Origin of the sequence: Mycobacterium sp. Root135, assembly GCF_001426545.1 — a bacterium.
Lineage (GTDB): Bacteria > Actinomycetota > Actinomycetes > Mycobacteriales > Mycobacteriaceae > Mycobacterium.
Genome location: NZ_LMEZ01000006.1, coordinates 454,358 through 511,495, shown reverse-complemented (window position 1 = coordinate 511,495; position 57,138 = coordinate 454,358). Strand labels below are relative to the sequence as shown.

Below are 57,138 nucleotides of genomic sequence, written 5' to 3'. Positions count from 1 at the left end.
TATATCGTTGTCGTACAACATGTTTGGTGACCCCGGCGGGCATGTAGTGAGCGAAAGTCGGAGTGGCGCATTGGCTTCGCGGATTTCCGTGGTCATGGGTGCGGACTTTCCCGGTCTTCTTTCGGGGGTGCGGGCGCTGCGGCGGTCACGAAGGGGTCGACCCCCAGGCGGACACCGTGTGCATGTAGTCCGTCAAAGACGTTGTCGAGAAGTAGATGTCACGGACAACAGAGGTCCATGTCGACGTCCACCGCCGCGGTGCCGTCTGCCCGGTACCTATGTAATCGATTGTTGGACATATGGTTTGGACCAGCGCCGCGGTACTTGGTTCCTGGAGTCTCAGCGAACGAATTGAGCACTGAACTCCGGCTCGTCGCCAATCATGCTGCAAGAGAGCCACTCTGAGTGATGAATGTGGCGTGTGTGGTTGCGAATGCGTGCGCCAGGTCACAATCACGGCGTGATTTGGCTCACGATTTCCGTATCGTGTAACGCTTCGTGTTGGTCCGCCGATCGTCGCAGTGACCTGCAACGATGCCGGCGACATCGGCCGTTATCGGATCGTTATCGAACGGCGACACCCGCCGCGGCAGGTTTCGTTTTCGCAGGGATCGTTTGTACCTTTCATGTGTCTCCTGAAACGGAGCAAATGAAACACAAACCACGAACCAGCGTGTGAGTGGGGCGGCACAGGGCCCGGGAGCACTTCCGGTGTCGTGACCGCCGCCGGGTGAACTCCCGGCGTGGCCCTTCGAGCCGCCCGCTGTCGTGCCCGACCGAGACGGCCCGACCCAACATCTCGCCTGTCTAACAGGCATTCACGCCCGCGCCTGGCGCGGGTGTCCTTGGTGCGCGCGTGGCGAAAGGACAGAAGTTGAAGTTCATCCGCAAAACGTTTGGTATGGCCACCATCGCCGGGGCGCTCACCGTGGCTCCGATGGCGTCACTGCTGATGGGAGCCGGTACCGCGAATGCGGACGGCGGCGTGAACTGGGATGCCGTCGCGGCCTGCGAGTCGGGTGGCAACTGGTCGACCGCCACGGGCAACGGTTACTACGGAGGCCTGCAGTTCACGATGAGCACCTGGCGCTCCAACGGAGGCAACGGTTCGCCGCACCAGGCCAGCAAGGATGAGCAGATCCGGGTGGCCAACAACGTGCTGAGGAGCCAGGGCATCGGCGCCTGGCCGGTCTGCGGACGTCGCGGGTAACTCGACGAACGAGCCTGCGAGAGCGGCGCTGGGCGACACGCCCGGCGCTGCTTTCTCATTTGACCCTTCTACCTCAGCTTTCTCTGGCTTCCATCACGTATCGGTAAAGAACTTTCGTCGCTTCTGTAACGCATGTGATCGACCCCACGAATTACCCGTTGACCGCGTCAATTAGCCACGGGCTACCGCGGTCCTCGTGTCAACCGGTCGGGGAAGGACCGCACTCGTGAAAATCCAGGGAAACCGCACCTCAGTTGTCAGGGGCCTGAAGCTCGTTCTGCTGACCGGCGCATTCGCGATCGTCATCATGGCGATATCGACAGGAATGTCCGCAGGCAACGCCCATGCGGATTCGATGAACTGGGACGCCGTCGCACAGTGCGAGTCGGGCGGAAACTGGGCTGCCAGCACGGGGAACGGACACTACGGCGGGCTGCAGTTCAAGCCGGCCACCTGGAGCTCCAACGGCGGCGTCGGATCTCCCGCCACGGCGTCGCGCGCCGAACAGATCCGCGTCGCGGAGAACGTCCTCGTCAGCCAGGGCCCGGGCGCCTGGCCCAAGTGCGGCGCCAAGGGCGGCACCCCCGCCGTGTGGAACGTCTCGTCGATCAGCCCCGCGCCCGCTCAGCCGGCGACCGGCTGCCAGGCGATGCCCACCAAGGGTCTGCTCGGCTTCATCAACCCCCGCCAGATGTGCTCGGCCCTGCTCAACCCGATGGGCGCTCTGACCGGTCGGAGCTGAGGACGAAGGCCGCGCGCCCGGCCACCGAGGCCAGATGCCGCCGAAGGACTGCCTCGGGAACGACGGCCGACGCGCGCATCGCCGCGGCGCCGAGGAGCACGGGCCGCGCGTTGACGACTCGGCCGAACAATCGTGACTCGCGGGCCAACGCCGTCGTCCGCGGGCGCCGCAGCTCGGTGAACCGGGCGAACGCCCCCGGCAGATCGTCGACCGCGTCGACGCAGTGCGCCAGCGTGGCGGCGTCCTCCAAGCCCTGGCAGCCGCCCTGGCCGAGGTGGGGTCGCATCGGATGCGCGGCGTCGCCGACCAGGACGACGGGCCCGCGCCACCATTGGCGCGCCGGCTCGCGGTCGTAGAGGTCGTTGCGCAGGACGTCGGCCGGGTCGGTGGCCGCCAGCAGCGCGGGAACGGGGTCGACCCAGCTGCCGTACCTGGACCTGAGGTGGGCGAGTTCGCCCGCGGGGGCGACGCTTCCCTCGGGTTGACGTTCGGTGCCGAACCAATAGGTGTGCGTCGCGCCGAGCGGTACGTGCCCGAATTCGGTTCCCACGCCCACTGTTTCGCCGGCAAGATCGGGGTCCAACGCGAATTCGGCGATGCCGCGCCACGCGGTGTAGCCGGCGTATCGGCGGCGGAGGGTTCCGTTCAGATGGCGGGCCACCATGGAACCGATGCCGTCGGCGCCGACGACTGCGGCAACCTCACGGGTGCCACCGTCCGACGTCGTCACCCTGACACCCGTGGCGGTGAGGACGAGTTCGCTTGCCGCCAAACCTGATTCGACGGTGCCCTCGGTGAGCGCATCAGCAAGGATTCGGGTCAACACCGACCGCCGCACCACCACCAACGGCTCACCGAGTGCGGCGACGATCCGTTCGGGGGAGGGCCGCCGCAGCCACGTGCCGTCCGACCATCGCATCGCGCCGGCGGACACCCGCCCACCCGACTCGCGGACGGCGTCGCCGAGGCCGATGCGGTCCAGGGCGGCCAAGGCGTTGGGCCAGATGCTGATCGCCGTGCCCGACGAGGCGTCGACGCGTTCCTCGAGGACGGTGACGTCGTGGCCTCGACGCTGCAACGCGACGGCGGTCGCCAGTCCGGAGATGCCGGCGCCGATGACGAGGAAGCGTCGGCTCACGGCTCGACGCTAGCCCGGCGACGGGAGGTCGAACACCAGCAGGGTGCTCGTCGCCGTCGCGACGATCGCTCCGGACGCGTCGGTGACGACACCCTCGGTGAAGCCGACGCGGGACCCGGCCTTGACGACGGTGCCGGTCGCGGTCAGCGGTCCGCTGGAGGTCCGAACGCCCTTGAGGTAGTTGACCTTGATCTCGATGGACGTGTAGCCCTTGCCCTGCGGCAACGTGCTGTGCAAGGCGCAGCCGGCTACCGAGTCCAGCAGGGTGCAGACCAATCCGCCGTGCACCGCGCCGATGGGGTTGTAGGCCGAGTCGTCGGGTTCGCAGGTGAAGACGACGCGGCCGGGCTCGACTGATGCCATCGCGAACGTCATCAGGCCCGAGATCGGTGGCGGCGGCAGCGTCCCGTCGACGATTGCCCGCAGGTAGTCGACGCCCGCCATGGACAGGCCCTTGGCGGTGGTGGGTGCGGGGTCGTGCCAGGTGACGACCTTCGAGCGCTTCTCGCCCCATCCTTCGGCGTCGGTCACGTGGTCTCCTGGGGTCGGGTGAAGCGGCGGTAGCGGTTGCGGCGCAGCGGGTCGTCCGGGGCCACGGCGTGCTCGGCGCCCCAGGTCAGCAGCGCGTCCAGCACGGGTAGCAGGCCGCGGCCCGACGCGGTCAGCCCGTACTCGTCGCGCCGGGGATGTTCCTGATAGCTGGTCCGGTCGACGATGCCCGCCGCCTCCAACGTCTTGAGCCGGGCGGCGATCCGGTCGCGCGGCGCGCCGGTGCCCGCCACGATGTCACCGAATCGGCAAGCGCCGAGCGCAATTTCGCGGACGACGAGCAACGCCCACTTCTCACCGACGACGGTCATCGCGGCGGCGATCGGACAGGGTCGGCCCGCGAGATCGGCGAGCGGTGTGGTCGACACGGTGTTAGCGTGCCAGGAGTGAGTTTGAAAATCAAACCTGTTAAGGCCGACGTCACGTCGCTCGTTCCGATCGCGGCGGGCACGGCGCTGGTGCTGGTCACCTACGTCACGCCGATGGCGACGCTGACGGCGACGGTGGCCGGGCTCGCGGCCGGGGTCGCCGCGGGACCGTGGCTGCTCAACTCCATGTCGGTCGGCCTGGCCGCGGGCCTGCTCGCCGCGGGCGTCGTCGGTGACAACGTGGGCCGCCGTCGCGTCTACCTGGCCGGGCTCGTCGCGATGGCGATCGGGGCCGTCGCCTGCGGCGTGGCCTGGGAGGCGGTGGGATTCGTCGCGGGTCGCGTGCTCGAGGGAGTGGGCGGAGCGGCGGTGCTGGCCTGCGGTCTTGCGATCCTGGCCCACGACTTCACCGAGCCGCGCCGCCGTACCCACGCGACCGCGGTGTGGGGCACCAGCGTCGGCCTGGGAATCACGGTGGGCGCGGTGCTGTCCGCCGCCGTCGGGGCGGCGCACTGGCGCGGACCGTATCTGGCCGTCGCAGCGGTCGCGCTGATCATGCTGTGGCCCAGTCTGACCCGCATCGGCGAGTCACGCGCAGCCGGTCGACGCCGGCTCGACGGCGGCGGACTGGGCTTGTTCGCCTCGGCCATGATTCTGCTGGTGTGCGCACTGACCCTTGGGCGCAACGGGATCCACCTGACGTCGGTGGTGCTCGGCGCCGCCGGGCTGCTGGCGTTGATCGGCTTCGGAGTCGTGGAGACCCGAGTCCGCGACCCCCTCGTCGAGCCGAAGCTGCTTCGCCACAACCGCTTCCGGGCGGCCACCATCGGCTCCTTCGTCCTGGGCGCCGGCGTCATCGCCACCGTGTCGTTCGTTCCGACACTGGCCCAGACGGGACTGCGAGCCGGCATCTGGCCTGCCAGTCTCCTGGTCGTGGTGTGGTCCGGCACCAGCGTGGTGACGGCCTTCCTGTCCCGACTCATCCGGCATCCGATGACCGGCCCCATGCCGATCGCCGTCGCCCTCGTCGTCGTGGCGGCCGGCCAGGCGCTCGGCTTCGGAGTGACGGCCGAATCCAGCCCGTGGCGACTCGTTCCGTCGTTGTTCGTGGCGGGCGTCGCGACCGGTCTGCTCAACGCCCTGCTGGGGCGCGAGGCCGTCGCCAGCGTGCACGCCGACCGGGCCGCGATGGGCAGCGGGGCCAACAACACGGCCCGCTACTTCGGCGCGGCGGTCGGCATTACCTCCTTCGTCGTCATCGCCACCCACGTCGGCGACGACCTGGCCGCCGGCTGGAACGTGGCGGTCGCCGTGTCGGCGGCGATCTCGCTGGTGGGCGCCGGTGCGGTGGCCTTGGCAGGATGGGCGCCGCGCCACCCGCGCCCCTGACCCGGATGTGTGGTTTCCTCGAAGCAGACCGCCATGACGCCCGCCATCGAGTTCACCAGCGTGCCCCCGTGGGCCGTTGCGCCCCGCCGCGCCCCGGCCGACGTGTCGGGCCGGTACTGGACGGTGGTCGCCTTCGCGGGTGGCGAGTCGACCGCCACCGAGTGGGTCGCGCAGATCACCGGCCGTCATCCAGAGTCGGCTCCCGGCGTGCACCTGGTCTCCGACGATCTCGAGGCAACACGCGCGCTCGACGCCGACGTGGCCACCGCACGCGTCGGGTGGCGGCTGATGATGGCCGGTCCGGCCGACGCCTGCCTTCGGCTGCGGGCGCACGCGCTCGGCATCGGGATCGGTGACGACGAGATCACCGTCGCCAGCACCGACGTCGCCCACCGAGACGTCCACTGCGCGCACTGCCGCACCGTGACCCGGCAGGAGGTGCCCCTCGGGGGTGTCGTCGCCTGCAGTGGATGCGGCCGTCGGCTCGCCGTCCAGGCCCACGTGTCGCGCCGGATCGGCGCCCACCTCGGAGTGCTGACGTGACCGAACTGGAGCTCGTCGTCGTCGCAGTCGACGACCGGATACCGGACGTTCGCGCGGTGACCCTGGCGCGTTCCGACGGCGGTCCGCTGCCCCCGTACCCCGCGGGCAGCCACCTCGTCGTCCAATGCGGCCCCGTACTCAACGCGTACTCGCTCACCGGCGACGGTCTCGCCCCGACCAGCTATTCGATCTCGGTGCTGCTGTGTCCCAACGGCTCTGGTGGGTCGGCGTGGCTGCATCGCGAAATGCGCGTCGGTGACACGGTCCTCGCCCGCGGACCCCGCAGCGCGTTCGCACCCGTGCTGCGGGCAACGCGGCACCTCCTGGTGGCCGCGGGAATCGGGATCACCCCGATGGTGTCGCACCTGCGCAGCGCGCGACGCTGGGGTCGCGAGGCCGAACTGCTCTACGTCCACCGCCCGGGTTGCGGTGCCCACGTCGTCGACGTCGAGACGCTCGCCGACGACGCGGCGATCTTCACCGATCGCGAGTCCTTCGCCGCGGCGCTGACGCGTGCACTGTCGAACCAGCCGCTGGGAACCCACCTCTACCTGTGTGGCCCGACGTCCTTCATGGACGACGTCACCGCACGGGCGGTCGACCTCGGCTGGCCCGCGAGCCGGGTGCACGTCGAGCACTTCGGCACCGATGCGTTCGACCCCGGGGAGCCGTTCGACGTGCACCTGAGCGTCACCGGCGACACCTTCACCGTCGAGTCGGGTGTCTCGCTGTTGACCGCCCTGCTGGCGCGCGGAGTCGACGTCCCGAACCTGTGCAGGCGGGGAGTCTGTGGTGAATGCCGCATCACGGTCGCGGCAGGCGAGATACTGCACAGGGACCTCTATCTGAACGAGCGGGAACGGGCGACCGGGGAATCGATGATGTGCTGCGTGTCACGGGCGGCCGGGACGCCACTGGAGCTGTCGCTGTGACCGGCGTCGCCCCGAAGTCGTTGTCCACCTTCCCCTTTCCCTTCACCGGTGACAGCTATCGGTACAGCACCAACCTGGCGCCTGCGGGTACAGCGGTGGCGACCGAGACCGGCGGTTGGGGTGACCGGATCGTCGACGTCGACGGTGACTACGAGGTCGAGCTCGCAGAGCGGGCGACGATCCTGGCCGCCGACCCCGGTCGCCATGCGGTCCTGCCGCACATGCGGCCGGCCTGCTGGGACGCGATGCTCACCCTGATGCGGGAACTGGCCGCGAGCTACCCCGACGTCATGTCGCTGACCGGCGACGGGACCACCTGGTGCTGGCGCAACTCCCGACTCGGGGTGGTGCAGGACTTCGTCTTCGGCGACGAATCCACCCTTCCCGCCGAGCCGCTGGCCTACGTCGCCGCCCAGATGCAGGAGGACGTGGTCCTGCTCGACCAGCGAGACGGCGACCTCTTCGTCGACGCGGGCGTGGTGACCTTCGCGGCGGCCTGGTCGTTCGGCTTCGACGTCGGGATGGAGTTCCTCGAAGTCCACGGACCCGTCCCGCGGCTGCGGGAGAGCGGCGTCGTCACGAGGGCGCGCGACTTCATCCTGCGCCTGCAACCGGGGGAGGCCTACCGGCGCACCAACTGGTCGATCGCGATGGGGCGCCGCCTCGACCAGTCGTTGGAGCGCTACCCGGAGTGGGTCTCCGATCGGGACCTGGCCGCCACCGCCGACGACGACGAATTTGGCCGCCTCGCCCACCTCCGGGTCGAGGTGCAACACCTCATCAGGCTGCCGGAATCCGACGCGGTCTGCTTCCTGATCCGCACCTACCTCTTGGCGCTCGGCGACCTCGCCACCGTCGAGCCGTGGCGACTTCGCACCGCGGCGGTGCTCGAGGAGCTGCCGGAGGACCTGGCCGACTACAAGGGTTTTGCCCCGCACCGCGACCGCATCGTCGCGTGGCTTCGCCGACACGGAGGACCATGACGTCACCCTTTTCCGACCTCGACGAGTTCCTGGCCCTGCCGAGAGTCGCCGGGCTGGCGGTGTCCCCGGACGGCTCCCGGGCCGTCACAGGTGTCAGTGAGCTGAACGCGAAGCGCACCGAATACGTCACCGCCGTATGGGAACTCGACGTCGCCGGCCAGCAGCCGGCCCGACGCCTCACCCGCGGCGCCAAGGGGGAGTCGGCGCCGGTGTTCACGGCAACCGGTGACCTGCTCTTCATCGCCACGCGCGACGTCCCCGGCGCCGATGGCACCGACGAGCCGACTGCGTCGCTGTGGCGACTGCCCGCCGGTGGCGGGGAGGCCGTCGCCATCCTGGATCTGGCCGGCGGCGTCGAGGCGGTTCACGCGGCCCGCGCAGCCGACGTCACGCTGGTCACCGCGCCGCTGATGCCGTCGGCGGCCGACGTCGCCGACGACGAGCGGCTGCGGGCGCTGCGCAAGGACACCAAGGTGTCGGCGGTGCTGCACACCGGCTATCCCGTGCGGCACTGGGATCACGACATCGGCCCCGCCGAGCCACATCTCGTCGACGTTGCAGGTCGGCGTGACGTCACACCCCGCCCCGGTGGCGGCCTGCGCGAGGCGGACGTCGACCTCAGCGCCGACGGTCGGTTCGCCGTGGTGTCGTGGGCGGTGCCCGGTCCCGGCGCCTCGATCCGCCACCTGCTGGTGCGGGTCGACGTCGACACGGGCGAGCGGACGACGATCGCCGACGACCCTGGTGCCGATCTCGGCGCCCCCGCGATCTCGCCCGACGGCTCCGCGGTGGCGTTCGTCAGGGAGTCCCACTCGACACCCGACCTGGCCCCGCGAATCACGCTGTGTCACATGCGCTTCGGCGAAGAGTTCACCACGGTGGCCGCCGACTGGGACCGATGGCCTGCCTCCGTCGCGTGGACCACCGACGGCTCCGCGCTCGTCGTCACCGCCGACGACGCGGGCCGTCGGCCGGTGTCCCTCGTCGACCCCGCCGGCTCGTCCGTGACGCGCCTGACCCACGACGACTTCAGCTACACCGACGTGCGTCCAGCGCCCGGCCGCGTGATCTTCGCGCTGCGCAGCTCCTATTCCGCTGCGCCGCACCCCGTCAGGATCGACGGCGACGGCACCGTCACGGTGTTGCCGTGCGTCGAGATGCCCGCCCTGCCCGGAGAGTTGGTGGACGTGTCGGCCGTCGCCGAGGACGGCACCGAGGTGCGGTCGTGGTTGGTGCTTCCTGACGGTGACGCGCCAGCGCCCCTCGTGCTGTGGATCCACGGCGGTCCGCTTGGCAGTTGGAACACCTGGCACTGGCGCTGGAACCCCTGGCTGCTGGCCGCGCGCGGGTACGCCGTTCTGATGCCCGATCCGGCGCTGTCGACCGGTTATGGACAGGACTTCATCCAGCGCGGCTGGGGCGCATGGGGATTCGCGCCGTACACCGACCTGATGGCGGCCACCGACCAGGCGTTGCGGCACCCGAGGGTCGACGCGACCCGCACGGCGGCGATGGGCGGGTCCTTCGGCGGGTACATGGCCAACTGGATCGCGGGTCACACCGACCGGTTCGACGCGATCGTCACCCACGCCAGCCTGTGGGCGCTCGACCAGTTCGGTCCCACCACCGACGGCGGCTACTGGTGGGCCCGCGAGATGACGGCCGAGATGGCCGAACGGAACTCGCCGCATCGCAGCGTCGGCGAGATCTCCACCCCGACGCTCGTCATCCACGGCGACAAGGACTACCGCGTCCCCATCGGCGAGGGCCTTCGGCTCTGGTTCGAATTGCTGACCCGGTCCGGGCTTTCGGCCGCGGACGACGGCACCAGCCCGCACCGCTTCCTGTACTTCCCGACCGAGGGGCACTGGGTGCTCGCGCCGCAGCACACGAAGATCTGGTACCAGGTGATCCTGGCGTTTCTGGGTCGCCATCTGCGCGGTGAGGACGAGGAGCGTCCGGACACCCTCGGATGACGTCCCGGTAGCTTGGGGTCATGACCGAAGACCAGCGTGAATTCGACATCGTGCTCTACGGGGCGACCGGGTTCGTCGGCAAGTTGACGGCGCAGTACCTGGCGAAGGCCGGCGGTCCGGCGCGCATCGCGCTGGCGGGCCGATCGGTGGCCAAGCTCCGCGACGTCCGCGAATCCCTCGGCGACGCCGCCAGCGGGTGGGAGCTGATCGAAGCCGAGGCGGGCCAGCCGTCCACCCTCAACGACATGGCCGCCCGCACCCGGGTGGTCGTCGCCACCGTCGGGCCGTACACCAAGTACGGGCTCCCCGTCGTCGCCGCGTGCGCGGCGGCGGGGACGGACTACGCCGACCTGACGGGCGAGACGATGTTCATCAGGGAGAGCGCCGACCTGTTCGGGAAGGAAGCCGCCGACAACGGTGCCCGCATCGTGCACTCGTGCGGATTCGACTCGATCCCTTCGGATCTCACGGTGTACGCGCTCTACAAGCGGGCGCTCGCCGACAGTGCCGGCCAGCTGGGGGAGACCAACTTCGTGCTGCGCGGCTTCGCGGGCGGCGTGTCGGGCGGCACCGCGGCGTCGATGATCGAAGTGATGCACACCTCGTCGACCGATCCCGAGGCGCGCCGCGCGATGACCGATCCGTACACGCTCAGCACCGACCGTGCCGCCGAGCCCGAACTCGGCCACCAGTCCGACACCCCGTGGCGGCGCGGGCGCGACATCGCCCCCGAACTGGACGGCATCTGGACGGGCGCGTTCGTCATGGGCGCGACGAACTCGCGAATCGTCCGACGCAGCAACGCGTTGCTCGACTGGGCGTACGGCCGGTCGTTCCGGTACTCGGAGAACATGAGCGTGGGGTCGTCGGTGGTGGCGCCCGTCGCGGCTGCGCTTGGCACGGCCGCGAACGCCGCCGTGCTTGGCCTCGGCAGCCGGTACTTCGACAAGCTGCCCCGCAGCCTGGTCGAACGCGTCCTGCCGAAACCGGGCACCGGACCGAGCGAGCGGGCCCGCGAGAACGGGCACTACACGGTCGAGACCTACACCACGACCACCAGCGGGGCGCGCTACCGGGCGACCATGTCGCAGCAGGGCGACCCCGGCTACAAGGCGACGTCGGTGTTGTTGGGCGAGTGCGGGCTGGCGCTAGCGCTGGACCGCGACGACCTCTCCGACCTGCGCGGCGTGCTCACACCCGCGACCGCGCTCGGCGACGCACTGCTGGCCCGCCTCCCCGGCGCAGGGGTGACGATGAAGACCGAACGGCTGTAAGGGCCCGTCGTCGGGGGCTTTTATGTCAGCTCGCCGGGAGTTCCTACACTGTCGAGGTGACCGTCAGCCCGAAATCCGCAGATAGCCCAGGGGTGCAAGCCCTACCCAAGTCGTGGGATCCGGCCGCGGTAGAGACCGAGCTGTACCAGGGCTGGGTCGACGCGGGCTACTTCACCGCCGATCCGTCGAGCGAAAAGCCGCCCTACTCGATCGTCCTGCCGCCGCCGAACGTGACGGGCAGCCTGCACATGGGCCATGCCCTCGACCACACGCTGATGGACGCGCTGGCCCGGCGCAAGCGCATGCAGGGCTACGAGGTGCTGTGGCTGCCGGGCATGGACCACGCCGGCATCGCCACCCAGAGCGTGGTGGAGAAGCAGCTCGCCGTCGACGGCAAGACCAAGGAAGACTTCGGCCGCGAGCTGTTCGTCGACAAGGTGTGGGACTGGAAGCGCGAATCCGGCGGCACGATCGGCGGGCAGATGCGCCGCATCGGTGACGGCGTCGACTGGAGCCGCGACCGCTTCACCATGGACGAGGGCCTGTCCCGCGCCGTGCGCACCATCTTCAAGCGGCTCTACGACGCGAACCTGATCTATCAGGCCGAGCGGCTGGTCAACTGGTCACCGGTCCTGCAGACGGCGATCTCCGACCTCGAGGTCAAGTACTCCGACGTCGAGGGTGAGCTGGTCTCCTTCCGGTACGGGTCGATGGACGACGCGCAGCCACATGTGGTGGTGGCCACCACGCGGGTCGAGACGATGCTCGGTGACACCGCTATCGCCGTGCACCCCGACGACGACCGGTACCGTGCGTTGGTCGGCCAGAGTCTGCCCCACCCGTTCCTGGACACCCAGATGATCGTCGTCGCCGACGCACACGTCGACCCCGAATTCGGCACTGGCGCAGTCAAGGTCACGCCCGCGCACGATCCGAACGACTTCGAGATCGGCGTCCGGCACAACTTGCCGATGCCGTCGATCATGGACACGAAGGGCCGCATCGCAGGCACCGGAACCCGGTTCGACGGGATGGACCGCTTCGACGCGCGCGTCGCCGTGCGGGAGGCGCTCGCTGCCGAGGGCCGCATCGTCGAGGAGAAGCGGCCCTATCTGCACAGCGTCGGCCACTCCGAGCGCAGTGGCGAGCCCATCGAGCCGCGGCTGAGCCTGCAGTGGTGGGTGCGCGTCGAATCGCTGGCCAAGGCGGCGGGTGACGCAGTGCGCAACGGCGACACCGTGATTCACCCCGCCAGCCTCGAGCCGCGCTGGTTCGCGTGGGTGGACGACATGCACGACTGGTGCATCTCGCGTCAGCTGTGGTGGGGTCACCGGATCCCGGTCTGGCACGGCCCGAACGGCGAGAAGGTCTGCGTCGGACCGGACGAGACGCCACCCGAGGGGTGGGAGCAGGACCCCGACGTGCTGGACACGTGGTTCTCCTCGGCGCTGTGGCCGTTCTCCACGATGGGCTGGCCCGACCGCACCCCGGAACTCGACAAGTTCTATCCGACAAGCGTTCTCGTCACCGGTTACGACATCATCTTCTTCTGGGTGGCCAGGATGATGATGTTCGGCACCTTCGTCGGCGACGACGACGCGATCACCGCCGGCGGCACCCGCGCCCCGCAGGTGCCGTTCGAGAACGTCTTCCTGCACGGTCTGATCCGCGACGAGTTCGGCCGCAAGATGAGCAAGTCCAAGGGCAACGGCATCGACCCGTTGGACTGGGTCGACACCTACGGCGCCGACGCGCTGCGGTTCACCCTGGCCCGCGGCGCCAATCCCGGCGGCGACATGTCGATCGGCGAGGACTACGCCCGCGCCTCGCGCAACTTCGCCACCAAGCTGTTCAACGCCACCAAGTTCGCGTTGATGAACGGGGCGGCTCTAGCTCCGCTGCCCGGCGCCGACGAGCTGACCGACGCCGACCGCTGGATCCTCGGCAGGCTGGAAGAGGTTCGGGCCGAAGTGGATTCGGCCTTCGACCGCTACGAGTTCAGCCGGGCCTGCGAATCGCTCTACCACTTCGCGTGGGACGAGTTCTGTGACTGGTACCTCGAGCTGGCCAAGGTTCAGCTGGCCGAGCGGCCGGACGGTCCCACGAACGCCGTGCTGGCGACCGTGCTCGACAGTCTGCTCAAGCTGCTGCATCCCGTGATGCCGTTCGTCACCGAGACGCTGTGGAAGACGCTGACCGGGCAGGAATCGGTGGTGATCGCGGACTGGCCGCAGCCGTCGGGGTACGCCCTCGACGCCGTGGCCGGTCGGCGCGTCGCGGACATGCAGAAGCTCGTCACCGAGGTGCGCAGGTTCCGCAGCGACCAGGGCCTCAACGATCGGCAGCGGGTGCCTGCGCGTCTCGTCGGCATCGCGGAGGCCGACGTGTCGACGCAGGTCGCGGCCGTCACCTCGCTGGCGTGGCTGACCGAGCCCGAGGACGGGTTCACGCCGTCGGCCGCGGTCGAAGTCCGGTTGTCCAACGGGATGGTGCTCGTCGAGCTCGACACCTCCGGCACCGTCGACGTGGCCGCCGAGCGCAAACGGCTGGAGAAGGACCTCGCCGTCGCGCAGAAGGACCTTGCGCAGACCACCGCCAAGCTCGGCAACGAGGAGTTCCTGGCCAAGGCGCCCGACGCCGTCGTCGACAAGATCCGGACCCGGCAGCAGGTCGCCGGGGAAGAGGTCGAGCGGATCACCGCCCGGCTCGCCGGCCTGTCATGACCGAGCCGACGGGCGAGCCGACACCCGAACCCACTCCTGAGCCGACACCCGGTGAAATCGCGGCGCTGCTCCAGGTCGAGCACCTGCTCGACCAGCGCTGGCCCGAGACCAAGATCGAGCCGAGCACGGCGCGGATATCGGCACTGATGGAGCTGCTCGGCTCGCCTCAGCGGGCGTACCCGACGATCCACGTCGCCGGGACCAACGGCAAGACGTCGGTCACCAGGATCGTCGACTCGCTGCTGACGGCGCTGCATCGCCGGACCGGTCGCACGACCAGCCCGCATTTGCAGTCGGCCGTGGAGCGCATCTCCATCGACGGCAAGCCCATCACCCCGGCCCTCTACGTCGAGACCTACCGCGAGCTGGAACCCTTCGTCGAACTCGTCGACCAGCAATCCGAGGCGACCGGCGGCCCCCGCATGAGCAAGTTCGAGGTCGTCACGGCGATGGCGTTCGCGGCGTTCGCCGACGCGCCGGTCGACGTCGCCGTCATCGAGGTCGGCCTCGGCGGCCGGTGGGACGCCACCAACGTCGTCGACGCGCCCGTGGTGATCATCACGCCCATCGGCTTGGACCACACCGACTACCTCGGGGACACCATCGCCGAGATCGCCGGCGAGAAGGCCGGCATCATCGTCAAGCGGTTGCCCGATCCCGTCGCCCCCGACGTCGACCTGAGCACCGTGGCGATCATCGGTCAGCAGACCCCCGAGGCGATGGAAGTCGTTCTTGCAGAAGCGGTTCGGGCCGACGCCGCAGTCGCGCGGGAGGGTTCCGAGTTTGCGGTGCTCCGCCGTCAGGTCGCCATCGGCGGGCAACTGCTCGAACTTCAGGGACTTGGCGGGGTGTACCCCGAGGTGTTCCTGCCGCTGCACGGTGAGCACCAGGCGCACAACGCCCTGCTCGCCCTCGCCGCCGTCGAGGCGTTCTTCGGGGCCGGCGCGGACCGTCAGCTCGACGTCGACGCCGTCAGGGAGGGCTTCGCGAACGCGTCGAGCCCCGGTCGCTTGGAGCGCATGCGCAGCGCGCCAACGGTGTTCGTCGACGCTGCGCACAACCCGGCGGGTGCGGCGGCGCTCACGCAGGCGCTCGCCGACGAGTTCGACTTTCGTCACCTGGTCGGCGTCGTCTCGGTGATGGGCGACAAGGACGTCGACGGCATCCTCGCCGCCCTCGAACCCGCCTTCGACCAGATCGTGGTGACGCACAACGGATCACCGCGTGCCCTCGACGTCGAGGGCCTCGCCATGCGCGCCGAGGAACACTTCGGCCAGGACCGCGTCGTCACCGCACAGACATTGCCCGACGCCATCGAAACGGCGATCGCCCTTGCCGAGGACAGCGGAAACGAGGACTCGTTCTCCGGCAGCGGCATCGTCATCACCGGGTCGGTCGTGACCGCGGGTGCCGCCCGCACCCTCTTCGGACGGGACCCGTCGTGAGCGAGCCGGTGGACCAGAAACCAGTGGGACCCGACCCGTGGAAGAGCTTCCGCGGCGTCATGGCCGGCACGCTGATCCTCGAGGTCATCGTGGTTCTCCTTGCGCTGCCCGTGGTGTCGAACTCTCACGGCGGGCTGACGTGGGTCAGCGGCGGCTTCCTCCTCGGGGTCACCGGCATCCTGATCCTGCTGGCGGGCGTGCAGGGCAAGCCGTGGGCGCTCAAGGCCAACCTGGGCATGCAGGTGGTGTTGATCGGCGGGGTCGTCATCCACCCGGCCATCTGCTTCATCGGCGTGGTCTTCGCGGCGGTGTGGTTGCTGATCGCCTACCTGCGCGCCGAGGTCAAGCGTCGCCAGGACAGCGGCATGCTGCCCGGTCAGCAGTCTCCGCCCGCCGACGGGTAGGGTTCCTCGCCGTGACTGAGCGGACGCTGGTACTCGTTAAGCCCGACGGCGTGAAGCGCCTTCTCGTTGGGGAAATTCTCGGCCGAATCGAGCGCAAGGGCTTGACCATTGCGGCCCTCGAGCTGAAGAACGTCAGCGAGGATCTCGCCCGTGCGCACTACGCCGAGCACGAGGACAAGCCGTTCTTCGGTTCGCTGCTGGAGTTCATCACCTCGGGCCCGGTCGTCGCCGTAATCGCCGAGGGCCCGCGGGCCATTGCCGCCTTCCGTCAGCTTGCCGGCGGCACCGATCCGGTGGAGAAGGCCGCTCCCGGCACCATCCGCGGTGACCTGGCACTCGTCACCCAGGACAACCTCGTCCACGGCTCGGATTCGCCCGAGTCCGCCGCCCGCGAGATCGAGTTGTGGTTCCCCGGCCGTTAGCTGCTCGCCGGGGCTAGATCGGCACCTCGTCGGAGTCACCGCCGCGATGTGGGATACTGGCCAAGGGTGACTGGCTTCATAACGGAGCTGGAATCCCGGATGAAGACTTGGACGAGCGCGACCACCTAGGACAGGTTCCGTGTGCGGCGCGAAGTTCAGCCATCATTCAGCCAGGCACTGAGGGTTCTCACGAACTGCTCGGAGCGAGACCATGACAAGCCCGGGAAGAGTTCCACGGGTCCATAGCGGAAGCCCTCGCGTGGCCGCGTCAGTACGACGCGCCCGGGGGCTTGAGGAGAGTACGTGGCTGACCGTGATTTTGCCGCCCCATTCGAGCTACCCGGAGAGACCCAGCGAGACGAGGATGCGCCGGCTCAGTTGAGCCTTGACGCCGCCGGCGTCTTCGTCGAGCCGGGTGCCCATCGCGCCGCGCCCTCGGCGCAGGCTCTTGAAGTCGAGCCCGAGCCGCCTCCGGTGCCGGAACCACTGCCACCCAACACCGCACCGGCGGCCTACATGCCGCTGTTCGTCGCACCCCAGCCCGTCGCATTCGTCCCGCCCCGCGCAGTCGTGGTGCCCGACGACCTCGACGACGTGGACGAAGAAGACGACGACGAGGAAGACGACGACGACTCGTCGGGCGACTCCGACGACGACCAGGACGATCGTCCCGCAAACAAGCGTCGCCGACGTGGCCGCCGTGGTCGCGGCAGGGGACGCGGAGAACAAAGCGAAGACGGCGACGGTGATGGCGACGGTCAGGACGACGCCGTCGACCAGGGCGACTCCGAAGACGGGGCCGACGACGAGAGCTCCGACGACGACGGCGCCGACGACGAAGGTGGCGACGACGACAGCACCGGTGCCGACGGAGCCAACCGTCGCCGCAGGCGTCGCCGCCGCCGCAAGACCGGTGGTGGTGCCGGGGATTCCGACGGCGACGAGGCCACCTCGGCCGACGACCCGCCCAACACCGTCGTCCACGAGCGTCAGCCGCGGGCCGCGAAGGCGTCCAACAAGTCCTCCGGTGACGGAGAGATCCAGGGCATTGCGGGTTCGACGCGCCTGGAAGCCAAGCGTCAGCGCCGCCGTGACGGCCGCGACGCTGGCCGCCGTCGCCCCCCGATCCTGAGCGAAGCCGAGTTCCTGGCCCGTCGCGAGGCCGTCGAGCGGGTCATGATCGTCCGCGACAAGGTTCGCAGCGAGCCGCCGCACGAGGGCGGCCGCTACACCCAGATCGCGGTCATGGAGGACGGCGTCGTCGTCGAGCACTTCGTGACGTCGGCCGCTCAGGTGTCGCTGGTCGGCAACATCTACCTCGGCATCGTCCAGAACGTGCTGCCCTCCATGGAGGCGGCGTTCGTCGACATCGGCCGTGGTCGCAACGGCGTTCTCTACGCCGGCGAGGTCAACTGGGAGGCAGCCGGACTCGGTGGCGCCCAGCGCAAGATCGAGCAGGCGCTCAAGCCGGGCGACTACGTCGTCGTGCAGGTCAGCAAAGACCCGGTCGGGCACAAGGGCGCCCGGCTCACCACGCAGATTTCACTCGCCGGCCGCTACCTGGTGTACGTGCCCGGCGCCTCGTCGACCGGCATCAGCCGCAAGCTGCCCGACACCGAACGTCAGCGGTTGAAGGAGATCCTTCGCGAGGTCGTCCCGGCCGACGCGGGCGTGATCATCCGCACCGCGTCGGAGGGCGTCAAGGAAGAAGACATCCGCACCGACGTCAACCGCTTGCAGGAGCGGTGGGGTCAGGTCGAGGCCAAGGCCACCGAGCTCACCGGCAAGGCTGCGGGCGCCGCGATGGCGCTATACGAAGAGCCGGACGTGTTGGTCAAGGTCATCCGCGACCTGTTCAACGAGGACTTCAGTGGCCTCGTCGTCTCCGGTGACGACGCCTGGAACACCATCAGCGATTACGTGACTTCGGTTGCGCCGGAACTGCTTCCGCGCATGACGAAGTACGAGCCCGCAGCGTCCGGCGGTCCCGACGTGTTCGCGGTGCACCGCATCGACGAACAGCTGACCAAGGCGATGGACCGCAAGGTGTGGCTGCCGTCCGGCGGCACGCTGGTCATCGACCGCACCGAGGCTATGACCGTCGTCGACGTCAACACCGGCAAGTTCACCGGCTCGGGCGGCAACCTCGAACAGACCGTCACCCGCAACAACCTCGAAGCCGCCGAGGAGACCGTCCGGCAGCTCAGGTTGCGCGACATCGGCGGCATCATCGTCATCGACTTCATCGACATGGTGTTGGAGTCCAACCGCGACCTGGTGCTGCGTCGACTGACCGAAGCGCTGGCGCGCGATCGCACCCGTCATCAGGTCTCCGAGGTCACGTCGCTCGGCCTCGTGCAGCTCACCCGTAAGAAGCTGGGCACCGGGCTCATCGAGGCCTTCTCGACGACCTGCTCGCACTGCGCCGGGCGCGGCATCATGCTGCACGGCGACCCGGTGGACTCCGGGTCGGGCGCCGCTCGCAACAGCGAGCCGGGGACCGGCCGCCGCAGCAAGCGCGGCAAGAAGGGTGGCCGGCCCGCAGAAGAGGTTCAGGTCGCCAAGGTGCCCGTGCACGCCGCGGGGGAGCATCCGATGTTCCGCGCCATGGCAGCGGCCACCGGTGCTGATCACGGCGACGAGGAGGACGGCGACGTCTCCGAAGACGCCGAGAACATCGTTGTCGAGGGGTCCGAGGACATCGCGGCGACCGAGCCCGCCGAGGAAGTCTTGGCCGACGAGTCCGACGACGACTCCGATGACGAGGATTCCGACGACGACCTCGAGGATGAGGACGACGAGGACGAGGACGACGACGACATCGAAGTCATCGACGACGAAGACTCGGATGACGACGAAGACTCGGATGACGACGAAGACGACGACCTCGAGGATGAGGACGACGATTCGGACGACGACTCTGATGACGAGGACGACGACGATGACGAGGACGACGAGCCCGTCGTCGCTGTCACCGGCCGCCCCCGCCGTCGGCGTGCAGCCGCCCGCCCCGCAGGTCCACCGGTTTCATGAGGCCGTACGAGTCGCGGACTGGGTCGCGGTTTGACCCTCTACCCGCTGGTCACGTACCCTTGCACAGTTGTCTGCAGGCTCGGTAGCCGAGCCGGTGACACGCGGGGCTCACAACCCCCGCACCAAAGACCCGCGCACGCAGCCCTCGGGTGGCGCGCGCCCGCAAGCGAAGATGAGGATGACGCAAACGATGGCGACCTACGCAATCGTCAAGACCGGCGGCAAGCAGTACAAGGTCGCGGTCGGTGACATAGTCAAGGTGGAGAAGCTGGAGATCGAGGCCGGCGAATCCGTCTCGCTTCCGGTGGCGCTCGTCGTCGATGGTGCGAACGTCACCACCGCCGCGAAGGACCTGGAGAAGGTTGCCGTCACCGCTGAGGTGCTCGAGCACACCAAGGGTCCGAAGATCCGCATCCACAAGTTCAAGAACAAGACCGGCTACCACAAGCGGCAGGGCCACCGGCAGAAGCTGACGGTCGTCAAAGTCACCGGCATCGCCTAGGTAAGGGAGCGAACTAATGGCACACAAGAAGGGCGCTTCCAGCTCGCGCAACGGTCGCGACTCGAACTCACAGCGCCTCGGCGTCAAGCGTTTCGGTGGTCAGGTCGTCAAGGCGGGCGAGATCATCGTGCGTCAGCGCGGCACCCACTTCCACCCCGGCGTCAACGTCGGCCGTGGCGGCGACGACACCCTGTTCGCCACCGCCCCCGGCGCAGTCGAGTTCGGTGAGAAGCGCGGTCGCAAGACCGTGAACATCGTTCGCACCGTCCGCGCGGAGGCCTAACACCAAGTCGAGATCGACGTTTTGCGGCTCGGCTCTCGCACAAGCAGCAAAACGTAGATTTCGATTTGGAGAGGATCTGCCATGCCCCGTTTCGTCGACCGCGTGGTCATTCACGCGAAAGCAGGCAACGGCGGTAGAGGCTGCGCCTCGGTACACCGCGAGAAGTTCAAGCCCCTCGGCGGGCCCGACGGTGGCAACGGCGGCAACGGTGGCAGCATCGTGTTCGTGGTCGACCCGCAGGTGCACACGCTGCTGGACTTCCACTTCCACCCCCACGTGGACGCCCCGTCCGGCAAGCAGGGCATGGGCAACAACCGCGATGGCGCGGCAGGCGAGGATCTAGAGCTCCGCGTCCCCGACGGCACCGTCGTCGTGGACGGGGACGGTCGGATGCTGGCCGACCTCACCGGTGAGGGCACCCGGTTCGAGGCCGCGGTCGGCGGCCGCGGCGGGCTCGGCAACGCGGCACTGTCGTCGAAGGCACGCCGGGCCCCCGGCTTCGCGCTGCTCGGCGAGAAGGGCCAAGCCCGCGATCTCACCCTCGAACTGAAGACCGTGGCCGACGTCGGCCTGGTCGGCTTCCCGTCCGCGGGCAAGTCGTCGTTGGTGTCGGTCATCTCGGCGGCCAAGCCGAAGATCGCCGACTATCCGTTCACCACGCTGGTGCCGAACCTCGGCGTGGTGTCGGCGGGCGAGAACACCTTCACCGTTGCCGACGTCCCCGGCCTCATCCCCGGCGCGTCCGACGGCCGTGGCTTGGGTCTGGACTTCCTGCGTCACATCGAACGGTGCGCGGTGCTGGTGCACGTCGTCGATTGCGCCACGATGGAACCCGGCCGCGATCCGGTGTCCGACATCGACGCCCTCGAAGCCGAACTGAAGGCGTACACCCCGACGCTGCAGGGCGACTCCTCCCTCGGCGACCTCGTAGACCGTCCGCGCGCGGTGGTGCTGAACAAGATCGACGTTCCCGACGCGCGAGAGCTCGCCGACTTCCTCCGCGAGGAAGTGGCGCAGCGCTACGGCTGGCCCGTCTTCGAGATCTCGACGGTGACCCGAGACGGGTTGCGTCCCTTGACGTTCGCGCTGTGGGACATGGTGGCGGCATACCGCGCGGCGCAACCGGTGGTGGCGGCGCGTCGCCCCGTGATCCGTCCCATCCCGGTCAACGAGAGCGGTTTCACCGTCACCTCCGACGACGAGGGCGGCTTCGTGGTGCGCGGCACGCGCCCCGAGCGTTGGATCGCCCAGACCGACTTCACCAACGACGAAGCCGTCGGCTACCTGGGAGACCGGCTGGCACGACTCGGCGTCGAAGACGAGCTGCTCAAGCAGGGCGCCAGGTCCGGCTGCGCGGTCACCATCGGCGACGTCACCTTCGACTGGGAGCCGCAGACACCTGCCGGCGTCGAGGTCACCATGTCGGGCCGCGGCACGGACCTCAGGCTCGAGCAGGACGACCGGGTGCGCGCCGACGAGCGCAAGATCGCCCGCAAGCAGCGACGGGAAAGTCGCCAGTACGACGAGCAGTCGTGACCAGCGCGCACCGCGACGCCATCCGCACGGCCCGCAGCGTCGTCGTCAAGATCGGCACCACGGCACTGACCACGTCGACAGGCATGTTCGACGCCAGCCGACTGGCGTCGCTGGCCGACGCGATCCAGGCGCGGATGAAGGCCGGTTCCGACGTCGTCATCGTGTCGTCGGGTGCGATCGCCGCGGGCATCGAACCGCTGGGGCTGTCGCGGCGCCCGACCGACCTCGCCACCAAGCAGGCCGCGGCGAGCGTCGGGCAGGTGGCCCTGGTGAACGCCTGGAGCGCGGCGTTCGACCGCTACGGCCGCACCGTCGGTCAGGTGCTGGTGAGCGCCCACGACATCTCGATGCGCGTGCAGCACACCAACGCCCAGCGCACCCTGGATCGGTTGCGAGCATTGCACGCCGTGGCCATCGTCAACGAGAACGACACCGTGGCCACCAACGAGATTCGCTTCGGTGACAACGACCGGCTGTCCGCGCTGGTGGCCCATCTCGTCGGGGCCGACGCGCTCGTCCTGCTCTCCGACATCGACGGGCTGTACGACTCCGATCCCCGAAAGGGGAACGCGCGCTTCATCTCCGAGGTGACCGGAGCCGACGACCTCGACGGCGTGATCGCCGGCGGGGGCAGTCTGCTCGGCACCGGTGGCATGGCGTCCAAGCTGTCGTCGGCGCTGCTTGCAGCGGACGCCGGGGTGCCCGTCCTGTTGGCCGCGGCCGCCGACGCGGGTGCGGCGCTTTCGGACGCGTCGGTGGGAACGGTCTTCGCGCCACGCCCCGAACGCATGTCATCGCGGCGGTTCTGGGTCAGGTATGCCGCCGAGTCGACGGGCGCCCTGATGCTCGACGACGGGGCCGTACGCGCGGTGGTCGGTCAGCGGCGTTCGTTGTTGCCCGCGGGCATCACCGAGGTGTCCGGCCGGTTCCACGGCGGCGACGTCGTCGAGCTCCGCGCTCTGGACGGCACGGTGGTCGCACGCGGCGTAGTCGCTTACGACGCAGCCGAATTGAGCACCATGGTTGGCCGTTCGACGTCCGACCTGCCGGCAGAAATGCGCCGTCCCGCGGTACACGCCGACGACTTGGTTGCAGTCTGAATTCTCTCCGCCGAGTGTGGAGTTTCGTCCGGTTTCGGCGCTGAGGCGTGGCACAAGTCCACACTCGGCGGGGGAGCTAGGGCGCCTCGAGATACAGCGTGGCCCATACGACTTGGGTCAGGGTGGCCGCCAGCTCGGCGTCCTGTGACGGTGGCGCGGCCGGCAGGGTCTGCTGACAGGTGCGCTCGGCCATCCAGGTAAGTGCGCTCGCCGCCGCGTCCGCGGTCAGTTCCGGTCGGATGAAGCCGTCGTCCTGGCCGTTCCTGATGACGACCGCGAGCCTGGCGGCGATGCCGCCCATGATGTCGCGATAGGTGGCCCCGACCACGGCGTCGTACCCTGCCATCTCGCCGAGCGCGATGAGGAGGGGCTGGTGTCGCCGGTAACTGGCGACCAGTCCGGTCATGGCGGCGAGGACGTCGGCGGGGTCGCGGCGACGCGACACGCCCCACCAGCGCTCGGCGGCGGCCGCCAAGTCGTCGAAGACCTGGCCCGCCAACCGGCGCAGCAGGTCGCCCTTGTCTTCGAAGTAGACGTAGAAGCTGGCGCGCGAGATGCCTGCCTCGGTGGCCAGTCGGTCGACGCTGAGCTCGGTGAAGCTGGCCCCGTCGGCCATCAGACGCTCGGTCGCGTCGAGCAGCAACCGCTCGATCTGTTCCCGGCGCTCCTGCCGATTGGCCTGTGGCTTCCTGGTCACCGACGCCATGGGAGCAGCCTAGACGGGTCGTCGCCACCTTGACTAGACACACTGTCCAGACTTATTGTCAGCCGCATGACTGTGTCGCCGCTCACATCGAATCTGCCTCGCCCGTACGACCCAATCGACCTGTCCTCCCGCGCGTTCTGGTCGACGACCGCCGCCGCCCGCGAGACGTCGTTCGCCGAGCTGCGCGCGGCCAGGCCGGTCAGCTGGCACCCTCCGGTCGAGGACTCCCTGATGCCGGACCCCGAGGACCGCGGTTACTGGGCGGTGACCCGGCACGCCGACATCGTCACGATCAGCAAGGACAGCGAGACGTTCCTCTCCGGCAAGGGCGTGTTGTTCGAGAACGTGCCAGAGGAACTGCTGGAGGCCTCGCAGTCGTTCCTGGCCATGGATGCCCCGCGGCACGACATGATTCGCAAGGTCGTGCACGCCGCGTTCACCCCGCGGCAGGTCCGCCGGATCGAGGACTCGATCAAGGCCAACGCCAAGGACATCGTGGGCGAGCTGCGCGCCGCGGGCACCGGCGCCGACTTCGTCGACCTCTGCGCCAAGGAGTTGCCGATCCGGACGCTGTCGGACATGGTCGGCATCCCCGAATCCGAACGGCAGCAGGTGGCCGTGGCCGCCGACGCGCTGGTGTCGTGGGGCGACCCGCTGTACTTGAACGGCCGAAACCCGTTGGAGGTGTTGGTCGGAAGTCAGATGTACCTGCATCAGGTGGCCGGCGCATTGGCCGCCGACCGCCGGGCCAACCCGGGGGACGACTTGATCAGCGCGCTCGTCACCGCCGAGGTCGACGGTGACCGGCTCACCGACGCCGAGATCGCCGCGTTCTTCGTCCTGCTGGCGGTCGCGGGCAACGACACCACCCGCCAGACCGCCAGCCACGCCGTCAAGGCGCTGACCGACTTCGACGACCAGCGCGCCTGGTTGGCAGCCGACTTCGACGACCGCATTCCGGGTGCGGTCGAGGAGTTCATCCGGTGGGCCACCCCGGTGATGACGTTCCGACGCACGGCCGCCGTCGACTGCCAGGTCGGCGGCCAAGACGTCGCCGCGGGTGAGAAGGTCGTCATGTTCTACGCGTCGGGCAACTTCGACGAGACCGTCTTCGACGCACCCGAGCGCTTCGACCTGTCGCGTAAGCCCAACCCGCACCTCGGCTTTGGTGGCGGGGGCCGCCACTTCTGCCTCGGTGCACACGTGGCGAGGGCCCAGTTGCGGGCGCTCTTCGGTGAACTTCTCACGCAGCTGCCCGACATCTCGGCGGGGGAGCCGTCCTACGTGGCGGGCAACTTCGTCCACGGCGTGCGGTCCCTGCCGGTCACCTTCTAGGGAGCGGGGATCGGGGCCAGCTCGTCGACGAGGAGGACCAGCAGCTCCGAGCAGCCCGCGTCGAGCTTCACCGTCGCGAACTCGTCACCGCGGGTGGTGCCGCGGTTGATGATCGCGACCGGCTTGCCCGCCGCCGCGGCGTGCCTGACGAAGCGCAAGCCCGAGAACACCGTCAACGACGAGCCGGCGACGAGCAGGGCGTCGGCGTCGTCGACCAACGAATACGCCTGCGCCACCCTGTCCTTCGGAACGCTCTCGCCGAAGTAGACGATGTCGGGCTTGAGCATCCCGCCGCAGCGTAAACAGTCGACGTACCGGAACGAGGAGGTCTCCTCGATCATCGCGTCGGCGTCGGGGGCCACGGCGATGCCGCCGACCCGTTCCACGCGTTCGGCGAAGCCGGGGTTGAGCGCTTCGAGTTCGTCGGCCAACTGCTCGCGTGTCATCGTCGACCCGCACCCGAGGCATACGACGTCGGCGTACGTGCCGTGCAGGTTGACCACGACCTCACTGCCGGCCTCGGTGTGCAACAGATCCACGTTCTGGGTGATCACGCTGGTGACGACGCCGGCGCGCTCCAACGCGGCGAGCGCCCGGTGCCCGGCGTTGGGAAGGGTGGCGTGCATGTGCCGCCATCCGACGTGGTTGCGCGCCCAGTAGCGCTGCCGGAACGCGGGGTCCGAGGTGAACTGGCGGATCGTCATCGGGTTGCTCGGCGGGGAATCCGGGCCGCGGTAGTCGGGGATGCCCGAGTCGGTCGACAGGCCGGCGCCCGTCAGGACTGCAAGGCGCCGACCTGCAAGCAGGCTGACCAGTTCGGGGGCGGTGGGGTCGTTCATCTCTGTCCAGGGTAGGCCGAGAAAGGCGTACCTGGGATGATCGGGTCGTGGACTTCTACTCCGCCTACCGGCATGACTACGTGCGCGTCGCCGCCTGCACCCATCACACGACGTTGGCCGACCCGTCGGCCAACGTGGAATCGGTGCTGCGGCTGGCCCGCGAATGCCACGACGAGGGCGTCGGCCTGGCCGTCTTCCCCGAACTGACGCTGTCGGGGTACTCGATCGAGGACATCCTGCTGCAGGACACGCTGCTCGACGCCGTCGAGGCCGCAGTCGACGAGCTCGTGGTGGCGTCGGCGGACCTGCTGCCCGTGCTGGTGGTCGGCGCACCCCTGCGCCACCGCAACCGGATCTACAACACCGCGGTCGTGGTTCACCGGGGGGCGGTGCTCGGCGTCGTACCGAAGTCCTATCTGCCGACCTACCGCGAGTTCTACGAACGCCGACAGATCGCGCCCGGCGACGACCAGGGCGGCGTCATCCGCCTCGGCGGCACCGAGGTGCCGTTCGGGCCGGACCTCCTCTTCACGGCGACCGACCTGCCGAGTTTCGTGCTGCACGTCGAGATCTGCGAGGACATGTGGGTTCCGGTGCCGCCCAGTGCCGTGGCGGCGCTGGCGGGCGCCACCGTGCTCGCCAACCTGTCGGGCAGCCCCATCACCATCGGCCGCGCCGACGACCGAAAGTTGATGGCGCAGTCGGCATCCTCGCGGTGTCTGGCCGCCTACGTCTACGCGGCGGCCGGTGAGGGTGAGTCGACGACCGACCTGGCCTGGGACGGCCAGACGATGATCTACGAGAACGGCGTGCTGCTCGCCGAGACCGAGCGGTTCCCCAAGGGTGAACGCAGGTCGGTCGCCGACGTGGACACCGGACTGCTGCGGGCCGAACGCCTGCGCATGGGAACCTTCGACGACAACCGGCGCCACCACGCCGACCGGGTCGACGCGTTCCGGCACGTCGAGTTCGTCCTCGACCCACCATCAGGCGACATCGGACTGCGGCGCGCGGTCGAGCGGTTCCCGTTCGTGCCGTCGGATCCCGAACGCCTGCAACAGGACTGCTACGAGGCCTACAGCATCCAGGTGTCCGGTCTGGAGCAACGCATGCGGGCGCTGAACTACCCCAAGATCGTCATCGGTGTCTCCGGCGGCCTCGATTCGACTCACGCGCTGATCGTGGCGGCCCGCGCCATGGACAGGGAGCAAAGGCCGCGCAGCGACATCCTGGCGTTCACCATGCCCGGCTTCGCCACCGGCGAGCGCACCAAGGGCAACGCCATCGCGCTGTGCGCGGCCCTCGGAGTCACGTTCGCGGAGATCGACATTCGCGACACCGCGACGCGAATGTTGACCGAGATGGACCACCCGTTCTCCCGCGGCGAGAAGGTCTACGACGTCACGTTCGAGAACGTTCAGGCCGGGCTGCGCACCGACTATCTGTTCCGATTGGCCAACCAGCGCGGCGGGATCGTGCTTGGCACCGGTGACCTGTCCGAGCTCGCGCTCGGGTGGTCCACTTATGGCGTCGGGGATCAGATGTCGCACTACAACGTCAACGGCGGGGTGCCGAAGACGTTGATTCAGCACTTGATTCGGTGGGTCATCTCCTCGGAGCAGTTCGCCGACGACGTCAACGCGGTGCTGCAGTCCGTCGTCGAGACCGAGATCACCCCCGAGTTGGTGCCCGTCGGTGAGGACGAGGAGATTCAGAGCAGCGAAGCCAAGGTGGGACCCTATGTCCTGCAGGACTTTTCGTTGTTCCAGGTGCTGCGATACGGGTTCAGTCCGTCGAAGGTCGCCTTCCTGGCCTGGCATGCCTGGCACGACGCCGAAGCGGGCCGGTGGCCGACCGGTCACCCCATGGACAAGCGGCCCGAGTACTCGTTGACCGAGATTCGGCGCTGGCTGCAGGTGTTCGTCCAGCGCTACTACTCGTTCAGTCAGTTCAAGCGCTCGGCGCTGCCCAACGGGCCCAAGGTGTCCTCGGGTGGGGCGCTGTCGCCGCGCGGTGACTGGCGCGCGCCATCCGACATGTCGGCTCGGATCTGGCTCGAGGAGATCGAGCGCGAGGTGCCGGAGGCCTGACACCGGGGGTGTGAAAAGCTCTCCGCTGTGGAGGAACCCAGCAACGGTGCCGCGCGGGTCAGTGCGGACGCGGGTGTGCCGCTTCACCGGCAGCTCTACCTGGTGCTTCACGACCAGATCGGCCGCGGAGCACTGGCTTCGGGCGAGGCCCTGCCGACCGAGCAGTCCCTGTGCGACCTCTTCGGCGTCTCCCGAATCACCGTGCGACGCGCGCTGGCCGACCTCTCTGACGCGGGGTTGGTCGACCGGCGCCACGGCGTCGGTTCGTTCGTCACACAGCGCACGCCCCCGGACCATCCGCACCTCGACAACGAGCGCGAGGTCGAATCGGAGACCGAAGTCGACGTGATCGAGTGCGGCATCCGTGCCGTGCCGCCCGCGGTGGTGGCGCGCTTGTATTCCTACGACCACGCCCTGTACGTGCTGCGCGTTCGACGCGAACGCACGACGGGTGAGCCGCTGATCGTCACCGAGGCGTGGCTTCCCAAGACACTTGGCGACGTGGTCACCGAGTCGTCGTTGGCGCGGGCGCCGCTGCACCGGCTCATCGCCGACGCCGGTGTGATGTTGCAGCGCCTGGAGCACGAGATGACCGCCGAAATCGCCTGCCCCCGAACCGCGTCGTTGCTCGACACCGCCATCGGATCGCCCTTGATTCGGACGAACCGCGTTGCGTTCGTCGGCGACCTACCGCATCACATCCTGTCGAACACCATGTCGCCCAGCAGAAGTCGGGTCGTGGTGAATCAGGCAGCCATGCACACCGATGCCGGTGTCACGATGTTCGTCGCCCACGACGTGCTCGGGCCGACGGGCTGAGTCACCCCGCGAGCACGTCGTCGACGGCTTCGGCGGACGGTGCGCAATCGCCGGCGCCCGGCGTCAGGGTCGCCAAGGCTCCGGCCGCGCACGCTCGGCGGATGGCCACCTCGGGGCCACGATGCCATTCGGCTGCAAGGACTCCGGCGAAGACGTCACCGGCCCCGCTGGTGTCGACCGGTTCGACCGGGTGTGCCGGTACGGCGAACTCCACGTCGCCGCCCCGGTAGGTCGCACCTGCCGCACCACGGGTGACGACGAGATGCGCCACCGGCCAATGCCACTCGTCGGCCTCGACCTCGTTGACGACGACGACGTCGACCACTTCGGACAGTGCGGCGAGATCGGTGGGGTCCGCTCCCGCAGGAGACGCGTTTACGACCACCAGGGCGCCCGCCTCGCGTCCCACCCTGGCGGCGGCAATCGCCACGTCGAGGGGAATCTCCAACTGCATCAGCACGATTTCGGCGGCGGCGACCGCCTCCCTGGCGCGGGCGTTGGCCATCGACAGGTGGGCGTTGGCGCCGGGCGCCACGACGATGGTGTTCTCGGCGCCGACGTCCACGACGATGGCCGCGGCCCCGCTCGGGCCTGGCACGGTCGCCGTGCCGTCAAGGCCGACGTGGTTGCCGAGCAAATGGGCGCGCAGGTGCGCCGCGGCGGCGTCGTCACCGAGGGCGGCGACGAGTTGGACGGTGGCACCCGCCCGGGCCGCCGCCACCGCCTGGTTGCCGCCCTTGCCGCCGGGGGCCGCCGACAGCGACGACGCCAGCACGGTCTCGCCCGGCTGGGGGAGGGCAGCCACGGTGAAGGACTGGTCGAGATTGACGCTGCCGACCACGCATACTCTCGCCACGCCGCCTACCGTAACCCCGAAGGGGCCATTCCTGGCATACCTCGATAAGCTGCACTAATGAGCGTTGAGGCTCCTCCAACCACGAATCTGCGCGACGAGATTCACGACGCCGCCCGGCGGGCGCGCGTCGCCGCGCGCGCCCTTGCGACGTTGAACACGGAGACCAAGAACCGGGCGCTGCACGCCGCGGCCGACTCGGTGTTGGCACGGGTGCACGAGGTGCTGGCCGCGAACGCCGCCGACCTCGACACCGCAAGGGCCGCAGGCACTCCCGAGTCGATGCTGGACCGCTTGGCGCTGAGCCCCCAGCGCGTCGAGGGCATCGCGTCCGGTCTTCGACAGGTCGCAGGCCTGCCCGACCCGGTCGGTGAGGTGCTCCGCGGCAGCACCCTGGCCAACGGTCTGCAGATCCGTCAGCAACGCGTGCCGCTCGGAGTCGTCGGCATGGTCTACGAAGGCCGGCCGAACGTCACGGTCGACGCATTCGGACTCACGCTGAAGTCGGGCAACGCGGCGCTGCTGCGCGGCAGCTCGTCGGCGGCGCAGTCCAACGCGGCACTGGTCTCCGCGCTGCGGATGGCCCTGCTTGGCGAGGGGTTGCCCGAGGATGCCGTGCAACTGCTGCCCAGTGCCGACCGCGCCAGTGTCACGCACCTGATCCAAGCCCGCGGACTGGTCGACGTCGTCATCCCGCGTGGGGGAGCCGGGCTCATCGACGCCGTGGTCCGCGATGCGACCGTGCCGACCATCGAGACGGGTGTCGGCAATTGCCACGTCTTCGTGCACGAGGCCGCCGATCTCGACGTCGCCGAGCGAATCGTGTTGAACTCCAAGACTCGTCGCACCAGCGTCTGCAACGCCGCGGAGACCCTGCTGGTCGACTCCGCGATCGCGGACATTGCGCTGCCGAGGCTGGTGAGCGCCCTCGAAGGCGCCGGCGTCACGGTCCACCTCGATCCGACCGAGGAGGAACTGCGCGCCGAATTCCTCTCGATGGACATCGCGGTCGCCGTCGTGGACGGAGTCGACGCCGCGGTCGACCACGTCAACGAGTACGGCACGGGACACACCGAGGCCATCGTGACCACGAATCTGGCTGCGGCGCAACGCTTCACCGAACGGGTGGACGCCGCCGCGGTGATGGTCAACGCATCGACGGCCTTCACCGACGGCGAGCAGTTCGGGTTCGGCGCCGAAATCGGCATCTCCACCCAGAAGTTGCACGCCAGAGGCCCGATGGGGCTGACGGAGCTGACCTCGACCAAGTGGATCGTGTGGGGCTCACCCGACGGCCACACCCGTCCTTCCTAGCTAGGAGTAACCACCACGTGAGTGTCACCGCCCCGCTGTTCGCCGACATCGACGACGTCGCCAACCGGCTCGCCGAAACCGGCTACCTGCCCGACACCGCCACGGCGACGGCGGTCTTCCTCGCCGACCGGCTCGGCAAGCCGCTGCTCGTCGAGGGCCCGGCAGGCGTCGGCAAGACCGAGCTCGCCAAGGCCGTCGCCGAGTGCACCGGGTCCGGGCTGGTGCGGCTGCAGTGCTACGAAGGCGTCGACGAGGCACGCGCGCTCTACGAGTGGAACCACGCCAAGCAGATCCTGCGCATCCAGGCGGGCTCGGGCTCGACTGCCGGCGACTGGGACCAGACCAAGATGGACGTCTTCAGCGAGGAGTTCCTGCTGTCGCGGCCCCTGCTGACCGCAATCCGCCGCACCGACCCGACGGTGCTGCTGATCGACGAGACCGACAAGGCCGACATCGAGATCGAGGGTCTACTGCTCGAAGTGCTGTCCGACTTTGCGGTCACCGTGCCGGAATTGGGCACCATCACTGCCACTCGCAAGCCGTTCGTCCTGCTGACCTCCAACGCCACCCGGGAACTGTCCGAGGCGCTCAAGCGTCGATGCCTGTTCCTGCACATCGACTTTCCCTCGCCCGACCTGGAGCGGCGAATCCTGTTGTCGCGGGTGCCCGAGCTTCCCGAGAAGATCGCCGAGGAGCTGGTCCGCATCATCGGCGTGCTGCGCGACATGCAGCTCAAGAAGGTGCCGTCGGTCGCGGAGACCATCGACTGGGGCCGGACTGTTCTGGCCCTCGGCATGGACACGATCGACGACGAGATGATCGCCGCCACCCTCGGGGTGGTGCTCAAACACCAGTCCGACCAGGTGAAGGCCAGCGGGGAGCTCAGGCTCAACTGATGGCCGTCCGTCGCACCAGCCCGCCGCAACCCCTTGCGCCGCACGGCTTCCCAGGACACCTGGTGGAGTTCGTCGAAGCGCTGCGCGGCGTCGGCATCGCGGTCGGACCGTCGGAGACGGTGGACGCGGGCCAGGTGATGACGGTGCTCGGTCTCGGTGACCGCGACGTGCTGCGCGAAGGACTGGCCTGCGCGGTGCTTCGACGCCCGGACCACCGCAGCACCTACGACGCGATGTTCGACCTGTGGTTCCCCGCCGCGCTCGGTGCCCGCACCGTCGTCGACGACGAAGCCGACGACGAGTCCGAACCACGGGAGGCGGCGCCGAGGGACGCCGAGGCCTTGCGGGCCGCGCTGGTCGAGATGCTGGCGGGCAACGAGGACATGGCCACGGTCGACGACAGGCTGGCTGCGATGGTTGCCCAAATCGTCGAGGCGTTCGGCAAGTACGCCTCAAGTCGAGGGCCGTCGTACTCGTCCTATCAGGCGCTCAAGGCGATGGCTCTCGACGAGCTCGAGGGCAAGCTCCTCGCCGGGCTGTTGGCCCCCTACGGCGACGAGCCAACCCCGACCCAGGAGCAGATCGCGAAGGCGATGGCTGCCAAGCGCATCGCCCAGCTGCGACACATGGTCGAGGCCGAGACCAAGCGCCGCACCGCCGAGCAGTTGGGGCGCAAACACGTCCAGACCTACGGCATTCCGCAACTCGCCGAGAACGTGGAGTTCCTCAGGGCCTCCGGTGAGCAACTTCGCGAGATGCGCCGCGTGGTCTCGCCGCTGGCGAGGACGCTGGCCTCTCGGCTGGCCGCCCGCCGCCGACGGTCGAGGGCCGGACAGATCGACCTGCGCAAGACGCTGCGCAAGTCGATGTCCACCGGTGGCGTTCCGATCGAGGTCGTGCTGAAGAAGCCGCGCCCGGCCCGGCCGGAACTCGTCGTGCTGTGCGACGTCTCCGGCTCGGTGGCCGGCTTCAGCCACTTCACGCTGCTCCTGGTCAACGCGCTGCGTCAGCAGTTCTCCCGGGTCCGGGTATTCGCCTTCATCGACACCACCGACGAGGTCACCGAGATGTTCGGTCCCGACTCCGACCTGGCCGTCGCCGTTCAGCGCATCACCAGGGAGGCCGGGGTGTACACCCGCGACGGTCACTCCGACTACGGGCACGCGTTCGTGTCGTTCCTCGACAAGTACCCGAGCGTGTTGTCCCCGCGGAGCTCGCTGCTGGTTCTCGGGGACGGCCGCAACAACTACCGCAACCCGGAAGTTGCCCTGCTGTCCCACATGGTGGCCGCGAGCCGGCACGCCCACTGGCTCAACCCCGAGCCCAAGCACCTGTGGGGCAGCGGCGATTCCGCGGTGCCGCGGTATGACGGCGTCATCCCGATGCACGAGTGCCGGTCGGCCAAGCAGCTCGCCGCGGTGATCGATCAGCTGCTTCCCGTCTAACTCCCCGCCGAACGTGGACTTCTGCCACGGTGTTCGGTCCGGCGGCGTGGCACAAGTCCACGTTCGGCGCGAAGGATGGCGTCGCCGATCGCTCCCGTAAGCTGCCTATTCGTGACTCGACGCAGGCTGGGGGTGATGGGCGGGACGTTCGATCCCATCCATCACGGTCACCTCGTCGCGGCAAGCGAGGTGGCTGACCTCTTCGACCTCGACGAAGTCGTCTTCGTCCCCACCGGTCAGCCCTGGCAGAAGCGGGACCGCACCGTCACCGCCGCCGAGGACCGCTACCTGATGACGGTCATCGCCACCGCTGCCAACCCGCGGTTCTCGGTCAGTCGGGTCGACATCGACCGCGGTGGTGCCACCTATACGACCGACACGCTGCGCGACCTCGCCGCGCTCAATCCCGACGCCGACCTGTACTTCATCACCGGGGCCGACGCCCTCGGCTCGATCCTGTCGTGGCAGAACTGGGAACACCTGTTCGCCCTCGCGCGCTTCGTCGGCGTCAGCCGGCCCGGCTACGAACTCGACGGCGAACACATCGCGGCGGCGATGAAGGAACTACCCGCCGATTCGCTCAAACTCGTCGAAGTCCCGGCCTTGGCGATCTCGTCGAGCGACTGCCGCAGACGAGCAGAACTCGGCAGACCCATCTGGTACCTGGTACCCGACGGCGTCGTCCAGTACGTCACCAAGCGCGGTCTCTATCCCGCGACAGCTCACGCGACAAAGGAACACCACGCATGACCGCCAATGCAGAAGCCATCCACATGGCCACCATCGCCGCCCAGGCGGCCTCGGCCAAGCTCGCCGACGACATCGTCGTCATCGACGTCTCCGACCAACTCGTCATCACCGACTGCTTCGTCGTCGCCTCGGCGTCCAACGACCGGCAGGTGAACGCGATCGTCGACGAGGTCGAGGAGAAGATGCGGCTGGCCGGGTACAAGCCCGCCCGCCGGGAAGGCACGCGCGAGGGTCGCTGGGTGCTGCTCGACTACATCGACATCGTGGCCCACATCCAACATCAGGACGAGCGCAACTTCTACGCCCTCGACCGGCTGTGGCGGGACTGCCCGGTGATCCCCGTCGACCTGGACGCCGTGCGGGACGCACCGGGTGATGCCGAGGGGGACACCCAGTGAGGGTTCGGCGGCTGGTGCTGCTGCGCCACGGCCAGACGGAGTACAACGCAGGCAACCGCATGCAGGGCCAACTCGACACCGACCTCAGCGCCCTCGGTCGCGAACAGGCGGCCGCGGCCGCCGAGGTGCTGGCCAAGCGCGATCCGCTGACGATCGTGTCCTCGGACCTTCGTCGCGCGCTGGACACCGCGACGGCACTCGCCGAACTCAGCGGACTGCCGGTGTCGGTCGACACCAGGCTCCGCGAGACGCACCTGGGTGACTGGCAGGGCCTCACGCACCTCGAGGTCGACGGCGTCGCGCCGGGGGCTCGCCTCGCGTGGCGCGACGACGCCAGGTGGGCACCGCACGGCGGCGAGAGCAGGGTCGACGTGGCCGAGCGCAGCATGCCGGTCGTCGACGAACTCGTCACCGGGCTCGGCGACTGGGGCTCCGCAGGCGCAGGGAGTGCCTCGGACCGGCCCGTCGTCCTGGTGGCCCACGGCGGGCTGATCGCCGCACTGACGGCCGCGCTGCTGGACCTGCCGGTGGAGAACTGGCCGGTGCTCGGCGGCATGGGCAACGCGAGTTGGGTTCAGCTGTCCGGACATTCCGACGACGATGCGGCGCCGCGGGACGTCCGATGGCGGCTCGACGTGTGGAACGCCTCGGCCCAGGTCGCCAACGATGTCCTCTAGCGAGACCCCTCGCAAGACGCTTCTCGTCTTCTGTGACTCGCTGTCCTACTACGGGCCGGCCGGCGGGCTACCTGCCGACGACCCACGGATCTGGCCGAACATCGTTGCCTCCCAACTTGATTGGGATTTGGAGCTGATCGGTCGCATCGGCTGGACGTGCCGTGACGTCTGGTGGGCGGCGATCCAGGATCCGCGCTCGTGGGCGGCGCTGCCGCGTGCCGGTGCGGTGGTCTTCGCGACGTGCGGGATGGATTCGCTGCCGTCGCCGTTGCCGACCGCCGTTCGCGAGTTGATCCGCTACGTGCGGCCGCCACTGTTTCGCCGGTGGGCGCGCGACGGATACGGCTGGGTGCAGCCGAGGTTGTCGCCGGTGGCCCGGCCGGCGCTGCCCGCCAACCTGAGCGCCGACTACCTCGAGCAGACCCGCGCCGCAATCGACTTCAACCGGCCGGGCATCCCGTTCGTGGCGTGCATCCCGTCGGTCCACATTGCCGAGACCTACGGCAAGTCCCACCGGTGGCGCAACGCCATGGTCGCCGCGATCACCGACTGGGGACGGCAGCACGCCGTGCCGATCGTCGACCTCAAGGCGGCGGTGGGCGACGAGGTGATGAGCGGTCGAGGAAACCCCGACGGCATCCACTGGAACTTCGAGGCGCACCAGGCGGTGGCCGACCTGATGATGAAGGGTCTCGCCGAGGCGGGCGTGACGACCGTGGACTCGGGCAGCTGAGCGTGGCGGTCACCGTGGTCACCGACTCGTCGGCCAGGCTCGGCCCGGACCTGTTGCAGCGGTGGGGGATTCGGCAGGTTCCCCTGCACGTGCTGGTCGACGGTCTTGACCTGCTCGACCAAGTCGACGACGTGCCCTACGACGTCCACGACAAGCCGCACGCGACGACCGCGGGTGCCACGCCTGCCGACTTGTCGGAGGTCTACCGGCAAGCCTTGGCCGACAGCGGGGGCGACGGCGTCGTCGCGGTGCACCTGTCCGCGGCGCTGTCGAGCACGTTCAGTTCGGCCGTTGGGGCGGCCCGCGAATTCGGTTCCGCCGTGCGCGTCGTGAATTCACGCTCGGCGGCAGCCGGTGTCGGGTTCGTCGCGTTGGCCGCGGCGCGGGCGGCGGCCGACGGCGGAAACCTCGACGCGGTCGAGTCCGCGGCGCGAGCGGCGGTGCCCCGCGGTCATGCGTTCATCGTCGTCCACAAGCTCGACAACCTGCGGCGCAGTGGCCGGATCGGCACTGCCGCTTCGTGGTTGGGGACGGCACTGTCGCTGAAGCCGTTGCTGTGCCTCGACGTGGACGGCCGGTTGGTGCTGTCCCAGCGCATCCGCACGGTGTCCAAGGCGCATGCGGCGTTGGTCGACGCGGTGGCCGAGGTCGTCGGCGACCATCCGGCCACGCTCGCCGTGCACCACGTCGACAACCACGACGGCGCTGCGGAAATCGGGGCGGCGCTGACGACCCGTCTGCCGCAGGTGAATTCGATGTCCGTCACCGACATGGGTCCGGTGCTCTCCGTGCACGTCGGCGGGGGAGCGGTCGGAGTCTGCGTGACGCTGGACGACTGAGGGGGCGCGGTGACGGTACTGGACCTGGCTCGCCGGGAGCGCGAGGAGTTCGCGGACTTCCTGAGCGGTCTGACGCCCGAGCAGTGGGCACACCCGTCGCTGTGCTCGGGGTGGTCGGTGCGTGACGTCGCAGCGCACTGCGTCAGCTTCGAAGGCCTGACGGCGCGCGAGTTGGCGACCCGGTTCGTCAAGGGTCGCCTGCAAACCGACCGCATCAACGCGCTCGCGGTCGCCGCGCTGGGTGATCTCCCGACGGATCGGCTCGTCGGCATCCTGCGAGACAACGCCGAACCGCACGGTCTCGGTGGCGGCTTCGGCGGCCGGGTAGCGCTGACCGACAACATGATTCACCAGCAGGACATCCGGCGGCCGCTGCGGCTGCCTCGTCAGATTCCCGCCGACCGTCTGTGCGCGGCGTTGGACTTCGTCCGCTATGCGCCGACGATCCGCGGCGCGTGGCGCGCCCGCGGGGTGCGGCTCGTCGCCACCGACGCCGACTGGTCGCACGGCAAGGGCCCCGAGGTGCGGGGCACCGGGGAGGCGCTGCTGATGATCATGGCCGGCCGCCCGGATGCGCTGGCCGACCTCGACGGAGCGGGCGTGGTCAGGCTCGCCGCACGCGTCCGGTAACGGGCGGCAGGTCCTTGAGGGTGACGATCCCCGGTGCCGCGGCGACCACCGCGGGGACGGCGTTGGTCACCGGCATCGCGGTGTAGATCATCCCGAGACCCATGAAACCCGGCTCGGTCCAGTTCTTGGGCGGCAGGCAATGCAGCACGGTACGCATGTTGGGGGTACCGAACACCTGGATGACGTGACCGTGTTCCAGCGGCTTCGGCGGGGTGACGTGATAGCCCATCGTCCAGTTGAATCCCACGCTGACGACGTTCTTCTCGCCGACCCAGCCGCGGTGATAGCCGAAGACGCCTCCGACGGTGCCCTTGGGGATCTGCATGAAGCCCAGGTCGGAATCGCCGGTGGCGGTGGTGAACTGGACGTCGAAGGTCAGCTTGTCGAGGGTGGCGCCGATCGCGTCGGCCATCATCGCCGCCGACTCGGCGAACACCTCGCTCTCGCGTCGCACGCTCTCGGCGAGACCCGGCGTCTCTGGGTCCTGGCCGAAGCCCATGGCCGCCTGGGTGCCCGCTGACTCGTAGGTCGAACAGTCCACCGACTCGGTGATCCGAATTTGGTCGACGTCCTCGCACGCTCCCGACAGCACCATCCCGACCATGTTGGTCATACCGGGATGGGCGCCGCTGCCGAAGATCGTGGAATTTCCTGCGATGCAAGCCTTCTCGATTCGCTCCCGGTCCTCGGGGCTCTGCTTGCCGCCGGTGATCCAGGCGGCGCTCGAGCAGACGTTGACGCCCGCCTCCAGCAGACGGACCAGCTCGTCGACGCTGGGCCACAGCGGGTTGTAGCAGCACGCGTCGGGCTTCAGGGCGATGAGGGCGTCGACGTCGTCGGTCGCGGTGACGCCCGTGGGCTCGGTGAGTCCGGCGAGGTCGGCGGCGTCGACTCCGATCTTGTCGGCGCCGTGGGCGTACACGCCGACCAGCTCCATGTCGTCGCGACCGATGATGGCGTGCAGCGAACGCTTCCCGATGTTGCCGGTGGTCCATTGGATCACCCGGAGCGGGGTCTTCGAAGTCATGGGTGAACACTATTCGCCAGGTGTGCACTGGCGGGCCGAATCCTCGACTTCGTCGCCGCGCCGAGGTGCTCGTCCGCTGGCATGATCGCCGGATGCACCACTTCTTACCCGCCACGCCGTCGACGGTGCACTGGGGATTCTTCGACCCGCGGTTGCCCCCGGCAGTGGTCGTCGCGTCCGGTGACCTGATCCAGATCGAGACGCTGACCCATCACGCCGGCGACGCTCCCGACTTGCTCATGGACGACGGCGTCGCGGCCGTGTTCGCCTCCGTCACCGACCGTGGGCCGGGACCGCACCTGCTTACCGGCCCCATTGCCGTGGAGGGTGCTCGACCGGGGGACGTTCTCCAGGTGGACATCTTGGAAGCCGTCCCACGGCTGCCATACGGTTCGAATCTCGCCGCGCACTGGGGTCACCTCTACGACGTCGTTCCGGGCGAACGCGTCACGATCTACGAATTGGATTGCGACGCACTGCTGGGACGCGCGGTCTTCGGCTACGACTGGACCACGACCCCACTGGCCGACCAGCCGGGCACGATCGTGACCCCTGACGCCGCGGCCCGTGAGCCTGCGCTCCCAGGTGTCGTCATCCCGCTGCGGCCGCACTTCGGCACGATGGGGGTGGCGCCCGTCGAACCGGAGCGGGTGTCGTCGGTGCCGCCCGGCGATCATGGCGGCAACGTCGACGACTGGCGGATCGGCGCGGGCGGACGAATGTACTTCCCCGTTCAGGTACCGGGCGCGCTGCTGTCAGTGGGTGACCCACACGTGTCCCAGGGTGACGGAGAGGTCAGCGGGACCGCACTGGAGGCGTCGCTGAACGGGCTGTTGCGCGTGACGATTCGCCGTGATCTACCGTTCACGGTGCCGGTTCTGGAGACGTCGACGGACATGGTGGTGCACGGCTTCGGCGACACCCTCGACGATGCGATGAAGGCGGCTGCAATGAGGACACTCGACGTCTTGCAGAGACACTTCGGTTTGACGGCTGCGGATGCGTACTCGTTCATGTCGGTCGCCGTCGACTTCACGGTCACCCAGGTCGTCGACCAACGCCAGGGCGTCCACGGCCGGATCGACAAACGGTGCTTCCCGAGTTGGCGGGTCGCCGGATGACCGGCATCCGCGCATTCACCTTCACTCCCGCCGACGGCGTCCCGCCGGGAGTCGCCCCCTTCGTGCACGCCACCGCCGCGGGACAGACGCTCTACGTCACCGGCCAGATGCCGACCGGGGTGGACGGCGCCGTCGTCGGCACCGAGGTGGCCGCCCAGACCGACCAGGTGTTGCGCAACCTGCTGCGCGTCACCGAACTCTGCGGCGGCGGGCTGGCCGACGTCGTGTCGGTCCGCGCGTTCCTGATGGACTGGGACGACTACGACGCGTTCAACGTGGCCTACGCCGCCTGGTTTCCCGACCGGTTGCCGTCCAGGACGTGCGTCGGGGTGACCGGACTCGCGGTCGGTGCGCTGGTGGAGATCGACTGGGTGTGCTGGCGCTCAGACGGCTGGCAGTAGTCCACAGTTCGAACTTCATCCACAGCCGGTGACCGTCGGCCGGCTGGCGGGGCGATGACGTCCACGGCCACGCCTACCGTCACGGCATGCGCACCGAACGACCCATCCTCGAGGCGGAACGTCGACTCTCCGGGGCACGCGTGCCCGACGAGGAGGCCTCCGAAGGCACCCCCGACGGCGAGGAGTCCGACACGTCTCTGTCGCGCTGGCTTCCCGAGGCCACCTCGGGCAAGGCGGCGGGGTGGCTCGCGACGGTACGCGCCGACCCAGGTCGGGCGGGCGTGGTCGGCCTCGGCATCGTCGGCGCCGTCGCCGTCCTGGTGACGGTGTTCACGCTCACCCGCGACGACGGACCGGCCATCACGTCGGCGAAACTGCCTCCGGTACAGATGGTGTCGTCCACGGCGCCGGTCGCCCCGGTCGCCGGCGAGGTCACCGTCAGCGTCGTGGGACTGGTGCACCAACCCGGTTTGGTGACGCTCGGCGCCGGTGCCCGCATCGCCGACGCACTGTCCGCCGCCGGCGGCCCGCTCGACGGTGCGGACCTCGTCGGACTCAACATGGCGCGCCGCGTGGGCGACGGGGAGCAGATCGTCGTGGGTCTGTCGTCACCACTGGGTGCCCCGCCCGCGATGGGCAGTTCGATAACCTCGCCGACGGGCGCGGCGCCGTCACCGCCGCCGGGCGAGAAGGGTTCGGCTACAGGGGAACCCGTCGACCTGAACACCGCGACGGTCGAGCAGTTGGACGCCCTGCCCGGGGTCGGTCCGGTCACGGCGGCGGCGATCGTCGCATGGCGGGACGCGAACGGCTCGTTCGCGGGCGTCGACCAACTCGGGGAGGTCGAGGGTATCGGCCCCGCGCGTCTGGAGAAGCTGCGCGGCCTGGTCCGGGTGTGACGTCCGCTGTGCCGTTCCCGACGTTCGCCACCGTTCCCGACGTTCGCCTGGTGCCCAGCGCGCTGACCAGTTGGGCGGTCACCGCAGCCGGCATCGTGTGGGGTGGGGCGGCGGCCGTGATGGTCGCGGCGGTGGCCGTCCTCGTGGCGGCGCTGATCGCGTGGCGGTGGCGCATGGTCTGGTCGGTGGTCGTCGCCGTGGCGGCGGTCGGCGTCGCCTTCGCGGTCGTGGTCGGACTGCGGGTGGACGACGTCGAGCACCATCCGGTCGTGTCCCGGTACGGCACGACCGCGGCGGTGGTGGTGACGCCGAGCGAGTCGCCACGCATCCTGCGCGGCATGCGAATGATGTTCCGCGCCAAACTCGTGTCGCTGGACGGCCGGCAGACCACGGGGCGCGTCGTCGTGTTCGCCTCTGGCGTCGACTACGGCGACGTCACAGCGGGCAGGCCCGCGGCGTTCCGAGCTCGCATCTCGGTGCCAATGCGGCGCGACCTGTCGGTGGCGGTGTTGACCGCGACCGGCGCCCCCCGGTGGGGAACGGCGAGCCTGGTACAGCGGGCGGCCGCCGACGTCCGCGCCCGGTTCGCCGAGGCGGCACGGACGGTGCTGCCCGGCGAGCAGGCGGCGATGTTGCCCGCGCTGGTGCTGGGGGACACCTCCGCCGTGAGTGAGGACGTCGAGGACGAGTTTCGCGCCGCGGGCTTGACCCATCTGACCGCGGTGTCGGGTGCCAACGTCACCATCGTCTGCGGGGCGGTGCTGTTGACGGCGGGGCTGGTCGGGCCGCGGGTCGCGGTCGGTCTTGCCGCGGTGGCGTTGATCGCGTTCGTCGTGGTGGTGCAACCGTCGGCCAGCGTGCTGCGGGCCTCGGTGATGGGGTCCATCGCCTTGTTCGCCGTTCTGTCGAAGCGCCGACGGCAGGCGATCCCCGCGTTGTCCGCCTGCGTGCTGGTGCTTCTGGTGGCCGCACCGGAACTCGCGGTCGACGTCGGGTTCGCGCTGTCCGTGTCGGCGACCGCCGCCCTGGTCGTGGTCGCGCCGGGGTGGGCTCGCCGTCTCGTGGACCGTGGCTGGCCGCAACCGCTGGCGGCGGCGGTCAGCGTCGCCGCCGCGGCCCAGCTGGTCACGGCGCCGCTGGTGGCCGGCATGTCGGGCACCTTCAGCATGGTGTCGGTGCTGGCGAATCTCGCCGTCGCCGCGGTGATTCCGCCGATCACGGTGATCGGGACCGGCGCGGCGGTGCTGACGACGCCGTGGCCCGCCGCGGCCGAGCTGATGATTCGATTCACCGGCCCCGAGCTGTGGTGGTTGACCCACGTCGCGTCATGGGCGTCGGCGATGCCAGGCGCGGTGGTGACCACCCCGTCCGGGTGGCCGGGGGTGGTGACAGTGGCGGTCGCGGGCCTGGCCACGGTGGCGCTGTGGCGCTGGAAGTGGGGACGCATCGCGGTCGTCGGGGCCGGGGTGTGCCTGGTGGCGTGGACCGTCGGTGCGGCGTGACACCATCGTGGCGTGAGCCAACTGCACCTCGTCCTTGGCGATGAAGATCTGCTCGTCGACCGCGCCATCGCCGCGGTGCTGCGGACCGCCCGCAAGGAGGCTGGCACCCATGACGTGCCCGTCGACCGCATGCGCGCGGGTGAGGTCAGCGTCAACGAGCTCGCCGAACTTCTCAGCCCGTCACTGTTCGCCGACGAACGCGTCCTGGTGCTCGAGGCGGCGGCCGAGGCGGGTAAGGACGCGGTGGCACTGATCGCCGAGGCGGCGGCGGATCTGCAGCCGGGAACCGTGCTGGTCGTCGTGCACTCGGGCGGCGGCCGCGCGAAGGCGCTGGCCGACCAGCTGAAGAAGCTGGGGGCCGAGGTGTACCCGTGCGCCAAGATCAAGTGGCCCAACGAACGCGTCGACTTCGTGCGCCGTGAGTTCCGTGACTTGAAGGTGAAGGTGTCCGACGACACGGTTACCGCGCTGGTTGACGCCGTCGGTTCCGACGTCAGGGAACTGGCGGCGGCGTGCTCGCAATTGGTCTCCGACACCGACGGCAAGGTCGACGCCGCGGCAGTGCGTCGCTACCACTCCGGCAAGGCCGAGATCAAGGGATGGGACATCGCGGACATGGCGGTGTCGGGGGACGTCTCGGGTGCGGCCGAAGCCCTGCGGTGGGCGATGATCAGCGGGGAACCGCATGTCGTACTCGCCGATGCGCTGGCCGAGGCGGTCCACGCCATTGCCCGCATCGGACCGCAGTCGGGAAGTCCGTACCAGTTGGCTAGCGAACTGGGGATGCCTCCGAAGCGAGTCGAGAAGGTGCAGCGGCAGTCGAGGCGGTGGACGCGGGATTCGGTGGCCGAGGCGATGCGCCTGGTGGCGGCACTGAACGCGGACGTCAAGGGCGCAGCCGCCGACTCGGACTATGCGCTCGAGTCAGCGGTGCGGAAGGTGGCCGAACTGGCCGGGGGGCACTAGCTCAGAGCTTGTGCAGGGCCTGCGCCAGAGCGGACTTCTTGTTGGCCGCCTGGTTCTTGTGGATGACGCCCTTGCTGGCGGCCTTGTCGAGCTTGCGGCTGGTGGTGGACAGCAGCTCGGCTGCCTTGTCCTTCTCGCCAGCGTCGATCGCCTCGCGGAAGCCGCGGACAGCCGTACGCAGAGCGGACTTCACCGACTGGTTGCGCAGGCGCGCGGTCTCGTTGGTGAGGATGCGCTTCTTCTGCGACTTGATATTGGCCACGCGTAAGTTCCTTCTGATGTCAGCTGAAGTGGGATGCGCCCGGCAGGTAACCCTGCGGGCAGCGACAGGTCAGGTTACCAGCGCGCCGGGCAAATCCCCAAAGTGGAGGGGTCTGGCCTGCCGAAATTGGACGGTTGGGGCAGCATGTCACAGGTGAGCCTTCGAACCCTGCCCGCGGACGGCGCCCGAACGGGTCGCAAGACCGCCTCCTCGTCCAAACGTCACGACGGAATCTTCGGCGGCTACAACAACGTCGGAAACTATTCCAAGGCCTTCGACGAGATGTTCGACGCGCAGGGCAACGTCCGTGGGCCGTACAAGGGCATCTTCGCCGAACTCGCCCCGTCGGACGCCTCCGAACTCGCCGCGCGGTCCGAGGCGCTCGGGCGCGCGTTCGTCGACCAGGGCATTACGTTCTCGCTCTCGGGGCAGGAGCGGCCCTTTCCGCTGGATCTGGTGCCGCGCGTCATCTCGGCCGCCGAGTGGTCGCGCCTGGAGCGCGGCATCAAGCAGCGCGTCAAGGCGCTCGAGATGTTCCTCGACGACATCTACGGCGATCAGGAGATCCTCCGCGACGGCGTGATCCCGCGGCGGTTGATCACCTCCTGCGAGCACTTCCACCGCGAGGCGGCGGGCATCGTCCCGCCCAACGGCGTGCGCATCCACGTCGCGGGCATCGACTTGGTGCGCGACGGCCAGGGCACGTTCCGGGTGCTCGAGGACAACCTGAGGTCCCCGTCGGGCGTCTCCTACGTCATGGAGAACCGGCGCACGATGGCTCGGGTCTTCCCGAACCTCTTCTCCACCCACCGGGTGCGCGCGGTCGGCGACTACTCGTCGCACCTGCTGCGCGCGCTGCGCAACGCGGCGGCCTCCAACGAGGCCGATCCGACGGTCGTGGTGCTCACCCCGGGTGTGTACAACTCCGCGTACTTCGAGCATTCGCTGCTGGCGCGTCAGATGGGCGTCGAGCTTGTCGAGGGCCGCGACCTGTTCTGCCGCGACAACACCGTCTACATGCGGACCACCGAGGGCGACCGTCAGGTCGACGTCATCTACCGCCGCATCGACGACGAGTACCTCGACCCCATGCACTTCAAGCCCGATTCGGTGCTCGGCGTCGCGGGGATCCTCAACGCCGCGCGCGCCGGCAACGTGGTGATCTCCAGCGCGGTCGGCAACGGCGTCGGCGACGACAAGCTGGTGTACTGCTACGTGCCGACGATCGTGGAGTACTACCTCGGCGAGAAGCTGTCACTGGCCAACGTCGACACCTTCCGGTGCTGGCTCGACGACGAGCGTGAGGAGGTGCTCGACCGCATCGACGAACTCGTCATCAAGCCCGTCGAGGGCTCCGGTGGCTACGGCATCGTCTTCGGTCCGAGCGCCACGGAGAAGGAGCTGGCGGCCATCACCAAGAAGGTGCGCGCCGATCCGCGTGGCTGGATCGCCCAGCCCGTGGTGCAGCTCTCCACCGTGCCGACGCAGATCGGCGACGAGCTCGCGCCGCGGCACGTCGACCTCCGTCCGTTCGCGGTCAACGACGGTGACGATGTGTGGGTGCTGCCCGGCGGCCTGACTCGCGTCGCGTTGCCCGAGGGGTCGCTGGTCGTGAACTCCAGCCAGGGTGGTGGTTCCAAGGACACCTGGGTGTTGGCGTCGCGGACGTCGGTGGCCGATCGCGAGCTTGCCGCCGCGGAAGTCGTTCGCGCCCTTCCCAAGTCGAAGCCGGTCAAGGAGCGCAACGGTGACGGGCCCGCTCAGCCGCAGACGCAATCGCAGGCGCTCGGACCCCTCGAGGGTCAGCAGGAACAACAGCAGCAGCAACAACAGCAGCAGGCGGTGAACTGATGCTCGCACGCAACGCGGAATCGCTGTACTGGATCGGCCGCTACGTCGAGCGGGCCGACGACACGGCTCGCATCCTCGACGTCACGGTCCACCAACTCCTCGAGGACTCCAGCGTCGACCCCGATCAGGCGTCCCGCACGTTGTTGAAGGTGCTCGGCATCAAACCGCCGAAGACCGAACTCGACCTGTGGTCGCTGACCGACCTCGTCGCGTTCAGCCGTGACACCGAAGGTGGCTGCTCGATCGTCGACTCGATCTCGGCGGCCCGCGAAAATGCCCGCGGCGCACGGGAAGTCACCTCGACCGAAATCTGGGAGTGCCTCAACACGACCTACAACGCGCTTCCGGAGCGGGAGCGCGCCGCCAGGCGTCTGGGCCCGCACGAATTCCTGTCCTACATCGAGGGTCGCGCGGCGCAGTTCGCCGGATTGGCCGACTCGACGCTGTCCCGTGACGACGGGTACCGGTTCATGGTGCTGGGGCGGGCCATCGAGCGCGTCGACATGATCGTGCGGCTGCTGCTGTCGCGTGTCGGCGACAGCGCGTCGTCGCCTGCCTGGGTGACGGTGCTGCGGTCGGCCGGTGCGCACGACACGTACCTCCGGACCTACCGCGGTGTGCTCGACGCCGGCCGGGTGGTCGAGTTCATGATGCTCGACCGGCTCTTCCCGCGCTCGGTGATGTACTCGCTGCGGCTCGCCGAACACAGCCTCGACGAACTGCACCATCGCAGGCTCAACCGCGTCGGCGCGACCGCCGAGGCGCAGCGTCTGCTCGGCCGCGCCCGCAGCGAGCTGGAGTTCCTGCGGTCGGGCGTGCTGCTGGAGTCCCTCGACGAACGCCTCGGTGCGCTGCAGGTCACCTGCGCCGAAGTCGGTGAGGCCCTGGCGCAGGAGTATTTCTACTCGGCGCCGTGGGTCGCCTGGACCGACGCGGGTCGCAACGGTTCGCTGGTCATCGAAGAGGGCGAGGTCTGAGACATGTGGCGTATGCGAGTGGTTCACGCAACCGGCTATGCCTACAAGTCGCCGGTCACCGCGTCGTTCAACGAAGCCCGGCTGACGCCGAGATCTGACTCCCGGCAGAACGTCGTCCTCAACCGCATCGAGACGGTGCCCGCCACGCGGTCCTACCGCTACGTCGACTACTGGGGAACGGCCGTAACGGCTTTCGACCTGCACGCCCCGCACGCCGAACTCGAGGTGACGGCCTCCTCGGTGGTCGAGACCGACAAGGGCGAAGTGCCCGAGGAGAAGTTCACGTGGGAGGACCTGGATTCGGCGGCGGTCAGGGACAAGTTCGACGAGTACCTCACGGCGTCGGAGTTCACCCCGGCCAGCAGGCGCCTGACCCGGGTCGGTGAGCGCATCGCCAAGTATCACGATCCGCAGCAAGCGGTGATCGAGGCGGCTCAGTGGGTGCACACGGAGCTCGCCTACGTGCCGGGGACCACTGGCGTGCACTCCTCTGGGCTCGACGCGCTTCGCGAGGGCAAGGGCGTCTGCCAGGACTTCGCGCATCTGACGCTGATCGTGTTGCGCAGCATGGGAATTCCAGCGCGCTACGTGTCGGGGTACCTACACCCCAACGCCAAGGCCAAGGTGGGCGACACCATCGAGGGTCAGAGTCACGCCTGGATTCAGGCGTGGACGGGCGGCTGGTGGCACTACGACCCCACCAACGACAAGGAAATCAGCGAGCAGTACATCAGCGTGGGGGTCGGTCGCGATTACCACGACGTGACGCCGCTCAAGGGCATTTACTCGGGTGAGGGCTCGACCGACCTCGACGTCATCGTCGAGATCACCCGGCTGGCCTAGCCGTCACCTCCACGCGGTGCAGGTCGTCGCCGAGTTCGACGGGGCCGTCGAACTCGGTGGCCGCCAGCGCCCGCCAGGCGTCCTCCTGGCCGGGGGCCAACGGCGGGACGTAGTGCGTCAGGATCAGCGTGCCGACGCCGGCCCGGGCGGCGGTATTCGCCGCCTGCTCCACCGAGGAGTGGTAGTCGAGGATGTCCCGCAGGCGCTGGTTGGGCACCAGTTGAATGAGGTCCTTGCGAATCACGGTGTGCACCAGGGCATCCGCGCCGGCGGTCAACGCGTCCAGGCTCGCGCACGGCACCGAGTCGCCGGCCAGAACCACTGAGGCGCCGTCGAATTCGACGCGAAAGCCAATCGTCGGCTCGACGGGCCGGTGGTCCGTGGGTCCCACCGAGATTCGCACGCCGTCTTGGCCCCACACCACCCCGTCGGTGACCTCCTCCACCTCGACGCTGGGCGGTTCGGTGATGTCGGCGTGGTGGCCGATGCGGTAGCCGATGTCCGGCGCGAGCGCGGCGAGGATCGCCTCGACGACGGCGGCGGTTCCCGGCGGCCCGATCACCCGTAGGGGAGTGCGGGTGAAGGTGGTGATCCACCGCGTGGTGATGACGTCGGTGAGATCGGTGATGTGATCGCTGTGCAGATGCGTCAGCAGCAGAGCGGTGACGTCCGCGGCGCCGACGCCGACGGCGGCCGCCCGCATCAGCACCCCGCGGCCGGCGTCGACCAGGAAGGTCTGCCCGCCGGCCCGCACCAGCGTGGCCGGTCCGGCGCGGTTGGGGTCGATCATCGGGCTGCCCGTACCCAGCAGGGTTACTTCGATCATGACGTCATACCTACGCGATCTTGATCGGTCGCGCTGCCTTATCGGTCGGACCGGATCGGCGTGTCTCTTGACGCCTTTCAATAGCCCATTGGCTGGCTAGATCTGTACCGCTCTGACGTGCGATTTCACCGGGACCGGTAGCCAGCAATCTTCGATACCTCATTTACCGCGGTGAAACAGATCCGCAACAGTCGGCCCATAGCGTCAACACCGTCATCACCGGAACGAGGAGGAACCATCGTCACCACGCTCACTGGACGGACCGCCGAAGTCGCCGAACGCCTCGGCGCGGCAGGCGTGAAGTACGCGGCCATCAGCTTCGTCGACGTACACGGCAAGCCGAAGGCGAAGATGGTGCCGCTCAACCACCTCGACCAGGCCGCCCGCGGGTCGGAGATGTTCACCGGCGCCGCCCTGGACGGCGTCCCGCAGGACGTCAACGACGACGAGGTCGCACCCCATCCCGATCTCGACGCCGCCATCATCGCTCCGTTCAACCGCGAGATCGCCTGGTTCCCTGGGGATCTGTGGGTCGGGGACACCCCGTTCGAGGCGTGCAGCAGGCAGATCCTCAAGCGGGTCACCGCCGACGCCGCGACCCTGGGGTACACCTTCAACCTGGGGATCGAGACGGAGTTCTTCCTGCTCACCGACGACCGGGTCGGCATCCCGCAACCGGCCAGTCTCGACGACGACCTGGTCAAGCCGTGCTACGACCTGCGCACGATGCTGCACAATTACGGGGTGGTCGACGAGATCGTCTCGGCCATGAACGAACTCGGTTGGGATGTCTACTCGTTCGACCACGAGGACGGCAACGGCCAGTTCGAGACCGACTTCACCTACACCGACGCCGTGACGATGGCGGACCGGCTGGTGTTCTTCCGCATGATGGTCGGCGAGATCGCCCGCAAGCACGGCCTGTTCGCGTCGTGGATGCCCAAGCCGTTCGCCGACCGGACGGGCAGCGGCGCTCACTACAACATGTCGTTCGCCGACTCGGCCGGGGTCAACCTCTTCGACGAGGACGACGACCCGCGCGGATGCGGACTGTCCACTCTCGGTTATCAATTCACCGCGGGTGTGCTGCGCCATGCCTCGGCGATCTGCGCGGTGATCGCGCCCACGGTCAACAGCTATAAGCGACTGGTCAAGCAGGGCAGCATGTCCGGCCTGACCTGGGCACCCATCTTCGCCTGCTACGGCGACAACAACCGCACCAACATGCTGCGCATTCCGAGAGGTGGCGGACGCGTCGAGTGCCGGGCCGCCGACAGTGCCAGCAACCCGTATCTCGGCGCCGCGCTGGTGCTTGCAGCGGGGCTGGAGGGAATCCGGGAGGGGCTCGATCCCGGCGATCCCAACCGCGACAACCTCTACGACGTGTCCGAGCGCGACCTCGCCGAGCGCGGCATCGGCTGGCTGCCGCGTTCACTCGGCGAGGCGGTCGACGCCCTCGAATCGGACCCGTTGGTGCGCAAGGTGTTCGGTGACGCGATGTTCGATTCCTACGTGAGCGAGAAGCGGGCGGAGTGGGACTCCTTCACCGCGCACGTGTCGTCTTGGGAGACCGATCGCTACCTGAGATTCTGGTGATCGGATGAGTCACCGCTGGGAGGAGTTGACGTCGACCGAGCTCGCACGTCGAGTCGCGGCCGATCCCGACTGCGTCGGGCTGATCCCCGTCGGGGCCACCGAGCAGCACGGCCCGCATCTGCCGGTCGGGACCGACACGATCATCGCCGCCGCACTCGCCGACGCCGCCGCGGGCGATCTCGCGGTCGTCCTGTCGCCGATTGCGTACGGCGCCAGCTTCTTTCACGGCACGACGTTGGCGGGGACCGTCGCCGCCAGCGGCACCGAGACCGCGGCGGCCGCGCTTCGCGTCGCCAGGGCGTGCGTGGCCTCCGGGGTGAAGCGTCTGCTGTTCGTCAACGGGCACGTCGGCAATGCGGCAGCCCTGTGGATCGCGTGCGACGAATTCCGGCGAGAGTTTCCCGACGGACGCATCGGCGTCATGCAGTGGTGGGAGCTGACTCCCGAAATCGCCGCGCACGCAACGGCCGACGCCGTGGACTGGCACGCCAACGCCGCCGAGACGTCGTTGGTCATGGCGCTGCGGCCGGAACTGGTCGACGCCGACGCGCTGGCCGGGGCCGACGATCCGGACCGCACCGCGGGCACCGTCTTCCGCTATGCGCTCGCGCACGTGTCGACCAACGGCGTCACCGGGCACCCGTCGCGGGCCTCGGCGGAGTTCGGTGTCCAGTTGTGGCGCGACGTGGTCGACGCGGCCGCGGAGATGGTTCGACGCGCGCACCGCGAACAAGCCCCGCTGAGCTAGCCGTGTCGACGCCACGGCGAAGGGCGCCACGCGCCGGAATCGTCGACGCCGCCACGAAGCTGTTCTCGGAGAAGGGTTATGCGCAGACGACGATGAGCGACGTCGCCCGAGCGGCGGGTCTGCAGCAGTCGTCGCTGTACTACTGGTTCCGCAACAAGGAGCAGTTGCTGCAGGAGACGCTTGCCGTGAACCGGGCGCCACTGGACTTCATCGCCGAGGTAGGTGCGGGGTCCGGCTCACCGGCGGTGAAGCTCTACCGGCTGTTGCGCTTCGACACCATGCAGCTGGCGATGTCACCGATCGACTTCAACGAGATTCAACGAATCGCCCACCGGCAGCGCGCCGACTTCCATCAATTCTGGACGGACTACGAGCGGCTCACCCAGTGGGTCGTCGACCTGATTGGGGCAGGGATCGGCGAGGGTAGGTTCGTCGACTGCGACAGGGTTCAGACCGCGGAGCTGCTGCTGAACTTCGACGAGGGTGCCCAGAAACGCACCCGGTTGTACGCCGATCCGGGCGACCGCACCGCCGACGCGGTGCGCGTCGGCGAGCAGGTCGCCACCCTCGCCGTTCGCGGACTTCTCAAGCGGCCCGGCGACATCGACCGGATTCGGGCCCAAGCCGGGGCGTTCGACGATCTCGCCGTCGCTCTCCGCAGAATGCGGCCGGTCGAGGACTGACGTTCATTCCCGGCCGGCCGATATCCACGTGGGGTCGGCGAATCGGTTGCCGGACACCGCGTCGGCCGCCGCGTCGAGTCGCGCGAGTTGGTCGTCGCTCAGTGCCACGTCGAGCGAATCGAAGTTCTCCTGCACCCGCGCCGCCCGGCGGGTGCCGGGGATCGGGACCGACGCCACCCCGAGCTCGTCGGCCCGGTAGCGCAGCCAGGCCAGGGCGATCTGGGCGGGCGTCGCCTCGCGTTCGTCGGCGACGGTGCGGATCACCTCGACCACCGCCAGGTTCTCTTGGAGAGCCTCGGCCGAGAACCGTGGCAGATTGCGCCGGAAGTCCGACGACTCGGTCAGATCGGCGGCCGAGGTGACGGTGCCGGTCAGGAAGCCCCGACCCAACGGCGAGTACGGGACGAATCCGACCCCGAGTTCGGCGGCGGCCGGGACTACCCGGCGTTCGACGTCGCGGCTCCAAATGGACCATTCGCTCTGGACTGCGGCAATCGGGTGCACCGCGACGGCGGCCCGCAGTTCGTCGGCCGTCACCTCGGACAGCCCCAGATGGCGAACCTTGCCCGCGGCGACCAATTCGGCCATCGCGCCCACGGTTTCCTCGATCGGCACCGTGAGGTCGCGCCGATGCATGTAGTAGAGGTCGACGACGTCGGTGCGCAGGCGACCGAGGCTTTCGTCGATGCACTGCTTGACGTAGGCGGCGTCACCACGTGCGGCCGGCTTGCCCGCGGCACGGTCGGCTGGGTTGCCGACGATGCCGAACTTGGTGGCCAGGGTGACCTCGTCGCGCCGGGTGGCGAGCAATTCGGCGATGAGGCGCTCGTTGGCGCCGCCGCCGTACACGTTCGCGGTGTCCAGGAACGTCACGCCAAGGTCGAGGGCGCGGTTGAGCGTCGCCAGCGATTCGGCGTCGTCGACCTCGCCGTACACCGGTGTCAACGCCATGGCGCCGAAGCCGATGGCGCTGACTGTCAGGTCGTCTCCAAGCGTCACTGTTTCGGTCATGTGGCATAGCAACCGGCGTCATGGCCGTTGTGTTCCGTCGGTGATCGGATCTAGCCTGGTGTGATCCACGTCACCAAGGGAGCGGCATGCGTATCGCAGACGTGTTGAGGAACAAGGGTGCCGGGGTGCTGTCCATCAGACCGGACACCCTGGTCAGTGAGCTGATCGGCGGCCTGGTCGGGCGCAACGTCGGAGCCATGGTGGTCGTCGGCCCAGAGGGGCTGGTCGGCATCGTGTCCGAACGCGACGTCGTGCGCATGCTGCACGAACATGGTGCGGATGCCCTCGGACGTCGGGTCGCCGACATCATGACCAGCGAGTTGGTCACGTGCTCGCCCGACGACTCGCTCGACGAGCTCAGTGCAGTGATGACGACCCACCGGGTACGGCACGTTCCCGTCCTGGACGACGGTCGGTTGGCGGGCATCGTCAGCATCGGAGACGTGGTCAAGACCCGGATGGAGGAGTTGCAGGCCGAGCGCGAACAGTTGGCGGCCTACATCACACAGGGGTGAGAGCATGGACGCCGTGCACGCGCGAACCGCGACCCGCGCCGACGTCGGAGCCCTGTCGAAGACGCTGGGGAGGGCCTTCCTGGACGACCCCGTGATGTGTTGGATGCTGCCCGACGCCGAGGCGCGCAGGCGCAAGCTGTCCACGCTGTTCGCCGCGATGGTCCGTCATCACCACCTCGCCAACGGCGGAGTCGAGGTCGCCCCCGACGGCGCCGGCGGGATCGGCGCCGCGGCGGTGTGGGCTCCGCCCGGTGCGTGGCGGGCGACGCGCACGCAGGAACTACGGGCCATGCCGGGGTTGATCTGGGCGTTCGGCCGGTCGCTTCAGCGCGGCCTCGTCATCGAGGAGATGATGAAGAAGTCTCACCCCGAGGAGCCGCACTGGTATCTCGCGTTCATCGGTAGTGATCCCGACGTCCGCGGCAAGGGGTACGGGCAGGCGCTGATGAATTCGCGGTTGGACCGTTGCGACGCCGAGCACGCGCCCGCGTACCTCGAATCGAGCAAGCCGGACAACGTGCCCTACTACCAACGCTTCGGGTTCGAGATCACCGGCGAGATCACCCCGCCGGGCGGGCCGACGCTGATCCCGATGTGGCGGGCCGCGCGCTGACTAGTGCCAGGAGTAGTCGGTCCGCAACCGCGTGGCGACGACCTCGAAGGTTTCGCGCTCGAGGATCGCGCCCTCGCGTCGGATGCTCTCCTCCGGCACGTCCAGCACGCGGTCGAGCCTGACCCAGCTGGCGCGGCCCTCGTAATCCCAACTGCCGCTTCCGATTGCGACCCACGCGCGATCGGCGCCGTGACGCTCCTGGCTGGACAGCATCAGCCCGAGCAGGGTCGTGCTGTCGCGGCCCACCACCAATACGGGCCGGTCCTTGCCGCGCGACGGATCCTCTTCGAAGGCGACCCACGTCCAGACGATCTCGCCGGGGTCGGCCTGGCCGTCAAGGTCCGGGGCGTAGGAGATCTTGCGCGCCCGCCGCGCGGTGGGGGCGCTGTTCTTCGTGACCGGTCGGCCCGCGGTGATCGCCTGCTGAGGCGGCTGCTGCTGCTGCGTGGCGGCGATGACGCTGAGACCCACGTCGATGCCCAACCGGATGCCCTGTCCGAGGGTGCGCGGCACCGTCTCGGGGTTCTGCAGCTGTCGAATGATCCTCGGGGCCTCGTCGAACACCAGTCTTTCGGTGGTCTGCACAATCCGCTGCCACGGACTCAACTGAGGAGCCATGGAGTCGAGCATAGGTGAGCCTGCCCGGGCGCGATTGTGTCGATGAGGTGGCGGCTCGATATCCTGAACGAGCGCAGCGCCGCTGCCACGTACCCTCACCAGGAGATTCCCATCAGCAGCTTCGCCGACAAGACGTTTACTGCGCCGGCGCAGATTCGGAACTTCTGCATCATCGCGCACATCGACCACGGGAAGTCGACGCTGGCCGACCGGATGCTCGGCATCACCGGCGTCGTCGCAGACCGTGACATGCGCGCCCAGTACCTCGACCGCATGGACATCGAGCGCGAGCGCGGCATCACCATCAAGGCGCAGAACGTTCGGCTGCCTTGGACGAGCACGGTGGGCGGAACGAGTCAGGAATTCGTCCTGCACCTGATCGACACCCCAGGTCACGTCGACTTCACCTACGAGGTGTCGCGTGCGCTCGAGGCCTGCGAGGGCGCGGTGCTGCTCGTCGACGCCGCCCAGGGCATCGAGGCGCAGACGCTGGCGAACCTGTACCTGGCGCTCGACCGGGGCCTGACGATCATCCCGGTGCTGAACAAGATCGACCTGCCCGCCGCCGACCCGGATCGCTACGCCGGGGAGATCGCCCACATCATCGGGTGCGAGCCCGAGGACGTCCTGCGGGTCTCCGGCAAGACCGGCGTCGGCGTCCGCGAGCTGCTCGACGCCGTCGTCCGGCTGGTCCCCGCACCGGTTGGTGACGCCGACGCGCCCGCCAGGGCGATGATCTTCGACTCCGTCTACGACATCTACCGCGGCGTCGTCACCTACGTCCGCGTCGTCGACGGCACGCTGCGCCCGCGCGAGAAGATCAAGATGATGTCGACCGGCACCACCCACGAGCTGCTGGAAGTCGGCATCGTCTCACCCGATCCCAAGCCAAGCGACGGTCTCGGCGTCGGCGAGGTCGGGTACCTGATCACCGGCGTCAAAGACGTCAGGCAGTCGAAGGTCGGCGACACGGTGACGTCCTTCCGCAACGGTGCCACCGAAGCACTGACCGGCTACCGGGAACCCCGTCCGATGGTCTACTCGGGGCTGTATCCGGTGGACGGTTCGGACTACCCAAACCTCCGCGACGCCCTCGAGCGATTGCAGCTCAACGACGCCGCGTTGGTGTGGGAGCCCGAGACGTCCGTCGCGCTCGGCTTCGGCTTCCGCTGCGGATTCCTTGGCCTGCTGCACATGGAGATCACCCGCGAGCGCCTCGAGCGCGAGTTCGACCTCGACCTGATCTCGACTGCGCCAAACGTGGTGTACCGAGTGGTGAAGGACGACGGGACCGAGCTGATCGTCACGAACCCGTCGGACTGGCAGGAGGGCAAGGTCCGCTCGGTCTTCGAACCGATCGTCAAGACCACCGTCATCGCGCCGAGCGAGTTCATCGGCACGATCATGGAGCTGTGCCAGGCGCGGCGCGGCGAACTCGGCGGCATGGACTACCTGTCGCCGGAGCGGGTCGAGCTGCGCTACACGATGCCGTTGGGCGAGATCATCTTCGACTTCTTCGATTCGCTGAAGTCGCGCACCCGCGGCTATGCCAGCCTCGACTACGAAGAGGCCGGCGAGCAGGAGGCCGACCTGGTCAAGGTCGACATCCTGCTTCAGGGTGAGGCAGTCGACGCGTTCAGTGCCATCGTGCACAGGGACGGGGCCTCGGCCTACGGCAACAAGATGACCACCAAGCTCAAGGAACTCATTCCCCGTCAGCAGTTCGAGGTGCCCATCCAGGCTGCCATCGGCGCGAGAATCATTGCGCGCGAGAACATCCGAGCCATCCGCAAGGACGTGCTGAGCAAGTGCTACGGCGGTGACATCAGCCGTAAGCGCAAACTGCTCGAGAAGCAGAAGGAAGGCAAGAAGCGGATGAAGACGATCGGCCGGGTCGAGGTGCCGCAGGAGGCATTCGTCGCCGCGCTGTCGTCGGATGCCGCCAGCGACAAACCGAAGAAGTAGCCCCGTGCGCCGGTCGACGGGCATCGTGTTCGTCGTCCTGCTGTTGGCCGGCTGCGCGCAGACGGTGCCGGGGGTCGCCACGCCCGCGGCGTCGGCGGTGAAGATCCTGCCCACCGAGGATGAGATCGGCTCCGACGTCGGAAGTCCGTTGAGCACCTTCGGTTTTCAACCCTTCGTCGGTGGGGTGGAGATCCTGCCCGACGGCTATCGCAGCGACGCGGAGGCCTCGCCGATCAGCTGCGCCGCCGTCACCGACACCGCGCCGCGCATCGTGTACGAGCCGCTGCCCGTCGTCGAGGCGGCCCGGCAGAGCTACTTCAACTGGGACGAGCGCGTCTACGCCTCGGGCGCCGACGCGGCAGTGGTGCGGCTGGCCTCACCGGCGGCTGCCCGTGAGGCGTTCGAATCGTTCAGCCGGCAGTGGCAGCGGTGCTCGGGCACCACCGTGGTCAAGCACGTGGGTAACGCGGTAATCGACGCAGCCGTCGACGACGTCACCGTGCAGGACGCCGTCGTCTCCGCGACCGTTCGGACCCGCCAACGTCCGGGCGGTCCCCAGACCCGGTACGAGCGTGCGCTCAGCGTCCGCGACGGCACCCTGGTCGAGGTCTCGCTTGCCGTCACGCCGGCCGGTGAACGCCAGCCGGATCCACGAGCGTGGGCAGTGGGTATCGCCCAAACGATGCTCGGCAAGTCAGAATGAGTCCGTGACCCAATGTGCTCGGCTGTGCGCGGCGCTGGTCGCCACCGCCGCGACCACCTTGGGCTGCGCGAGCACCGTCGAGGGTGTCGCCGTGCGTGACGTCGGCGCCAACCCGGCAAACGTCCAGCCGCTGCGTGAATCGCAACTCGACGACGTGATGCTGAGCATCGCCCAGCTCAACGGGATCGCCGGTGCGACGCAGATGGAAGTCCTGCTCTCCGGTGAGCGGATGTCCGACAACTCCGACGCCGTGTCGGACCCCGACTGCCTCGGCTCGATCTTCGGCGCCGAGGATCTGGTCTACCGGTCCAGCAAGTGGACGGCGGTCCGTGATCAGGTCGCGCGGGAGCCGCAGGACGGCAACGCCCACTGGGCCGAGCAGACCGCCGTCCTGTATCCCACCGAGCAGCTGGCCGTCGACTTCGTCGAGAAGTCGACGTCGTCCTGGCGTGGTTGCGGCGGCTTCTCGGTGGCGGTGGACGACGATGCGACGAGCTCGATCTGGCTGATCGACGAGGTGCGCGTCCACGGTGACGTCGTGACGCAGCGGATTTCCCAGGAGGACTCCGACGGGTGGGAGTGCCAGCACGCCATGTCGGCGGTGGCGAACCTGTCGGTCGAGACCATCGCGTGTGCGTTCGGCATCAACGACGAGGCCGTCTCGATGGTCAGCGCCATGTTGGCGAACGCGGCTCGGCTCTAGGTATCTCCGCGCGGATTGCGTTCTCCCGCTTCGACAGCCACGTCCAACCGGTTCTGGGCCGGCGCCACCGGGCACGTCGCGAAGTCGGTGAACGAGCACGGCAGGTTGGCCGCCCTGTTGAAGTCGAGGATCACCGATCCGCCGCCGTCGGGTTCTTCGACCGGCAGTGACCGCGCCCCCGGATACGTGGTCACGCCACTGGTCGCGTCCGTGAACAAGATGTGCAGCCCACCCGACGCACGACCGAAGACGACGAGGCGTCGCGAGGCGCCGGCGAGAGTGAAGTCGACGACCCCTACGGCATCGTGGTGATGTTCGAGTCCCTCGACGACGGCACCCGTCGTCACCGTCGTGGTCTGTTCGTAGGGAGTGAAAGTGCCGGTGACGAGCCACCTTTCACTCGGAGGGTACGTGGGGATACCGCGATAGTCG

Annotated in this window: 56 protein-coding genes and 1 pseudogene (1 of these 57 running past the window's edge); 45 read left to right on the top strand and 12 right to left on the bottom strand. The window is 68.7% G+C overall.

The window, feature by feature from the left end:
- Positions 1–985 precede the first annotated feature (985 nt).
- Together ASD37_RS19140 and ASD37_RS19135 are read left to right on the top strand one after the other, a co-directional pair.
- Positions 986–1,210 (top strand): annotated as a pseudogene (locus tag ASD37_RS19140) (transglycosylase family protein); the annotation flags it as partial.
- A 226-nt stretch (positions 1,211–1,436) separates the two neighbouring features.
- A complete protein-coding gene (locus ASD37_RS19135) occupies positions 1,437–1,952 on the top strand; it encodes a transglycosylase family protein (RefSeq protein ID WP_370073068.1) in 516 nt (171 codons plus the stop codon).
- On the opposite strand, the gene ASD37_RS19130 is transcribed toward ASD37_RS19135, so the two are convergent.
- The 3 genes from ASD37_RS19130 to ASD37_RS19120 are packed head-to-tail and all read right to left on the bottom strand — an operon-like array spanning position 1,918 to position 4,007.
- Entirely contained in the window at positions 1,918–3,090 is a 1,173-nt protein-coding gene (locus ASD37_RS19130) for an FAD-dependent oxidoreductase (RefSeq protein ID WP_056554713.1), read from the bottom strand. The two genes, ASD37_RS19135 and ASD37_RS19130, sit on opposite strands and share 35 nt — an antisense overlap.
- Before the next feature lie 9 nt (positions 3,091–3,099).
- Positions 3,100–3,621, bottom strand: coding sequence for a PaaI family thioesterase (locus tag ASD37_RS19125; RefSeq protein WP_056554711.1), 522 nt, complete (start codon positions 3,619–3,621; stop codon positions 3,100–3,102).
- Positions 3,618–4,007 carry a helix-turn-helix domain-containing protein gene (locus tag ASD37_RS19120; RefSeq protein WP_056554708.1) on the bottom strand — a complete coding sequence of 130 codons (390 nt, stop codon included), beginning with the start codon at positions 4,005–4,007 and terminating at the stop codon, positions 3,618–3,620. The genes ASD37_RS19125 and ASD37_RS19120 overlap by 4 nt, the downstream gene beginning before the upstream one ends.
- Positions 4,008–4,025: 18 nt before the next feature.
- Here ASD37_RS19120 and ASD37_RS19115 point away from each other — a divergent pair, with 18 nt between their 5' ends.
- From ASD37_RS19115 to proB, 15 genes are all read left to right on the top strand, one after another.
- On the top strand, positions 4,026–5,396 hold the full coding sequence (locus ASD37_RS19115) for an MFS transporter (RefSeq protein WP_056554705.1): 1,371 nt from the start codon (positions 4,026–4,028) through the stop codon (positions 5,394–5,396).
- 33 nt (positions 5,397–5,429) lie between these two features.
- Positions 5,430–5,939 carry a dimethylamine monooxygenase subunit DmmA family protein gene (locus ASD37_RS19110; protein ID WP_056554702.1) on the top strand — a complete coding sequence of 170 codons (510 nt, stop codon included), beginning with the start codon at positions 5,430–5,432 and terminating at the stop codon, positions 5,937–5,939.
- The gene (locus ASD37_RS32335) at positions 5,936–6,871 is read left to right on the top strand and encodes a PDR/VanB family oxidoreductase (protein WP_056554699.1); all 936 of its coding nucleotides are present in this window, start codon (positions 5,936–5,938) and stop codon (positions 6,869–6,871) included. Before ASD37_RS19110 ends, ASD37_RS32335 begins: the two co-directional genes overlap by 4 nt.
- Positions 6,868–7,854, top strand: coding sequence for a DUF3445 domain-containing protein (locus ASD37_RS19100; RefSeq protein WP_056555480.1), 987 nt, complete (start codon positions 6,868–6,870; stop codon positions 7,852–7,854). Before ASD37_RS32335 ends, ASD37_RS19100 begins: the two co-directional genes overlap by 4 nt.
- On the top strand, positions 7,851–9,830 hold the full coding sequence (locus ASD37_RS19095) for a S9 family peptidase (RefSeq protein WP_056554697.1): 1,980 nt from the start codon (positions 7,851–7,853) through the stop codon (positions 9,828–9,830). Before ASD37_RS19100 ends, ASD37_RS19095 begins: the two co-directional genes overlap by 4 nt.
- 20 nt (positions 9,831–9,850) lie before the next feature.
- The gene (locus ASD37_RS19090) at positions 9,851–11,104 is read left to right on the top strand and encodes a trans-acting enoyl reductase family protein (RefSeq protein ID WP_056554694.1); all 1,254 of its coding nucleotides are present in this window, start codon (positions 9,851–9,853) and stop codon (positions 11,102–11,104) included.
- A 56-nt stretch (positions 11,105–11,160) separates the two neighbouring features.
- The gene (locus ASD37_RS19085; RefSeq protein WP_056554691.1) at positions 11,161–13,827 is read left to right on the top strand and encodes a valine--tRNA ligase; all 2,667 of its coding nucleotides are present in this window, start codon (positions 11,161–11,163) and stop codon (positions 13,825–13,827) included.
- The gene (locus ASD37_RS19080; protein ID WP_056554689.1) at positions 13,824–15,272 is read left to right on the top strand and encodes a folylpolyglutamate synthase/dihydrofolate synthase family protein; all 1,449 of its coding nucleotides are present in this window, start codon (positions 13,824–13,826) and stop codon (positions 15,270–15,272) included. The genes ASD37_RS19085 and ASD37_RS19080 overlap by 4 nt, the downstream gene beginning before the upstream one ends.
- A gap of 59 nt (positions 15,273–15,331) precedes the next feature.
- Positions 15,332–15,676 carry a DUF4233 domain-containing protein gene (locus ASD37_RS19075; RefSeq protein WP_156720987.1) on the top strand — a complete coding sequence of 115 codons (345 nt, stop codon included), beginning with the start codon at positions 15,332–15,334 and terminating at the stop codon, positions 15,674–15,676.
- Between the two features lie 11 nt (positions 15,677–15,687).
- Positions 15,688–16,098 carry a nucleoside-diphosphate kinase gene (gene ndk / locus ASD37_RS19070; protein ID WP_056554685.1) on the top strand — a complete coding sequence of 137 codons (411 nt, stop codon included), beginning with the start codon at positions 15,688–15,690 and terminating at the stop codon, positions 16,096–16,098.
- Between the two features lie 303 nt (positions 16,099–16,401).
- Complete coding sequence (locus tag ASD37_RS19065; protein ID WP_082570254.1) at positions 16,402–19,131, top strand: Rne/Rng family ribonuclease; 2,730 nt, start codon at positions 16,402–16,404, stop codon at positions 19,129–19,131.
- A 190-nt stretch (positions 19,132–19,321) separates the two neighbouring features.
- Positions 19,322–19,633 (top strand): 50S ribosomal protein L21, encoded by a 312-nt coding sequence (gene rplU / locus ASD37_RS19060; protein ID WP_056554682.1) that lies wholly within the window; start codon positions 19,322–19,324, stop codon positions 19,631–19,633.
- Between the two features lie 16 nt (positions 19,634–19,649).
- Complete coding sequence (gene rpmA / locus ASD37_RS19055; protein WP_056554679.1) at positions 19,650–19,916, top strand: 50S ribosomal protein L27; 267 nt, start codon at positions 19,650–19,652, stop codon at positions 19,914–19,916.
- A gap of 81 nt (positions 19,917–19,997) precedes the next feature.
- Entirely contained in the window at positions 19,998–21,452 is a 1,455-nt protein-coding gene (gene obgE / locus ASD37_RS19050) for a GTPase ObgE (RefSeq protein WP_056554676.1), read from the top strand.
- A complete protein-coding gene (gene proB / locus ASD37_RS19045; protein WP_056554673.1) occupies positions 21,449–22,552 on the top strand; it encodes a glutamate 5-kinase in 1,104 nt (367 codons plus the stop codon). Before obgE ends, proB begins: the two co-directional genes overlap by 4 nt.
- Positions 22,553–22,628: 76 nt before the next feature.
- Here the strand turns inward: proB and ASD37_RS19040 are convergent, their stop codons facing one another.
- Positions 22,629–23,258, bottom strand: a complete 630-nt coding sequence (locus tag ASD37_RS19040) for a TetR/AcrR family transcriptional regulator (protein ID WP_056554670.1) — start codon at positions 23,256–23,258, stop codon at positions 22,629–22,631.
- Between the two features lie 66 nt (positions 23,259–23,324).
- Here ASD37_RS19040 and ASD37_RS19035 point away from each other — a divergent pair, with 66 nt between their 5' ends.
- Positions 23,325–24,593, top strand: a complete 1,269-nt coding sequence (locus tag ASD37_RS19035) for a cytochrome P450 (protein WP_056554667.1) — start codon at positions 23,325–23,327, stop codon at positions 24,591–24,593.
- Here ASD37_RS19035 and ASD37_RS19030 read toward each other — a convergent pair.
- On the bottom strand, positions 24,590–25,432 hold the full coding sequence (locus ASD37_RS19030) for a Sir2 family NAD-dependent protein deacetylase (RefSeq protein ID WP_056554664.1): 843 nt from the start codon (positions 25,430–25,432) through the stop codon (positions 24,590–24,592). The two genes, ASD37_RS19035 and ASD37_RS19030, sit on opposite strands and share 4 nt — an antisense overlap.
- A 47-nt stretch (positions 25,433–25,479) precedes the next feature.
- Here ASD37_RS19030 and ASD37_RS19025 point away from each other — a divergent pair, with 47 nt between their 5' ends.
- The gene (locus tag ASD37_RS19025) at positions 25,480–27,522 is read left to right on the top strand and encodes an NAD(+) synthase (protein WP_056554662.1); all 2,043 of its coding nucleotides are present in this window, start codon (positions 25,480–25,482) and stop codon (positions 27,520–27,522) included.
- Positions 27,523–27,549: 27 nt separating this feature from the next.
- The gene (locus tag ASD37_RS19020; protein ID WP_056554658.1) at positions 27,550–28,341 is read left to right on the top strand and encodes a GntR family transcriptional regulator; all 792 of its coding nucleotides are present in this window, start codon (positions 27,550–27,552) and stop codon (positions 28,339–28,341) included.
- A gap of 1 nt (position 28,342) precedes the next feature.
- Here ASD37_RS19020 and ASD37_RS19015 read toward each other — a convergent pair whose 3' ends face one another.
- On the bottom strand, positions 28,343–29,197 hold the full coding sequence (locus ASD37_RS19015) for a PfkB family carbohydrate kinase (protein WP_082570253.1): 855 nt from the start codon (positions 29,195–29,197) through the stop codon (positions 28,343–28,345).
- 57 nt (positions 29,198–29,254) lie between these two features.
- On the opposite strand from ASD37_RS19015, the gene ASD37_RS19010 reads away from it, so the two are divergent.
- The 9 genes from ASD37_RS19010 (at position 29,255) to ASD37_RS18970 (ending at position 36,876) form a co-directional block, all read left to right on the top strand.
- On the top strand, positions 29,255–30,508 hold the full coding sequence (locus tag ASD37_RS19010) for a glutamate-5-semialdehyde dehydrogenase (protein ID WP_056554652.1): 1,254 nt from the start codon (positions 29,255–29,257) through the stop codon (positions 30,506–30,508).
- 17 nt (positions 30,509–30,525) lie between these two features.
- Positions 30,526–31,404 carry a MoxR family ATPase gene (locus ASD37_RS19005; protein WP_056554649.1) on the top strand — a complete coding sequence of 293 codons (879 nt, stop codon included), beginning with the start codon at positions 30,526–30,528 and terminating at the stop codon, positions 31,402–31,404.
- Positions 31,404–32,849 carry a VWA domain-containing protein gene (locus ASD37_RS19000; RefSeq protein WP_056554647.1) on the top strand — a complete coding sequence of 482 codons (1,446 nt, stop codon included), beginning with the start codon at positions 31,404–31,406 and terminating at the stop codon, positions 32,847–32,849. The genes ASD37_RS19005 and ASD37_RS19000 overlap by 1 nt, the downstream gene beginning before the upstream one ends.
- Before the next feature lie 126 nt (positions 32,850–32,975).
- The gene (gene nadD, locus ASD37_RS18995; RefSeq protein ID WP_255354926.1) at positions 32,976–33,599 is read left to right on the top strand and encodes a nicotinate-nucleotide adenylyltransferase; all 624 of its coding nucleotides are present in this window, start codon (positions 32,976–32,978) and stop codon (positions 33,597–33,599) included.
- The gene (gene rsfS / locus ASD37_RS18990) at positions 33,596–33,997 is read left to right on the top strand and encodes a ribosome silencing factor (protein WP_056554641.1); all 402 of its coding nucleotides are present in this window, start codon (positions 33,596–33,598) and stop codon (positions 33,995–33,997) included. The genes nadD and rsfS overlap by 4 nt, the downstream gene beginning before the upstream one ends.
- Positions 33,994–34,674, top strand: a complete 681-nt coding sequence (gpgP, locus tag ASD37_RS18985; protein WP_056554638.1) for a glucosyl-3-phosphoglycerate phosphatase — start codon at positions 33,994–33,996, stop codon at positions 34,672–34,674. Before rsfS ends, gpgP begins: the two co-directional genes overlap by 4 nt.
- Positions 34,664–35,407: a diglucosylglycerate octanoyltransferase gene (gene octT / locus ASD37_RS18980; RefSeq protein ID WP_056554635.1), complete on the top strand. Its 744-nt coding sequence runs from the start codon at positions 34,664–34,666 to the stop codon at positions 35,405–35,407. The genes gpgP and octT overlap by 11 nt, the downstream gene beginning before the upstream one ends.
- A gap of 2 nt (positions 35,408–35,409) precedes the next feature.
- Positions 35,410–36,246 carry a DegV family protein gene (locus ASD37_RS18975; protein ID WP_056554630.1) on the top strand — a complete coding sequence of 279 codons (837 nt, stop codon included), beginning with the start codon at positions 35,410–35,412 and terminating at the stop codon, positions 36,244–36,246.
- An 18-nt stretch (positions 36,247–36,264) separates the two neighbouring features.
- A complete protein-coding gene (locus ASD37_RS18970; protein ID WP_056555477.1) occupies positions 36,265–36,876 on the top strand; it encodes a maleylpyruvate isomerase family mycothiol-dependent enzyme in 612 nt (203 codons plus the stop codon).
- On the opposite strand, the gene ASD37_RS18965 is transcribed toward ASD37_RS18970, so the two are convergent.
- Positions 36,851–37,903, bottom strand: a complete 1,053-nt coding sequence (locus ASD37_RS18965) for a dihydrodipicolinate reductase (RefSeq protein ID WP_056554627.1) — start codon at positions 37,901–37,903, stop codon at positions 36,851–36,853. The two genes, ASD37_RS18970 and ASD37_RS18965, sit on opposite strands and share 26 nt — an antisense overlap.
- Before the next feature lie 92 nt (positions 37,904–37,995).
- On the opposite strand from ASD37_RS18965, the gene ASD37_RS18960 reads away from it, so the two are divergent.
- From ASD37_RS18960 to holA, 5 genes are all read left to right on the top strand, one after another.
- On the top strand, positions 37,996–39,024 hold the full coding sequence (locus ASD37_RS18960; protein ID WP_056555474.1) for an acetamidase/formamidase family protein: 1,029 nt from the start codon (positions 37,996–37,998) through the stop codon (positions 39,022–39,024).
- On the top strand, positions 39,021–39,425 hold the full coding sequence (locus tag ASD37_RS18955; protein WP_056554624.1) for a RidA family protein: 405 nt from the start codon (positions 39,021–39,023) through the stop codon (positions 39,423–39,425). Before ASD37_RS18960 ends, ASD37_RS18955 begins: the two co-directional genes overlap by 4 nt.
- A gap of 86 nt (positions 39,426–39,511) precedes the next feature.
- Positions 39,512–40,324, top strand: a complete 813-nt coding sequence (locus ASD37_RS18950) for a helix-hairpin-helix domain-containing protein (protein ID WP_056554621.1) — start codon at positions 39,512–39,514, stop codon at positions 40,322–40,324.
- Entirely contained in the window at positions 40,321–41,826 is a 1,506-nt protein-coding gene (locus ASD37_RS18945; protein ID WP_235568467.1) for a ComEC/Rec2 family competence protein, read from the top strand. Before ASD37_RS18950 ends, ASD37_RS18945 begins: the two co-directional genes overlap by 4 nt.
- 21 nt (positions 41,827–41,847) lie before the next feature.
- Complete coding sequence (gene holA, locus ASD37_RS18940; protein ID WP_370073071.1) at positions 41,848–42,792, top strand: DNA polymerase III subunit delta; 945 nt, start codon at positions 41,848–41,850, stop codon at positions 42,790–42,792.
- Between the two features lies 1 nt (position 42,793).
- On the opposite strand, the gene rpsT is transcribed toward holA, so the two are convergent.
- Positions 42,794–43,054 carry a 30S ribosomal protein S20 gene (gene rpsT, locus ASD37_RS18935; protein WP_056554613.1) on the bottom strand — a complete coding sequence of 87 codons (261 nt, stop codon included), beginning with the start codon at positions 43,052–43,054 and terminating at the stop codon, positions 42,794–42,796.
- Positions 43,055–43,198: 144 nt separating this feature from the next.
- On the opposite strand from rpsT, the gene ASD37_RS18930 reads away from it, so the two are divergent.
- From ASD37_RS18930 to ASD37_RS18920, 3 genes are read left to right on the top strand one after another with little or no spacing between them, the layout of a single operon-like run.
- Positions 43,199–44,905, top strand: coding sequence for a circularly permuted type 2 ATP-grasp protein (locus tag ASD37_RS18930; protein WP_056554610.1), 1,707 nt, complete (start codon positions 43,199–43,201; stop codon positions 44,903–44,905).
- Positions 44,905–45,882: an alpha-E domain-containing protein gene (locus ASD37_RS18925; protein WP_056554608.1), complete on the top strand. Its 978-nt coding sequence runs from the start codon at positions 44,905–44,907 to the stop codon at positions 45,880–45,882. Before ASD37_RS18930 ends, ASD37_RS18925 begins: the two co-directional genes overlap by 1 nt.
- Positions 45,883–45,885: 3 nt before the next feature.
- Positions 45,886–46,725: a transglutaminase family protein gene (locus ASD37_RS18920; protein WP_056554605.1), complete on the top strand. Its 840-nt coding sequence runs from the start codon at positions 45,886–45,888 to the stop codon at positions 46,723–46,725.
- Here ASD37_RS18920 and ASD37_RS18915 read toward each other — a convergent pair.
- The gene (locus tag ASD37_RS18915) at positions 46,709–47,551 is read right to left on the bottom strand and encodes a ribonuclease Z (RefSeq protein ID WP_056554603.1); all 843 of its coding nucleotides are present in this window, start codon (positions 47,549–47,551) and stop codon (positions 46,709–46,711) included. The two genes, ASD37_RS18920 and ASD37_RS18915, sit on opposite strands and share 17 nt — an antisense overlap.
- Positions 47,552–47,788: 237 nt before the next feature.
- Between ASD37_RS18915 and glnT the strand changes: the two genes are divergently transcribed.
- The 3 genes from glnT to ASD37_RS18900 are packed head-to-tail and all read left to right on the top strand — an operon-like array spanning position 47,789 to position 50,578.
- A complete protein-coding gene (gene glnT / locus ASD37_RS18910; protein WP_056555471.1) occupies positions 47,789–49,147 on the top strand; it encodes a type III glutamate--ammonia ligase in 1,359 nt (452 codons plus the stop codon).
- Between the two features lie 4 nt (positions 49,148–49,151).
- On the top strand, positions 49,152–49,895 hold the full coding sequence (locus ASD37_RS18905; RefSeq protein ID WP_056554600.1) for a creatininase family protein: 744 nt from the start codon (positions 49,152–49,154) through the stop codon (positions 49,893–49,895).
- A 2-nt stretch (positions 49,896–49,897) separates the two neighbouring features.
- Entirely contained in the window at positions 49,898–50,578 is a 681-nt protein-coding gene (locus ASD37_RS18900) for a TetR/AcrR family transcriptional regulator (protein WP_235568466.1), read from the top strand.
- A gap of 3 nt (positions 50,579–50,581) precedes the next feature.
- On the opposite strand, the gene ASD37_RS18895 is transcribed toward ASD37_RS18900, so the two are convergent.
- A complete protein-coding gene (locus ASD37_RS18895) occupies positions 50,582–51,589 on the bottom strand; it encodes an aldo/keto reductase (protein WP_056554598.1) in 1,008 nt (335 codons plus the stop codon).
- A gap of 86 nt (positions 51,590–51,675) precedes the next feature.
- Between ASD37_RS18895 and ASD37_RS18890 the strand changes: the two genes are divergently transcribed.
- Positions 51,676–52,104: a CBS domain-containing protein gene (locus tag ASD37_RS18890; RefSeq protein WP_056554594.1), complete on the top strand. Its 429-nt coding sequence runs from the start codon at positions 51,676–51,678 to the stop codon at positions 52,102–52,104.
- A gap of 4 nt (positions 52,105–52,108) precedes the next feature.
- The gene (locus tag ASD37_RS18885) at positions 52,109–52,717 is read left to right on the top strand and encodes a GNAT family N-acetyltransferase (protein WP_056554591.1); all 609 of its coding nucleotides are present in this window, start codon (positions 52,109–52,111) and stop codon (positions 52,715–52,717) included.
- On the opposite strand, the gene ASD37_RS18880 is transcribed toward ASD37_RS18885, so the two are convergent.
- Positions 52,718–53,347: a type II toxin-antitoxin system PemK/MazF family toxin gene (locus ASD37_RS18880; RefSeq protein ID WP_056554588.1), complete on the bottom strand. Its 630-nt coding sequence runs from the start codon at positions 53,345–53,347 to the stop codon at positions 52,718–52,720.
- Positions 53,348–53,377: 30 nt separating this feature from the next.
- On the opposite strand from ASD37_RS18880, the gene lepA reads away from it, so the two are divergent.
- The 3 genes from lepA to ASD37_RS18865 are packed head-to-tail and all read left to right on the top strand — an operon-like array spanning position 53,378 to position 56,706.
- Positions 53,378–55,300, top strand: coding sequence for a translation elongation factor 4 (gene lepA, locus ASD37_RS18875; RefSeq protein WP_056554585.1), 1,923 nt, complete (start codon positions 53,378–53,380; stop codon positions 55,298–55,300).
- 4 nt (positions 55,301–55,304) lie between these two features.
- Positions 55,305–56,003 (top strand): sensor domain-containing protein, encoded by a 699-nt coding sequence (locus ASD37_RS18870; RefSeq protein ID WP_056554582.1) that lies wholly within the window; start codon positions 55,305–55,307, stop codon positions 56,001–56,003.
- A gap of 4 nt (positions 56,004–56,007) precedes the next feature.
- On the top strand, positions 56,008–56,706 hold the full coding sequence (locus ASD37_RS18865) for a sensor domain-containing protein (RefSeq protein WP_056554579.1): 699 nt from the start codon (positions 56,008–56,010) through the stop codon (positions 56,704–56,706).
- Here ASD37_RS18865 and ASD37_RS18860 read toward each other — a convergent pair.
- Positions 56,703–57,138: the 3' portion of a DUF1684 domain-containing protein gene (locus ASD37_RS18860; protein ID WP_056554576.1), read on the bottom strand. 317 nt of this gene lie beyond the right edge of the window; the window shows 436 of its 753 coding nt (coding positions 318–753); its start codon lies off the right edge, out of view; the stop codon is at positions 56,703–56,705. The two genes, ASD37_RS18865 and ASD37_RS18860, sit on opposite strands and share 4 nt — an antisense overlap.

Excerpts from the sequence above, each read along its gene's own strand:
- ASD37_RS19010 (WP_056554652.1), top strand. The coding sequence starts at position 29,255 with ATGAGCGTTGAGGCTCCTCCAACCACGAATCTGCGCGACGAGATTCAC.
- ASD37_RS18890 (WP_056554594.1), top strand. The coding sequence starts at position 51,676 with ATGCGTATCGCAGACGTGTTGAGGAACAAGGGTGCCGGGGTGCTGTCC.
- ASD37_RS19110 (WP_056554702.1), top strand. The coding sequence starts at position 5,430 with ATGACGCCCGCCATCGAGTTCACCAGCGTGCCCCCGTGGGCCGTTGCG.
- ASD37_RS19030 (WP_056554664.1), bottom strand. The coding sequence starts at position 25,432 with ATGAACGACCCCACCGCCCCCGAACTGGTCAGCCTGCTTGCAGGTCGG.
- ASD37_RS19090 (WP_056554694.1), top strand. The coding sequence starts at position 9,851 with ATGACCGAAGACCAGCGTGAATTCGACATCGTGCTCTACGGGGCGACC.
- ASD37_RS18955 (WP_056554624.1), top strand. The coding sequence starts at position 39,021 with ATGACCGGCATCCGCGCATTCACCTTCACTCCCGCCGACGGCGTCCCG.
- ASD37_RS18885 (WP_056554591.1), top strand. The coding sequence starts at position 52,109 with ATGGACGCCGTGCACGCGCGAACCGCGACCCGCGCCGACGTCGGAGCC.
- ASD37_RS18950 (WP_056554621.1), top strand. The coding sequence starts at position 39,512 with ATGCGCACCGAACGACCCATCCTCGAGGCGGAACGTCGACTCTCCGGG.
- ASD37_RS18895 (WP_056554598.1), bottom strand. The coding sequence starts at position 51,589 with ATGACCGAAACAGTGACGCTTGGAGACGACCTGACAGTCAGCGCCATC.
- ASD37_RS18965 (WP_056554627.1), bottom strand. The coding sequence starts at position 37,903 with ATGACTTCGAAGACCCCGCTCCGGGTGATCCAATGGACCACCGGCAAC.
- octT (WP_056554635.1), top strand. The coding sequence starts at position 34,664 with ATGTCCTCTAGCGAGACCCCTCGCAAGACGCTTCTCGTCTTCTGTGAC.
- rpmA (WP_056554679.1), top strand. The coding sequence starts at position 19,650 with ATGGCACACAAGAAGGGCGCTTCCAGCTCGCGCAACGGTCGCGACTCG.
- ASD37_RS18920 (WP_056554605.1), top strand. The coding sequence starts at position 45,886 with ATGTGGCGTATGCGAGTGGTTCACGCAACCGGCTATGCCTACAAGTCG.
- ASD37_RS19080 (WP_056554689.1), top strand. The coding sequence starts at position 13,824 with ATGACCGAGCCGACGGGCGAGCCGACACCCGAACCCACTCCTGAGCCG.
- ASD37_RS18930 (WP_056554610.1), top strand. The coding sequence starts at position 43,199 with ATGTCACAGGTGAGCCTTCGAACCCTGCCCGCGGACGGCGCCCGAACG.
- ASD37_RS18880 (WP_056554588.1), bottom strand. The coding sequence starts at position 53,347 with ATGCTCGACTCCATGGCTCCTCAGTTGAGTCCGTGGCAGCGGATTGTG.
- ASD37_RS19040 (WP_056554670.1), bottom strand. The coding sequence starts at position 23,258 with ATGGCGTCGGTGACCAGGAAGCCACAGGCCAATCGGCAGGAGCGCCGG.
- obgE (WP_056554676.1), top strand. The coding sequence starts at position 19,998 with ATGCCCCGTTTCGTCGACCGCGTGGTCATTCACGCGAAAGCAGGCAAC.
- rplU (WP_056554682.1), top strand. The coding sequence starts at position 19,322 with ATGGCGACCTACGCAATCGTCAAGACCGGCGGCAAGCAGTACAAGGTC.
- ASD37_RS19095 (WP_056554697.1), top strand. The coding sequence starts at position 7,851 with ATGACGTCACCCTTTTCCGACCTCGACGAGTTCCTGGCCCTGCCGAGA.
- lepA (WP_056554585.1), top strand. The coding sequence starts at position 53,378 with ATGAGGTGGCGGCTCGATATCCTGAACGAGCGCAGCGCCGCTGCCACG.
- ASD37_RS18925 (WP_056554608.1), top strand. The coding sequence starts at position 44,905 with ATGCTCGCACGCAACGCGGAATCGCTGTACTGGATCGGCCGCTACGTC.
- ASD37_RS19075 (WP_156720987.1), top strand. The coding sequence starts at position 15,332 with ATGGCCGGCACGCTGATCCTCGAGGTCATCGTGGTTCTCCTTGCGCTG.
- ASD37_RS19035 (WP_056554667.1), top strand. The coding sequence starts at position 23,325 with ATGACTGTGTCGCCGCTCACATCGAATCTGCCTCGCCCGTACGACCCA.
- rsfS (WP_056554641.1), top strand. The coding sequence starts at position 33,596 with ATGACCGCCAATGCAGAAGCCATCCACATGGCCACCATCGCCGCCCAG.
- ASD37_RS18905 (WP_056554600.1), top strand. The coding sequence starts at position 49,152 with ATGAGTCACCGCTGGGAGGAGTTGACGTCGACCGAGCTCGCACGTCGA.
- ASD37_RS18915 (WP_056554603.1), bottom strand. The coding sequence starts at position 47,551 with ATGATCGAAGTAACCCTGCTGGGTACGGGCAGCCCGATGATCGACCCC.
- ASD37_RS19000 (WP_056554647.1), top strand. The coding sequence starts at position 31,404 with ATGGCCGTCCGTCGCACCAGCCCGCCGCAACCCCTTGCGCCGCACGGC.
- ASD37_RS18960 (WP_056555474.1), top strand. The coding sequence starts at position 37,996 with ATGCACCACTTCTTACCCGCCACGCCGTCGACGGTGCACTGGGGATTC.